This is a genomic window from Deinococcus sonorensis KR-87, assembly GCF_040256395.1.
Lineage (GTDB): Bacteria > Deinococcota > Deinococci > Deinococcales > Deinococcaceae > Deinococcus > Deinococcus sonorensis.
In genome coordinates this window covers 1,846,528-1,900,889 of sequence record NZ_CP158299.1, presented here as the reverse complement: position 1 = coordinate 1,900,889, position 54,362 = coordinate 1,846,528, and the positions used below count along the sequence as shown (strand labels likewise).

General features: G+C 69.1%; 57 protein-coding genes (2 of these 57 only partly in view). 19 read left to right on the top strand and 38 right to left on the bottom strand.

From position 1 onward, the window contains the following. Both ABOD76_RS14610 and tilS read right to left on the bottom strand, forming a co-directional pair. A protein-coding gene (locus ABOD76_RS14610) for an HD-GYP domain-containing protein (protein ID WP_350242697.1) crosses the window boundary here: on the bottom strand, window positions 1-1,143 show its 5' portion. 204 nt of this gene lie to the left of the window's left edge; 1,143 of the gene's 1,347 nt are visible here — the first part of the coding sequence; the start codon lies at window positions 1,141-1,143; its stop codon lies off the left edge, out of view. A 9-nt stretch (window positions 1,144-1,152) separates the two neighbouring features. After that, window positions 1,153-2,754: a tRNA lysidine(34) synthetase TilS gene (tilS, locus tag ABOD76_RS14605; RefSeq protein WP_350242696.1), complete on the bottom strand. Its 1,602-nt coding sequence runs from the start codon at window positions 2,752-2,754 to the stop codon at window positions 1,153-1,155. 82 nt (window positions 2,755-2,836) lie between these two features. Between tilS and ABOD76_RS14600 the strand changes: the two genes are divergently transcribed. Then, window positions 2,837-3,316, top strand: coding sequence for a peroxiredoxin (locus ABOD76_RS14600; protein ID WP_350242695.1), 480 nt, complete (start codon window positions 2,837-2,839; stop codon window positions 3,314-3,316). Window positions 3,317-3,364: 48 nt separating this feature from the next. Here ABOD76_RS14600 and ABOD76_RS14595 read toward each other — a convergent pair whose 3' ends face one another. The 9 genes from ABOD76_RS14595 to trmFO form a co-directional block, all read right to left on the bottom strand. Next, a complete protein-coding gene (locus tag ABOD76_RS14595; protein ID WP_350242694.1) occupies window positions 3,365-3,898 on the bottom strand; it encodes a hypothetical protein in 534 nt (177 codons plus the stop codon). Window positions 3,899-4,012: 114 nt separating this feature from the next. Continuing rightward, window positions 4,013-5,149 carry a HAMP domain-containing protein gene (locus ABOD76_RS14590; RefSeq protein ID WP_350242693.1) on the bottom strand — a complete coding sequence of 379 codons (1,137 nt, stop codon included), beginning with the start codon at window positions 5,147-5,149 and terminating at the stop codon, window positions 4,013-4,015. A gap of 2 nt (window positions 5,150-5,151) precedes the next feature. Then, window positions 5,152-5,535 carry a hypothetical protein gene (locus tag ABOD76_RS14585; protein ID WP_350242692.1) on the bottom strand — a complete coding sequence of 128 codons (384 nt, stop codon included), beginning with the start codon at window positions 5,533-5,535 and terminating at the stop codon, window positions 5,152-5,154. Further along, on the bottom strand, window positions 5,532-5,948 hold the full coding sequence (locus ABOD76_RS14580) for a hypothetical protein (RefSeq protein WP_350242691.1): 417 nt from the start codon (window positions 5,946-5,948) through the stop codon (window positions 5,532-5,534). Before ABOD76_RS14580 ends, ABOD76_RS14585 begins: the two co-directional genes overlap by 4 nt. 100 nt (window positions 5,949-6,048) lie before the next feature. Continuing rightward, window positions 6,049-6,873 carry a hypothetical protein gene (locus tag ABOD76_RS14575; protein WP_350242690.1) on the bottom strand — a complete coding sequence of 275 codons (825 nt, stop codon included), beginning with the start codon at window positions 6,871-6,873 and terminating at the stop codon, window positions 6,049-6,051. Window positions 6,874-6,985: 112 nt separating this feature from the next. Further along, window positions 6,986-7,606 carry a monothiol bacilliredoxin BrxC family protein gene (locus ABOD76_RS14570; protein WP_350242689.1) on the bottom strand — a complete coding sequence of 207 codons (621 nt, stop codon included), beginning with the start codon at window positions 7,604-7,606 and terminating at the stop codon, window positions 6,986-6,988. Between the two features lie 71 nt (window positions 7,607-7,677). Beyond that, complete coding sequence (locus ABOD76_RS14565; RefSeq protein WP_380129677.1) at window positions 7,678-8,622, bottom strand: class I SAM-dependent rRNA methyltransferase; 945 nt, start codon at window positions 8,620-8,622, stop codon at window positions 7,678-7,680. Window positions 8,623-8,667: 45 nt separating this feature from the next. Continuing rightward, the gene (locus ABOD76_RS14560; RefSeq protein WP_350242688.1) at window positions 8,668-9,036 is read right to left on the bottom strand and encodes a hypothetical protein; all 369 of its coding nucleotides are present in this window, start codon (window positions 9,034-9,036) and stop codon (window positions 8,668-8,670) included. A gap of 88 nt (window positions 9,037-9,124) precedes the next feature. Beyond that, entirely contained in the window at window positions 9,125-10,507 is a 1,383-nt protein-coding gene (gene trmFO, locus ABOD76_RS14555; protein WP_350242687.1) for a methylenetetrahydrofolate--tRNA-(uracil(54)-C(5))-methyltransferase (FADH(2)-oxidizing) TrmFO, read from the bottom strand. A 403-nt stretch (window positions 10,508-10,910) separates the two neighbouring features. Between trmFO and miaB the strand changes: the two genes are divergently transcribed. Next, window positions 10,911-12,290 (top strand): tRNA (N6-isopentenyl adenosine(37)-C2)-methylthiotransferase MiaB, encoded by a 1,380-nt coding sequence (gene miaB / locus ABOD76_RS14550; RefSeq protein ID WP_350242686.1) that lies wholly within the window; start codon window positions 10,911-10,913, stop codon window positions 12,288-12,290. A gap of 105 nt (window positions 12,291-12,395) precedes the next feature. Beyond that, window positions 12,396-12,983, top strand: a complete 588-nt coding sequence (locus tag ABOD76_RS14545; RefSeq protein WP_350242685.1) for a M23 family metallopeptidase — start codon at window positions 12,396-12,398, stop codon at window positions 12,981-12,983. A 6-nt stretch (window positions 12,984-12,989) separates the two neighbouring features. Here ABOD76_RS14545 and ABOD76_RS14540 read toward each other — a convergent pair whose 3' ends face one another. The 6 genes from ABOD76_RS14540 to ABOD76_RS14515 are packed head-to-tail and all read right to left on the bottom strand — an operon-like array spanning window position 12,990 to window position 17,710. Next, complete coding sequence (locus ABOD76_RS14540) at window positions 12,990-13,862, bottom strand: hypothetical protein (protein WP_350242684.1); 873 nt, start codon at window positions 13,860-13,862, stop codon at window positions 12,990-12,992. A 51-nt stretch (window positions 13,863-13,913) separates the two neighbouring features. Then, entirely contained in the window at window positions 13,914-15,722 is a 1,809-nt protein-coding gene (locus ABOD76_RS14535; RefSeq protein ID WP_350242683.1) for an N-acetylmuramoyl-L-alanine amidase family protein, read from the bottom strand. 42 nt (window positions 15,723-15,764) lie between these two features. Further along, complete coding sequence (locus ABOD76_RS14530; RefSeq protein WP_350242682.1) at window positions 15,765-16,088, bottom strand: hypothetical protein; 324 nt, start codon at window positions 16,086-16,088, stop codon at window positions 15,765-15,767. 1 nt (window position 16,089) lies between these two features. After that, on the bottom strand, window positions 16,090-16,521 hold the full coding sequence (locus tag ABOD76_RS14525; RefSeq protein WP_350242681.1) for a hypothetical protein: 432 nt from the start codon (window positions 16,519-16,521) through the stop codon (window positions 16,090-16,092). 47 nt (window positions 16,522-16,568) lie between these two features. Further along, window positions 16,569-17,186: a ComF family protein gene (locus tag ABOD76_RS14520; RefSeq protein ID WP_350242680.1), complete on the bottom strand. Its 618-nt coding sequence runs from the start codon at window positions 17,184-17,186 to the stop codon at window positions 16,569-16,571. After that, window positions 17,183-17,710 (bottom strand): hypothetical protein, encoded by a 528-nt coding sequence (locus ABOD76_RS14515; RefSeq protein WP_350242679.1) that lies wholly within the window; start codon window positions 17,708-17,710, stop codon window positions 17,183-17,185. Before ABOD76_RS14515 ends, ABOD76_RS14520 begins: the two co-directional genes overlap by 4 nt. 38 nt (window positions 17,711-17,748) lie before the next feature. On the opposite strand from ABOD76_RS14515, the gene ABOD76_RS14510 reads away from it, so the two are divergent. Further along, window positions 17,749-19,164 (top strand): PLP-dependent aminotransferase family protein, encoded by a 1,416-nt coding sequence (locus ABOD76_RS14510; RefSeq protein WP_350242678.1) that lies wholly within the window; start codon window positions 17,749-17,751, stop codon window positions 19,162-19,164. Between the two features lie 15 nt (window positions 19,165-19,179). Here the strand turns inward: ABOD76_RS14510 and ABOD76_RS14505 are convergent, their stop codons facing one another. Both ABOD76_RS14505 and ABOD76_RS14500 read right to left on the bottom strand, forming a co-directional pair. After that, a complete protein-coding gene (locus tag ABOD76_RS14505; protein WP_350242677.1) occupies window positions 19,180-19,491 on the bottom strand; it encodes a hypothetical protein in 312 nt (103 codons plus the stop codon). A gap of 47 nt (window positions 19,492-19,538) precedes the next feature. Then, window positions 19,539-20,708 (bottom strand): class I SAM-dependent rRNA methyltransferase, encoded by a 1,170-nt coding sequence (locus tag ABOD76_RS14500; protein ID WP_350242676.1) that lies wholly within the window; start codon window positions 20,706-20,708, stop codon window positions 19,539-19,541. A 259-nt stretch (window positions 20,709-20,967) separates the two neighbouring features. On the opposite strand from ABOD76_RS14500, the gene ABOD76_RS14495 reads away from it, so the two are divergent. After that, window positions 20,968-21,627 carry a hypothetical protein gene (locus ABOD76_RS14495; RefSeq protein WP_350242675.1) on the top strand — a complete coding sequence of 220 codons (660 nt, stop codon included), beginning with the start codon at window positions 20,968-20,970 and terminating at the stop codon, window positions 21,625-21,627. Window positions 21,628-21,777: 150 nt separating this feature from the next. Here the strand turns inward: ABOD76_RS14495 and gnd are convergent, their stop codons facing one another. The 5 genes from gnd to ABOD76_RS14470 form a co-directional block, all read right to left on the bottom strand. Continuing rightward, window positions 21,778-23,262, bottom strand: coding sequence for a decarboxylating NADP(+)-dependent phosphogluconate dehydrogenase (gene gnd / locus ABOD76_RS14490; RefSeq protein WP_350242674.1), 1,485 nt, complete (start codon window positions 23,260-23,262; stop codon window positions 21,778-21,780). A gap of 54 nt (window positions 23,263-23,316) precedes the next feature. Beyond that, window positions 23,317-23,859 (bottom strand): hypothetical protein, encoded by a 543-nt coding sequence (locus ABOD76_RS14485; RefSeq protein ID WP_350242673.1) that lies wholly within the window; start codon window positions 23,857-23,859, stop codon window positions 23,317-23,319. 74 nt (window positions 23,860-23,933) lie between these two features. Next, entirely contained in the window at window positions 23,934-25,868 is a 1,935-nt protein-coding gene (locus ABOD76_RS14480) for an MDR family MFS transporter (protein WP_350242672.1), read from the bottom strand. Further along, on the bottom strand, window positions 25,865-26,389 hold the full coding sequence (locus ABOD76_RS14475; RefSeq protein WP_350242671.1) for a MarR family winged helix-turn-helix transcriptional regulator: 525 nt from the start codon (window positions 26,387-26,389) through the stop codon (window positions 25,865-25,867). Before ABOD76_RS14475 ends, ABOD76_RS14480 begins: the two co-directional genes overlap by 4 nt. Before the next feature lie 223 nt (window positions 26,390-26,612). Next, window positions 26,613-26,843: a hypothetical protein gene (locus ABOD76_RS14470; protein WP_350242670.1), complete on the bottom strand. Its 231-nt coding sequence runs from the start codon at window positions 26,841-26,843 to the stop codon at window positions 26,613-26,615. A 159-nt stretch (window positions 26,844-27,002) separates the two neighbouring features. Here ABOD76_RS14470 and icd point away from each other — a divergent pair, with 159 nt between their 5' ends. Together icd and ABOD76_RS14460 are read left to right on the top strand one after the other, a co-directional pair. Beyond that, window positions 27,003-28,241 carry an NADP-dependent isocitrate dehydrogenase gene (gene icd, locus ABOD76_RS14465; RefSeq protein WP_350242669.1) on the top strand — a complete coding sequence of 413 codons (1,239 nt, stop codon included), beginning with the start codon at window positions 27,003-27,005 and terminating at the stop codon, window positions 28,239-28,241. A 285-nt stretch (window positions 28,242-28,526) separates the two neighbouring features. After that, window positions 28,527-29,666 (top strand): NAD(P)/FAD-dependent oxidoreductase, encoded by a 1,140-nt coding sequence (locus ABOD76_RS14460; protein ID WP_350242668.1) that lies wholly within the window; start codon window positions 28,527-28,529, stop codon window positions 29,664-29,666. Window positions 29,667-29,762: 96 nt separating this feature from the next. On the opposite strand, the gene ABOD76_RS14455 is transcribed toward ABOD76_RS14460, so the two are convergent. Further along, window positions 29,763-30,089 carry an FKBP-type peptidyl-prolyl cis-trans isomerase gene (locus ABOD76_RS14455; protein WP_350242667.1) on the bottom strand — a complete coding sequence of 109 codons (327 nt, stop codon included), beginning with the start codon at window positions 30,087-30,089 and terminating at the stop codon, window positions 29,763-29,765. A 28-nt stretch (window positions 30,090-30,117) separates the two neighbouring features. Further along, a complete protein-coding gene (locus tag ABOD76_RS14450; protein WP_350242666.1) occupies window positions 30,118-31,641 on the bottom strand; it encodes a glycoside hydrolase family 10 protein in 1,524 nt (507 codons plus the stop codon). Between the two features lie 148 nt (window positions 31,642-31,789). On the opposite strand from ABOD76_RS14450, the gene ABOD76_RS14445 reads away from it, so the two are divergent. Further along, window positions 31,790-32,581, top strand: a complete 792-nt coding sequence (locus ABOD76_RS14445; RefSeq protein WP_350242665.1) for an HAD family hydrolase — start codon at window positions 31,790-31,792, stop codon at window positions 32,579-32,581. Here ABOD76_RS14445 and ABOD76_RS14440 read toward each other — a convergent pair. From ABOD76_RS14440 to ftsH, 7 genes are all read right to left on the bottom strand, one after another. Continuing rightward, window positions 32,578-33,447 (bottom strand): SDR family NAD(P)-dependent oxidoreductase, encoded by an 870-nt coding sequence (locus ABOD76_RS14440; protein WP_350242664.1) that lies wholly within the window; start codon window positions 33,445-33,447, stop codon window positions 32,578-32,580. The two genes, ABOD76_RS14445 and ABOD76_RS14440, sit on opposite strands and share 4 nt — an antisense overlap. Window positions 33,448-33,453: 6 nt before the next feature. Next, window positions 33,454-34,386 carry a glycosyltransferase family 2 protein gene (locus tag ABOD76_RS14435; RefSeq protein ID WP_350242663.1) on the bottom strand — a complete coding sequence of 311 codons (933 nt, stop codon included), beginning with the start codon at window positions 34,384-34,386 and terminating at the stop codon, window positions 33,454-33,456. Continuing rightward, window positions 34,367-35,764 (bottom strand): oligosaccharide flippase family protein, encoded by a 1,398-nt coding sequence (locus ABOD76_RS14430; protein WP_350242662.1) that lies wholly within the window; start codon window positions 35,762-35,764, stop codon window positions 34,367-34,369. The genes ABOD76_RS14435 and ABOD76_RS14430 overlap by 20 nt, the downstream gene beginning before the upstream one ends. Window positions 35,765-35,994: 230 nt before the next feature. Then, window positions 35,995-37,068 carry an FtsW/RodA/SpoVE family cell cycle protein gene (locus tag ABOD76_RS14425; RefSeq protein WP_350242661.1) on the bottom strand — a complete coding sequence of 358 codons (1,074 nt, stop codon included), beginning with the start codon at window positions 37,066-37,068 and terminating at the stop codon, window positions 35,995-35,997. A gap of 96 nt (window positions 37,069-37,164) precedes the next feature. Then, window positions 37,165-37,401: a cell division topological specificity factor MinE gene (minE, locus tag ABOD76_RS14420; RefSeq protein ID WP_350242660.1), complete on the bottom strand. Its 237-nt coding sequence runs from the start codon at window positions 37,399-37,401 to the stop codon at window positions 37,165-37,167. Continuing rightward, entirely contained in the window at window positions 37,401-38,201 is an 801-nt protein-coding gene (minD, locus tag ABOD76_RS14415; protein WP_350242659.1) for a septum site-determining protein MinD, read from the bottom strand. The genes minE and minD overlap by 1 nt, the downstream gene beginning before the upstream one ends. Before the next feature lie 119 nt (window positions 38,202-38,320). Continuing rightward, window positions 38,321-40,186, bottom strand: coding sequence for an ATP-dependent zinc metalloprotease FtsH (gene ftsH / locus ABOD76_RS14410; RefSeq protein ID WP_350242658.1), 1,866 nt, complete (start codon window positions 40,184-40,186; stop codon window positions 38,321-38,323). A gap of 233 nt (window positions 40,187-40,419) precedes the next feature. Here ftsH and ABOD76_RS14405 point away from each other — a divergent pair, with 233 nt between their 5' ends. Further along, window positions 40,420-41,865, top strand: a complete 1,446-nt coding sequence (locus ABOD76_RS14405; RefSeq protein ID WP_350242657.1) for a hypothetical protein — start codon at window positions 40,420-40,422, stop codon at window positions 41,863-41,865. Here the strand turns inward: ABOD76_RS14405 and ABOD76_RS14400 are convergent. The 3 genes from ABOD76_RS14400 to ABOD76_RS14390 are packed head-to-tail and all read right to left on the bottom strand — an operon-like array spanning window position 41,862 to window position 43,614. Then, a complete protein-coding gene (locus tag ABOD76_RS14400) occupies window positions 41,862-42,254 on the bottom strand; it encodes a hypothetical protein (protein ID WP_350242656.1) in 393 nt (130 codons plus the stop codon). The two genes, ABOD76_RS14405 and ABOD76_RS14400, sit on opposite strands and share 4 nt — an antisense overlap. A gap of 17 nt (window positions 42,255-42,271) precedes the next feature. Beyond that, entirely contained in the window at window positions 42,272-43,093 is an 822-nt protein-coding gene (panB, locus tag ABOD76_RS14395) for a 3-methyl-2-oxobutanoate hydroxymethyltransferase (protein WP_350242655.1), read from the bottom strand. Window positions 43,094-43,137: 44 nt separating this feature from the next. Then, window positions 43,138-43,614, bottom strand: coding sequence for a DUF420 domain-containing protein (locus ABOD76_RS14390; protein ID WP_350242654.1), 477 nt, complete (start codon window positions 43,612-43,614; stop codon window positions 43,138-43,140). Between the two features lie 206 nt (window positions 43,615-43,820). Between ABOD76_RS14390 and ABOD76_RS14385 the strand changes: the two genes are divergently transcribed. From ABOD76_RS14385 to ABOD76_RS14370, 4 genes are all read left to right on the top strand, one after another. Then, entirely contained in the window at window positions 43,821-44,822 is a 1,002-nt protein-coding gene (locus ABOD76_RS14385) for a COX15/CtaA family protein (RefSeq protein ID WP_350242653.1), read from the top strand. Beyond that, a complete protein-coding gene (locus ABOD76_RS14380) occupies window positions 44,819-45,730 on the top strand; it encodes a heme o synthase (protein ID WP_350242652.1) in 912 nt (303 codons plus the stop codon). Before ABOD76_RS14385 ends, ABOD76_RS14380 begins: the two co-directional genes overlap by 4 nt. Before the next feature lie 76 nt (window positions 45,731-45,806). Beyond that, on the top strand, window positions 45,807-46,970 hold the full coding sequence (gene coxB / locus ABOD76_RS14375; RefSeq protein WP_380129676.1) for a cytochrome c oxidase subunit II: 1,164 nt from the start codon (window positions 45,807-45,809) through the stop codon (window positions 46,968-46,970). A 29-nt stretch (window positions 46,971-46,999) separates the two neighbouring features. Further along, window positions 47,000-49,429, top strand: coding sequence for a cbb3-type cytochrome c oxidase subunit I (locus ABOD76_RS14370; RefSeq protein ID WP_350242650.1), 2,430 nt, complete (start codon window positions 47,000-47,002; stop codon window positions 49,427-49,429). A gap of 46 nt (window positions 49,430-49,475) precedes the next feature. On the opposite strand, the gene ABOD76_RS14365 is transcribed toward ABOD76_RS14370, so the two are convergent. Continuing rightward, window positions 49,476-50,051, bottom strand: a complete 576-nt coding sequence (locus tag ABOD76_RS14365; protein WP_350242649.1) for a class I SAM-dependent methyltransferase — start codon at window positions 50,049-50,051, stop codon at window positions 49,476-49,478. 145 nt (window positions 50,052-50,196) lie between these two features. Between ABOD76_RS14365 and ABOD76_RS14360 the strand changes: the two genes are divergently transcribed. From ABOD76_RS14360 to ABOD76_RS14335, 6 genes are all read left to right on the top strand, one after another. Continuing rightward, window positions 50,197-50,775 (top strand): phage holin family protein, encoded by a 579-nt coding sequence (locus tag ABOD76_RS14360; protein WP_350242648.1) that lies wholly within the window; start codon window positions 50,197-50,199, stop codon window positions 50,773-50,775. A 24-nt stretch (window positions 50,776-50,799) separates the two neighbouring features. Then, on the top strand, window positions 50,800-51,288 hold the full coding sequence (locus ABOD76_RS14355) for a hypothetical protein (protein WP_350242647.1): 489 nt from the start codon (window positions 50,800-50,802) through the stop codon (window positions 51,286-51,288). Window positions 51,289-51,369: 81 nt separating this feature from the next. Continuing rightward, window positions 51,370-51,792, top strand: coding sequence for a Fur family transcriptional regulator (locus ABOD76_RS14350; RefSeq protein ID WP_350242646.1), 423 nt, complete (start codon window positions 51,370-51,372; stop codon window positions 51,790-51,792). 45 nt (window positions 51,793-51,837) lie between these two features. Continuing rightward, a complete protein-coding gene (locus tag ABOD76_RS14345; RefSeq protein ID WP_350242645.1) occupies window positions 51,838-52,707 on the top strand; it encodes a metal ABC transporter solute-binding protein, Zn/Mn family in 870 nt (289 codons plus the stop codon). Beyond that, complete coding sequence (locus tag ABOD76_RS14340; RefSeq protein ID WP_350242644.1) at window positions 52,704-53,429, top strand: metal ABC transporter ATP-binding protein; 726 nt, start codon at window positions 52,704-52,706, stop codon at window positions 53,427-53,429. Before ABOD76_RS14345 ends, ABOD76_RS14340 begins: the two co-directional genes overlap by 4 nt. Then, on the top strand, window positions 53,426-54,241 hold the full coding sequence (locus tag ABOD76_RS14335) for a metal ABC transporter permease (protein WP_350242643.1): 816 nt from the start codon (window positions 53,426-53,428) through the stop codon (window positions 54,239-54,241). The genes ABOD76_RS14340 and ABOD76_RS14335 overlap by 4 nt, the downstream gene beginning before the upstream one ends. A 58-nt stretch (window positions 54,242-54,299) precedes the next feature. Here the strand turns inward: ABOD76_RS14335 and ABOD76_RS14330 are convergent, their stop codons facing one another. After that, a protein-coding gene (locus ABOD76_RS14330) for a nitroreductase family protein (protein ID WP_380129707.1) crosses the window boundary here: on the bottom strand, window positions 54,300-54,362 show its 3' portion. It continues 561 nt past the right edge of the window; 63 of the gene's 624 nt are visible here — the last part of the coding sequence; its start codon lies off the right edge, out of view; the stop codon is at window positions 54,300-54,302.

Below are 54,362 nucleotides of genomic sequence, written 5' to 3'. Positions count from 1 at the left end.
GTGGCTGGACAGGCCGCTGGGGTAGCCGGTGCCGTCCCAACGCTCGTGGTGGTAGCGCACCAGATCCAGCGTCTCGGCCGGCAGGAAGTGCAGCTCCTGCAGCATGTCGTAGCCGAGCACGGTGTGGCGCTGCATCACCAGCCGCTCCTCCGGCAGCAGCGGGCCAGCTTTGTGCAGCACCGCGTCCGGCACGGCCAGCTTGCCCAGGTCATGCAGGTAAGCGCCCCAGCGCAGCGCCTTGACTCGGTCCTCGGTCCAGCCGAGCCGGCGGGCCAGCTGCACGCTCAGCGCCTCCACCCGGCCGGTGTGGCCGCCGGTCTCATCGTCGCGGTGCTCCAGCGCGGCGCCCAGCGACTTGAGCGTCAGCTCGTTGGCGTCGCGCAGCTCGCGGATGGCGTGCCACTGGCCCAGCGCCAGCCCCAGCAAGCGGGCAAACGACTTGACCACCGTCTCGTCGCTGCCCGCGAACGGCTGGCCCGGCCGGGCCAGCAGCAACAGCCCGATCTGCTGCTCGGACATCCCGCTGACCGGCACCACCAGATGGTGCGCCCGCTCCGGCGGAGTCAGCAGTTTCAGGGCGTGGTCGGCCACCCAGTGATCGGCGTGCACGCTGCGGCTGTCGCCGTCTTCCGGCAGGATCGGATGCTCCAGGAACGGCCGGAAGTTGCCGCGGGCGCCCATGATGTGTGGCGTGCCGCGCTTGTAGGCCACGAACGCGAGGTGCGGGGCAACTTTCAGGCGCTCCAGCGTCTCGATGCCGGCCCGGATCATGCCGTCACTGTCGCGCGCCACCGAGAGCTTGGCGCTACCCTCCTCCAGGGCTCGCATCACGTTGCGCATGCGGGCCGACTGCCGCACGCCCGTCAGGTACCAGCGGGTCAGGCCGGCCAGACCCAGCAGCGCCAGCAACACCCCCAGCCAGTCCATGACATCAAAGGGGAACCGGGCAGCCACCACCAGATAGCCGAGGCCAAAGGCCAGCGGCGGCACCAGGTACCAGCGGCCCCCCAGCGGCCACACCACCGAGGCCAGCAGGAGCGCCGCGCCGCACAACACCAGCGCCTGACCGGACAGGGCCGCCAGCACCAGCCCGATGAAAATCAGGCCGCCCAGCACCAGGCGGACGGGTTGCGGGAGGGACACCCGATCAGTCTAGTACGTTCCGGCGCGCCATGATTGAAAACTCTGGCGAAGCAGCCGCCGCGCCTCGCTGGCCCGCACGCCGCCCACCACCTGAAGCCGGTGACCCCAGCGGAACTCCAGCAGGTCCTGGACGCCGCCCAGCGCGCCTGCACGGGGGTTGGCCGCGCCGTAGACTACCCGGTCCACCCGCGCCTCCAGCGCCGCGCCCAAGCACATCGGACACGGCTCCAGCGTCACCACCAGCGTGCAGCCGTTCAGGTACGGCCCCACCACCTGCGTTGCCTGCCGCAGCGCCTCCAGCTCGGCGTGGCGAGTCATGTCCCGGTCGGCACGGCTGGTGTTGGACCCGCGCCCCACCACCCGCTCGCCCTGCAGCACCACCGCCCCCACCGGCACCTCCTGGCGGGCGGCGGCCTCGTGGGCGAGCCGCAGTGCCTCCCCCATCGCCTCATGCCAGGGGTCCGGGGCCGCCCCGACCAGTTCACGCGCGCCAACCGCCCAGAGGGCCGGCTGCAGCCCCACCCACTGTACCTGCGCGCCGTCCGTGCCCTCCTGCACCGCCAGCCACACCCGGTCGCGCTCACTTCTCGGCACCTTGCGATCCGTCAGCACGTCACTGAGCTTGCGGGTACCGCCCGGCAGCCGCACACGGTCGCCTGGCTGGCGGTGGCGCAGGGTCCAGCCGTCCGGCACCGCGAACTCCGGCTCGGGCCAGATCAGGGTGTCCAGCTGCAGCCGGCCCGCAGTGACCGTGACGGACTGTGCTCCCGGCAGGTCCAGATGGTGGGTCTGCCGGTCCTGCATGCCGCCGGCCACCTGCAGCAAATGCTCCAGGCGCGGCTCCAGCCCTGCCACCCGCAGCTGCTGACGCGCCGCCCGGCGCAGCACCGCCAACGGGAGGCGGCCCACGTCGGCGTGGCTGGTCAGGCGGGCCGCCCAGCCGTCCAGCGCCTCGTCGTCCTGCGCTTGCAGGGTGGCCAGCCGCGCCAGCCGCGCCTCCAGCCCCGGAAAGCGGCTGGACAGCAGCGGCAGCACCTCCAGCCGCAGCCAGTTGCGGGTCAGGCCCTGATCCTGATTGCTGGGGTCCTCCTGCCAGGACTGGCCCAGCTCGCCCAGCAGCCGCTCGATGTCGGGACGCGCCACCTCCAGCCAGGGCCGCCGCACATGGCCGCGCTCCGCCGGAATCCCGTTCAGCACCGCTTCACCGCGCAGCAGCTGCCACAGCACCGTCTCCGCCTGGTCGCGGCGGGTGTGAGCGGTCAGGATCGTCTGCAGGCTCGCCTGCCGCGCCGCCCGGGTCAGGAAATTGTAGCGCAGCCGGCGCGCCGCGTCCTCCAGATTCCAGCCGCGCTGGGCCGCGACACGGCGCACGTCAGCCCCTCCCAGCTGCAGCGGAACGCCCAGGTCCTGGGCCAACTGCTGCACGAAGCGGGCATCCTGCGTGGAGCCGGCGCGCAGCTGATGGTCGAAGTGCGCAGCCGTGGGCTGCGCTCCGGCCAGCAGCAGCGCTCGCAGCAGCGCCACCGAGTCGGCGCCGCCCGACACCGCCACCAGCACACGCTGGCCGTGGTACGCGCGCAACGGCCGGTGCAGCGGTTCGGGCAGCGTCATGGCCGCATTCTGCCGTGTCGGGCGCGCCGAGGCCAGCGCAGCGCGCCGGTCCGGAAGGCGGAAACCCGCTACAATGCCCGCCATGACGCCACGGACCGGCAGCGCCGCTCCACTCTTCGAGGCGCGCAGCGACGACGGCCGGCTGATCCGCCTGGCCGACCTGCGCGGCCGCTGGGTGGTGCTGTACTTCTATCCGCGCGCCCTGACGCCCGGCTGCAGCCTGGAAGCGCGGCAGTTCGAGCAGGCGCTGCCGCAGTTTCAGCAGCTGGGGGCCGAGGTGATCGGCGTCAGCAGCGACACCGAGGCGCGGCAGGCGCAGTTCCGGGACCGCTGCGGGCTGAGTTTTCCGCTGCTGCCCGACAGTGACCAGCGGATCGTGCGGCTGTACGGCGTGCAGCGCTGGTGGCCACCCCTGGCCCGGCGTCAGACGTTCGTGATCGATCCGGCGGGCCTGGTGGCGCACTGCTGGCGCTCGGTGGACCCGGCCCGACATGCCGGTGAGGTGCTCACCTGGCTGCAGCACGCGCGGCAGCCGGCCTGGGTGCAACCCAGCGGCAGTTGAAGCGGGGGCGGGAGCCACAGCCCCTGCCCCCGCCCGAACACGCCCAGCCTAGAACTGGACCGTGGCCTTCGCGTCGCTGATGGTGACCGTGTCGCCCTGGAAGGTGTTGCCGGACGTCACCTTGATGCCGAAGTAGGCGGACTTGTTCTTCGCCGCCGCGTTGAGGGCCGCGCCCGCGAGGTGCAGCGCCATCTTCTGACCCTTGATGATCTGCAGGTCCTGCACCTTGTGGGCGCTCTCGTCGCCGCTGCACACCGCGTAGTTGCTGTTGATGGTGCAGCCGTCCAGCGCGTTGGCCGAGCCGCTGGCGGTCCGCACATAGATGGTCAGCGTCTGCAGGTCGCCCACGCCCACAAACAGGGCCTGGCCGTCAATGGTGAGCGAGCTGGCGTTCTTCAGCACATCCGCCACCTTGGCGAACTGATTTTCGTTGAGGTACAGCACGCCCGACGCCAGGCTGAAGGCGGTGGGCATGGTCAGCGTGATCGGGTCCAGGGTGCGGGTGACCGGCGGCAGGATGCCGGTGCCGCAGGCGGTGAGGGCCAGCACGCCCAGCAGCGGCAGCGAAAGCAGCTTCTTCATGGGCGCATGATGTCACGCCACTCCTGACGCCTGCCTTACGTGTTCGCAGGGCCGCGGCACAGAACAGCCCCGGCCACGCCTGAGGCGTGGCCGGGGCCGGCGGGTGCACTCGGGTCAGCGGGCGCGGCGGCGGCGCAGACGCTCCATGGCGGCTTCCAGCGACAGACGCATACGCTCCAGCGCCTCGGCCAGGTCGCCGATCTCGTCGTTGCGCTCCGGACGCACCGGACGCTCCAGGTCGCCCATGCTGATCGCGTCGGCGGCCTTCACCAGACGCTCGATCGGCTCCACGATCCGGCGGGCGGTGCGGGCGGCCATCAGCGCCGCCACCACGAAGAACAGCAGCGACAGCGAGAAGATCACCAGCAGGTTGCGGCGCAGCGCGGTCTGGGCGTCGTTGCTCGGCACACCGACCGCGATGTTGTACAGCAGGTTGCTGGCCTGCAGGTCCTGCGGCTCACCGATCACGCGGTCCCCCTGCTGGCTGGACGACACCCCGATGCGCGACAGCACGTATGTGGTGGTGCTGGAGCGCTGGTTGGCCGGTTCCGCGATGGCCTTCCGCAGCGAGTTGGCCTGCTCGGAGCTGGTGGCGCCCACCTGCTCAAGCAGTCCCAGCTGGTAGCGGTAGGCGTCGGCCGCGCTGCCCTTCTGCACGAAGCTGGAGCTGCCCGGGTGGCCCTGCACCCAGTTGGCCACCTTCACCGACAGCGGGCCGTCGGTGTCGGGCGTCTTACTGCGGAAGAAGGTGGTGCCGTCCGGCAGCTCCACCTGCACGAAGCCCACGGTACTGCGCTTGAGCAGCGTGTCGATCTGCGCGTACACGGTGTTCTGGTCGGAGGTGTCGAGGTTGCTGGCCACGGCCACCGCCACCGCCTGGGCGTTCTGGCTCAGCAGGGTGCGCTGCAGGCGCGGCTCGGTCACGAACACGGTCACGACCGTGGCCACGGTGGCCAGCAGCAGCGGCAGCAGGGCCGCCGTCAGCACGCTGCGCGACAGGCTGGAGCGGCGGCGCTCGACGCGCTCCTCGGCAGCCTCCACACTCACCACATTGGCTTCCGGCTCCGGCTCGCTCACCGAGGTGGTGGAGCTGCTGGCCAGCGAACCGGTGAAGTCGGCCCAGGCATCCTCGGCCGACGGCGCGGCCGGGATGACCGGCGCGGGCTCCACCGGGGCAATCACGGTGGTCAGCAGGTCCGGCATGGCGACCTGCCCCAGCATCGGGACCGGTGCCAGCGCCGCCGGCTGCACGGTCAGGTCGTCCAGCGGGGGGGAACGACTGCCACCGCGCCGCCCGCATAGGCAGCGGCGCCGCTCACCGGCAGCGGCCCGGTCGCCGCATAATCGTTGCCCGCCGGCCCGACCAGACCCGGACGCTCTCCGGCGTACGGATCGGCCAGCACGGTGGTGTCCTCGCGCACCTCTTCCAGCGACACCTGCGCGCCGACCGACTGGTAAATGGCCAGCAGACGGTCCGCGCGGCGGCGGGTGTTGGGCTTCATCAGGCGGCCGCTGCGACGGGCGGCAAGGCGGCTGGCCTGCTCAGGGCTGAGCTCGAACTGGGCGATCAGCGCGCTGATCAGATCGGCCTGCACGGTTTCAGGAACGGGCTGACGGATAACGACGGTGTACTTCATGCGATTCCCCTCATGCGGAGCTGGCGTAAGAACGCCTGGCGATTCGTATCGTTGAGTTCTGCGTTGAGTGCCCCGATCAGCCGGGTCAGGGTGGCCTGCTCGCCCACGTCATCCAGGGCGTCGTCCATCATCATCCGCCCCATCGGTCCCACCACAGCATTCAGGCACTGGGTCAGCAGCTGCAGGCCCTCTTCATTGATCGGGCGTTCGCGCTGCGCCGCCCGCTCCAGATGCTGCTCGACCGTATGCACCACCTGTTTGATCTGCGGCTCGGGCATCCCCAGCGTGGCCGCCAGTTTGCTGACGTGCTGCCGCCCATCCACGACGTCCAGCACGCGCCACATTGCGAAGGGCAACAGCGTCTGATCGCTCAGCCCGACCGGCCAGCTGGGGTACTCAAGATTTGCCGTCATCCTCTGCCCTCGTGCTCGTGTGTCGCCATTTGACTTCAGCTTGTCATAGGGTTTCGCACATCAATGTCACACGTCCTGGGCCAGCCCACCTGTTAACGGCTCAGAGCGGTAAGTCGGCCAACCCAGCGGCCTCAAACAGCCGGTGCTGACGCAGATCGGCCACGGCTGCGCTGCGCTGGGCGGCCGGGAGCGGCAGCAGCATCGGCAGCACGTCACGCAGCGCGGCCTGCACTTCCTCCATCGGCACGTCCGGGTGCAGCCGCAGCTGCGATCCCTCCAGCCAGACTTCCCGAGCGAACGGGTCCAGGCAGGGGTGCTCGTCGGCCAGCGCCGTCACGGCCGTGCGCCAGTTCGTCTCCAGCGGCACGCGGGTCGCCAGGGTCGCCAGCACCTCGCTCCAGAACTGGGTCAGTTCCTCCAGACCGAACTGCACCTGCTGCGCCACCGTCTGCACCGGCTCGTTGGGTGCCGGCAGCGTGCCGCCCAGCAGGCGGCCGTCGTCCCAGAAGCTGCAGGCCCCGCCCGCCGACAGCAACACGCCCCGGTAGCGCCGGCCCGCCAGCAGGTCGCGGGCTTCCGGCCACGGCACCTGCACGTCGGTAAAGGTGCCGTGGCGGCACTCCCAGACCAGCTCTGCCAGCACCGGCTCCAGCTGATACAGGCTGACGCTGCCCCGGGGAAGCAGCGCCGGCAGCGCCGCCAGTTCCGGCAGGTCACCGCGCCCGCTCAGGTAGGCGCCCCGCACCTCTCCCCCATTCCAGATGTAGCGCCCCAGCTGATCGCCGTCGCGCACATCCAGCACGCCGGCCAGCTGCGTGCGGCTGGCCAGGTCCAGGTAGACCTCGCTCCAGGGATAGTGATCGGTGGAGAGGTCGGCGTAGACGGTTCGCTCAGGCGCCAGGGCCAGCCAGTCATGAGAGAGCATGAGGAAAAGCATAACCCGTGCGTGTCCGCGGCGCTGCAAAGAATTCCGCACTGTAACACGCAACAGCAACGCCGCCCCCGGCCATTGCCAGGGGCGGCGGGATGCAGAGGGCTTACAGCTGCGCCAGCAGGTCCTGGACCCGGGCCTTCAAGTCGCCGCGCTGCTGCGGGGCACCCAGCTGGTGCAGGCCACCGTGGTAGGCATCCGGGTCGCCGAACAGCCGCGACAGCAGCTCGAACTCACGCTGGCTGCGCAGCGAGGCGTCGTCGCGGAACATGTTCACGTACAACTCCTGGAACTGCCAGTCGGGCAGCTGGCCGTCGATGTACTGGCGCATCAGCTGGCGGTACGGCTCCACATTGCCGTCCCCGGCCACCTGCGCGGCCTCCTGACGGGCCGGCACGTATTGCTCGAACACCGGCTCCAGCGCCTCGGGGGTGATGTCCCAGTTGTCCACGTCGAAGACCGGCTCGCCGTCCTTGAACATGATCAGCTGCGGGCTCTGGTGCTGGATGCCGGTGCGGGCCGCCACGTGGTTGGAGGCGGGGCGCCAGTCCACCACCCGGATGAAGCCGACCGGCAGCTCGTGGTCCTTCAGGAAGGTTTCCAGCACCCCGAAACCCTGCATGGTCTTGTGGCAGGTACCGGCCTTGAACACGCCGGCCAGCGGGTACTGCGACAGAAAGGTCTCGACCTCGTCGGGCGTCGTCAGCGGGATCAGCACTTGGCTCATGCCGTGCAGTGTAGCCCGCCGCGCCACGGCCAAAGGTGATTCCCGCTTTAAAAAGTGAAGCGTGCGGCGGGTCAGCCGAGCACCAGCACCTTGAGATGATCGGCGCCCGGATAGTCCTCGCCCGGCCCCAGCTGGACCTGAACCCGCAGCCGCGGCGCCCCGTCCTGCAGCATCCGCTGGAAGGCGGCCCGGCTGACCCCGGCGTGGTTATTGAGGGCCAGCAGCCGGCCTCCCGGCGCCAGCAGCGCCGCTGCCAGCCGGGCCAGCCGGGCGTAGTCGCGCTCGGAACGCCAGACCCCGGCGCGGCTGCGGGCGAAGGCGGGCGGGTCCAGAATCAGCAGCTCAAACTGCTGGCCCTGCCGCTCGAAGCGCGCCATCCAGTCAAAGACGTCGCCATAGATGAAGTCAGTGTCCGGGTGGGGCAGGCCGGACAGCCCATAGTTCTGCTGACCCCAGGCCAGCACCTTGCGCGAGAGGTCCAGGTTCTTGACCACCTCCGCGCCGCCGAGCCGGGCATTCAGCCCGAAGCCGCAGGTGTACGCGAACGTGTTCAGCACCCGGCCGCCGGGCGGCGCATGCTCGCGCACCCACTGGCGGGCGGGGCGCGCGTCGGTGAACAGGCCAGTGCTCAGGTCACTGCCGGGCCGGATCAGGTACGGGACGCCCTGTTCCAGCGCGGTCAGTTCCGGCTGCGCCTCGCCCCACACCGGCCCGGGTGGCGCCAGCTGCTCACGCTGCACGTTGGCCAGATGCCGCGCTTCCTGCGGGCGGCGTTTCAGGTACACGGCCCTCAACGGCAGCGCCTGGGCGCAGGCCGCCGCGAGCTGCTGTTCCTGGGCGGGAAGCAGTTCGCGGTACAGGTTCAGGATGCCCACCTCACCGGCCCGGTCCAGGGCATACACGCCCTCCGTCTCGGTGGTGTGAACCGCGCGGTACAGCGTGGTGCCGGACGCAGCCAGCCCCGCCCGACGCTGCACCGCGCGGGCGAGGCCAGCCGTCAGGTCAGGCAGGGTCACGCGCGCCAGTGTAGCGCCTGGCGCTCAGCCGGCACCCCGTTCAGGTCAGTACGCCACGCCGCCGCGCTTGATGGCAAAGCCGTTGTCCGAGAACTGGACCTGGATGGTGCGGCCATCGGCCGTGAAGTTCAGGCCGGAGTTCTGGGAGAAGGTGCTGGCACTGACGCAGGTGGCCTGCAGCCGGTAGCTGGTGCCCTTCTTGAAATGGACCTCGGCGCCCTTCTGGATCTTGGACTTGCCATCCGGGGTGAGGTACAGCTCCGAGAGGCTCTTGCCTCCCTGAGAGATCATGACCTTGACCGCCAGGCACGGCGACGGTGCCCCGGAGACCAGCAAGGTATCCATGCTCATGCTTCCTGCCTGCGCCACGCCGACCATCAAGAGTCCCACCACTGCCTTGCCCGTATTGTTCATTTGCTTCAGTTTAAGCAGACGTTCATACAGAATCATGACCACTTTACCCGGTCGGTCGGCAGATGAAGGTGGAGCGCTGACCGCTGCTTCAGGGCGCTGCGACGGCCTCCAGCGACTCGGGAGCCGGGTCGGGCACGTCCTGCACCTGCAGGCCCGCTCCACGCGCCCAGGCACAGAAGGCGTCCAGTCCACGTCGGAACATCACCGGCCGCTTCTCCCGCTTGCCGAGCTTCCGGCGCCCCTCCGGCACCGGCACTTCCGGTACCAGCGCCCAGTTGACGTTCATCGGCTGGAAGCCGTCCGGGTTCGCGCTGGCGAGGTAGCGCACCAGGCCGCCCAGCATGCTCTCCTGCGGCGGCACCAGCGGCTCCTGTCCCAGCGCGATCCGCGCGGCGTTGGTGCCGGCCAGCCAGCCGGTCGCGGCCGACTCCAGGTAGCCCTCGGTGCCGGCCAGCACGCCCGCCACCAGCTTCTGCGGATCGGCATTCAGCTGCAGCGCGGCATTCAGGACGCGCGGCGCGTTGAGGTAGGTGTTGCGGTGCATCACCCCGTAGCGCACGATCTCGGCATTCTCCAGCCCCGGAATCAGCTGCACGACCGCCTTCTGGTCGCCCCACTTCAGGCCGGTCTGGAAGCCCACCAGCGACCACATCCGGCCCTCCTGGTCCTCCTGACGCAACTGCGCGACCGCGTAGGGCCAGCGGCCGGTGCGCGGGTCGGTCAGGCCACGTGGCTTCATCGGGCCGAAGCGCGGGGTGTCCGGGCCACGCCGGGCGATCTCCTCGATCGGCATACAGCCCTCGAAGAATTCCAGTTGCTCCCAGTCGTGGGGCGTATGGCTGCGCGCCTGTTCCAGCGCTGTATAGAAGGCCTCGTACTGCTCCCGGTTCATGGGGCAGTTCAGGTAGTCGGCCGACTGGTCATAGCGCCCGGCCCGGAAGACCACGTCCATGTCGATGCTCTCGAAGGCGATCACCGGCGCCGCCGCGTCGTAGAAGGCCAGCTGCTCGCCGCCGGTCAGCTGCACCAGCCGCTCGGCCAGGGCGGGCGAGGTGAGCGGCCCGGTGGCCAGCACCGCCACCCCGTCCGGCAGCTCGGTCAGCTCCTCATCGCGCACGGTGATGTTGGGGTGCGCCCGCACGGCGGCGGTGACGCGGGCGCTGAATCCCTCCCGCTCCACCGCCAGCGCGTTGCCAGCCGGCAGGCGGTTGTGGTCGGCGCTGTCCAGGATGGCGCTGGACACCCGGCGCATTTCGGCCTGCAGCAGCCCCTTGGCCTGCAGGGCACCCTCGCCGCCCAGCGAGTTGCTGCACACCAGTTCGGCAAACCCGCCGGTGCGGTGAGCGGGCGTCATACGGGCGGGGCGCATTTCGTACAGCGTCACCTGCACGCCCAGACGGGCAGCGGCCAGCGCCGCCTCGGACCCGGCCAGCCCGGCACCGACCACTGTGATATGAGGAGAAGACGTCATCGCGCTTCAGTGTAGACGGGCGTTCCCCGAACGTTCGTAACTCATGACCGCGAGGAGAATACGCCCGGCTCCAGCGGTTGAAGGTGGGCACGGGGTCCGGCTGCATCGCCGCGTCCGTCAAGAAGGCACGTGACCGCCGGACGGTGCGAACGGGAATCACGATCAGGACCAGCAGCGGGCCGTTGGTGAACTTCAGGCTGCGTTCTGGCCGCGCAGCAACCTGACAGCGGCTCAGGCAGTCGGACCAATCTGGCTCAGTTGCCAGCACTCCTCACTGATCCATCCCGGCAGGTTTCCCGGGCTGACCACCACCCCCGGCTCCGGCGGCGCTACACTGCCGCAAGCGCCGGCCCTGCCGGACGACGCGGCCCCGGGATCCCCCCGGTCAGCCCCTGGAGGACACATGAAAGCGACCGTCATGACCTATGGCTGTCAGATGAATGAATACGACACCCATCTGGTGGAGAGCCAGTTGGTGTCACTGGGCGCCGATCTGGTGGACAGCATTGAAGAGGCCGATTTCGTGCTGATCAACACCTGCGCGGTGCGCGGCAAGCCGGTGGACAAGGTGCGCAGCGTGCTGGGCGACCTGAGAAAGCAGAAGGCGCAGCGCGGCCTGGTGGTGGGCATGATGGGCTGCCTGGCGCAGCTGGAAGAGGGCCAGCAGATCGCCCGCAAATTCGAGGTGGACGTGCTGCTGGGGCCGGGTAGCCTGCTGGACATCGGTAAGGCGCTGGAGAGCAACGAGCGCTTCTGGGGCCTGCAGTTCAAGGACGAGCTGCACGACCACATCCCGCCCGCGCCGCAGGGCAAGCTGCAGGCGCACCTGACCATCATGCGTGGCTGCGACCACCACTGCACCTACTGCATCGTGCCCACCACCCGCGGCCCGCAGGTCAGTCGCACGCCGGACAGCATCCTGCGGGAACTGGACGGACTGCTGGCCGCCGGCGTTCGGGAGGTCACGCTGCTGGGGCAGAACGTGAACGCCTACGGCATCGATCAGGGGGCGCGGGTCGCGGGCATTCCCAGCTTCGCCGAGCTGCTGCGGCTGGTGGGCCAGAGCGGCATCGAGCGCATCAAGTTCACCACCAGCCACCCGATGAACTTCACCGAGGACGTGGCGCTGGCGATGGCCGAGACGCCCGCCGTCTGCGAATTCGTGCACCTGCCGGTGCAGAGCGGGAGCAACGCGGTGCTGCGGCGCATGGCCCGGGAGTACACCCGCGAGCGGTACCTGGAGCACATCGCGGCCATCCGGCGGCACCTGCCGGACGTGGTGCTGGCGACCGACATCATCGTGGGCTTTCCCGGCGAGACCGAAGCGGACTTTCAGCAGACGCTGGACCTGTACGACGAGGTGGGCTACGACTCGGCCTACATGTTCATCTACAGCGCCCGGCCCGGCACGCCCAGCTACCGGCACTTCGCGGACCTGCCGCGCGAGGTCAAGACCGAGCGGCTGCAGCGCCTGATCGCGCGCCAGAAAGAGTGGAGCCAGCGCCGCAACGCCGCGAAGGTGGGCACGGTCCAGCAGGTGCTGCTGCGCGGCGACGCTTTCGAACCTGGGTTTCTGGAGGGGCACAGCCGGGGCAACCATCCGGTGGTGGTGCCCAAGGCGCTGGGCGCGGACCGGGCCGGCATCTATCCGGTCCACATCGGGCACGCCACGCCGCACATGCTCTACGGCGCGGTCCTGGGCGCCGACGGGCAGCCGCTGCCGGAGCTGCCGCGCCTGACGCCCGAAGCGGCGGCCCTCAGCGCGCCGCTGGCGATGCTCTAGACTGTAGGGTACAGACCAGTCGGGCCCGGCCCACCGGCGATCTTCAAGCTGGCTTTAATCATTCCGGGGGTGGGGCAGCAGGGCCAGTGTCACGCTGGGCGCACGATGACTGCGCCGCTTGTGCTGGCCCTGCTACTCTCCACCGCCGCCCCCCTGTGTCAGCCGGAGCCCAAGGAAAGTCCGGCGCGCGAGGCGGTGTGGGACGCCCAGATCGCCCGCCTGCCGGCGCTGGCCCGTTCGCTGCCTGCCGCGCCCGATACCCGTCTGCTGATGCCGGTGGACGGCGTGCGGGTGTCGCAGGTGGCCAACACCTGGAACGCGGACCGTTCTGGCGGACTCGCGCACGCCGGGCAGGACATCTTCGCGCGACGCGGCACCCCGGTCCGCTCCGCCACCGACGGGCTGGTGTGGATGATCGGGTCGAGCGAGCGGGGCGGCAAGTGGGTGTACGTGCTGGGGGCCGGTGGACGCCGGTACTACTACGCCCACCTGGACACGGTGGCCAAGCTGCGCGAGGGGCAGCGGGTGACCACCCAGACGGTGTTGGGCACGGTGGGCAACACCGGCGACGCGGAGACCACGCCGTCGCACCTGCACTTCGGGGTGTTCGAGCGCTACCGGCCGGACGGGCCGTGCCGTTTTCCGGCGCTCAATCCGCTGCCGCTGCTGCGTGACCGGCCGGACGAAGGCTGAGCCGCTCTACTTCACCTGCAGCGTGACCGGGGCAGCCTGCAGCTGTCCGCCGTCCGCGCTGATGTCCAGCCGGTAGCGACCCGCCGCCGGGATGCTCGGCACCGTCCAGCTGTAGAGCGTGCTCTGACCCGGCTGCAGCAGCCGGGTCCGGTCCGGGGCGGGGCACTTGTAGGTGGGCTGGTGGTCTGGGAAGCGCAGCGCGCCACTGACCGGGTCACGCAGTTCCACCCGCACCGGGCACAGCCGCGTCGGCACCGCCTGCACCTGTGCGGAGGTGTTGGTGAGCAGCAGCGAGAGCGGCACGCTGGCCCCGACCTTGACCGTCTGCGGCAGCCGGGCCTGCAGCGTCAGGCCGCTGCGGGCGCCGGCCAGCGTCAGGCGCAGCGGGGCCGCCGGAACCCGCACCGGCTGCGCGCCGGCCAGAGCCGACAGCCAGCCTTCCACCACGTAGTCGCCGGGCGGCAGGTCCAGCGTCCGGCTGAAGCTGGTGCTCTCGCCGGCGCCCAGGCTGGCCCCCTGCACCTCCTGGGTACACAGACGCGGCTCGGCCCCAGCCACCGGATACACCACTTCTCTCGTGCCGACCCGCAGCACCCGGATCAGCGGCGCGAAGGCGCAGTTCTGGTCGCTGTGGCGGCTGAGCGTCAGGGCCACCGTGGCCGGGCCGGCGTTCTTCACGCTCAGGCTGAGCGTCAGGCGACCGTCGGCGGTGCGCGCGCTGCTGAGGGCGGCGCTCAGCCCCGGCAGCGTGGCGGCCGGTGCGGAGAGCGGGGTCAGGTCCGAGGGCACCGGCACCGAGAGGGTGGCGGCGTGGACGGGCAACAGGGCCGCGCCGCCCAGCAGCACGGCGGCCAGCAGGCGGCCAGAAAAGGGAGGCATGCGGTCAGGGTACCGGCGGCACATGAAGCGGGCCTGACCCGGCGCGCCAGCTCAGCGGGCGGCCAGCCCCGCCCGCTCCGCATAGAAGTCCTGGACGCCCTGCACGACGGCCACCGCGATGCGGGACCGGCCAGCGTCGCTCATCAGCAGGCGAAGGTTGTCGGGGTCGGTGAGGTAGGCGGTCTCGATCAGCAGCGAGAGCTGGCTGCTGGGGCGGGTCAGCGCCAGGTCCGCGAGGTGCAGCCCGTCGTCGCCCAGCTCCGGCAGCGCCCGCTGCAGCGCCGCCTGAATCCGCTGGGCCAGCGGGAGCGCCTGCGGGCGGGTCCAGTACACGCCGCTGCCGCGCCGACCCCGTGGATCGCGGCCGTCGGGGAGGGCATTGGCATGAATGCTCAGCAGCAGGTCAGCGTCCATCGTCTCAGCCAGCAACGGCCGGTTGTAGAGCGGCACCGTCACGTCGCTCTGGCGGGTCAGCACCACCCGCGCTCCCAGCGCGCGCAGGCCCGCCGCCACCTGCAGGCCCAGGCTCAGGTTCAGGTCCTTCTCCGGCACCCGGAGGGCTCCCGCCCCGCCCTGCTCGCTGCCCCCGTGGCCCGGGTCCACCACGATGGTCAGCCCGCCGAGCGGCCCTGCGGCCTGCGCCGGCTCCGACGGTCGGCGCAGACGCACGCTGAGGGTGGTGTCCTGGTAGGCCGCGTCGTAACCCCAGGCCTGGGACGAGGCCAGCCGCAGCCGGGCCAGCAGCGGTCCCCCCTCCCCTTCCCGGCTCCACTGCACGCCCGCCAGCAGCGGATCGGTGAGCGGGACGGCATTGAGCGCCGCCGGGTCGCCAGCGGTGCGGTACAGCCGCAGGTCCAGCCCGTCTGCCGTCTGGGTCAGCGTGAACGGCACCCGGCTCCCCAGCGGCAGGGCGAGCGTCAGGTGCCGGCCCTCGTCCGCCAGGCTGGGCTGGTCCAGGCGGGCCGGCGGCAGCGCGGTGCCGGGCGGCAGCAGCCGGACACTGCGGCGGTCCAGGTCCAGCAGCGGCGCCACGCCCGGCAGCCGGGTCAGGTAGCGGTCACCCCGCAGACCCACCACGCCGAACTGCACGCCCTGAGGCGGGTACACCAGCCCCAGGCCGCCCGCCACGCTCCAGCTCACCGGGTCCGGGTTGACGCCGCGGCCGATGTCGGCCGCCGTGACCTCGGCCACCCGTGGACCGGGGGCCAGCGTGAGCCGTCCCGGCGCGGTGGCGTCACTGCGCGCTCCGCCCGCCCCGATCAGCCGCACCCGCACCGCCGCGTTCTGGAACGTGTCATCGGCACGCAGGGTCGCGCTGCCGCTGTAGCGGTCGCCTTCGGCGGACATGGTGTAGGGGCCGCGGGTGCCCAGCCAGAACATCGCCCGGCCACCCGGCGTGCCCCGGAACGACACGGTGATGGCGCGGTCCTGGGCAGCGGGCAGCCCGTACCACGTCAGGTCCCGGTCCGGCTGAATGGTGCCGATCTGGATGGCCGCCGGGGCCGGCGGGACGGTGCGGGTGACGTGACGGGTCAGGCCCGTCACCACGCCGTCCTGCACCGAACTGAGCTGCAGGGTGTTGAGGCCGGGCGCCAGCGGCAGCCACTCGCGGAACAGCCCGTCCGGTCCCACCGCCAGCGGGCGGCCGTTCACGCTCAGGGTGGCGCCCGGCTGCACGCTGCCCTCGAAGATGACGTGGTCGAAGGCCACCCGGTAGGCCTCCGGCGGGTAGGCCACAAAGATCGGCGCCGTGCTGACGGGGCCCGGCAGCGAAACAGCCGGTGCCAGCGGCTGGCTCAGCGCGCCCGGCAGCCACAGCGCCCCCGACAGGAACAGACAGAACACCCGCTGGCGAAGCATGCGGCATGTTAGCGGCTGAGCCGCAGCCTGTAGATGAAGCGCTCAGAAGCGGAAGCGGACCCCGAACCCCACCTGCGTCTGGCCGCTCTGCGACACGCGGTAGCGGGCGGTCCAGCTGGTCTGCCCGAACAGCGGCCCGCTGACACCCGTCTGCACGAACCCGCTCGCCGTGGCCAGTGGGTCCAGCAGGCTCAACGCCTGGAAGGTGGCGCCCACCTCGGCCGTGACCTGCACCGGCGTGGAGGGCACCTGCAGGCCCACCAGCGTCACGGCGGCCACGTTCGGCCCGAAATGGACCCCGAACCGCGCTCCCTGCGCCCCTGCCACACAGGTCAGCGCCAGCAGCAGCCCCAGGCCGCGCCGCATCTCAGAACCGCACTTCCAGGCCGAGGCCCGCGCTGAAGTGACCGTCCTGGCGCGCCCGCGCACTGGCCCGCCATCCGGCCGGCCCCAGCAGCGGCCCGCGCAGGCCGCCCTCGGCGTACAGCCGGGCCGCGTCGCTGAACTCCGCTCCCAGGCTGGCAAAGGCGTCCACCGCCGTCACCGGCAGGTTCAGGTCACGCAGGGTCACGGCGGTGCTGAACACCGTGCTGCCACGGTTCCAGCCGCGCTCCGCCCCCGCTTCCAGCCCCAGCGTCCCGAGGAATGGCACCGGCAGCAGCGCCGCACCGACCCGCGCGCCCAGGCCGCTGCTGCGGGCATCCACGCCGAACCACAGCGCGGCGGCGTGCGCCTGGGGCACGGCTGCAAGGGTCAGAACAGCGATCAGGGCGGGCACGGGTCGGGCGAAGGACGTCATGCCTCAGCCAACAGGGCAGTCATGAGAGCGGCTTGAGACTGGGAGGCTCAGCGGGCCACCACGGCGTAATACACCGGCCCGGCGCCGGCCTGCGTCAGCGCGTCCCGACAGGCGGTCAGGGTAGATCCGGTGGTCATCACATCGTCCAGCAACAGGAGTGCGCCGGCCGGTACGGATCGGCAGACGAAGGCGCCCTGCAGGGCTGTCCGGCGCTGCTCGGCGGCCTGCTTCGCCTGCGGGCCACCCTGCCGCACCCGCGCCAGCGCCGTCACATGCGGCACCCCCAGCTGCCGCGCCACCTCGGCGGCCAGCAGAGCGGCCTGGTCGTACCCGCGCTGGCGCAGCCGGGCCGGATGCATCGGCACGTGCAGCACCGCCCGGACCTGCCACGCCGCCGGGACCCCTTCCGCCAGCGCGGCGCCCAGCAGCGGCGCCAGCTCGCGCGCGCCGCCGTACTTCAGGGCCCGCACCGTCCGGCCCAGCACCCCCCGGTACGGCCCCAACGCCACCAGGTGCGGCACGTCGTCGGGGCGCAGCAGGCTGCGGCGGTAGACCTGCGCCCGCAGCTGCCCCCGGCAGGCCGGACACAACCCGTCGGCCGACCCCAGCTGCCGCTGACAGCCGGGGCAGCGGCGCGGCAGCAGGGCGCGCAGCCAGCCGGTCATGCGGTGCGCTGCCGCTCGTTCAGCTCGTCAATGAACAGCGGCGGCGTCAGCGGCTCCAGCCGCTCGAAGATGTACTCCAGGGCGTGCGGGTCAGAGCCGGGGGCGGCCAGCTGCAGGCAGGTGAGGTAGTAGCGGCCCACCTGGACAGTTCCGGAGGGCCCCAGCCGCCGCCGCTCGGCGTCCGACAGCAGGCCAGCGAACTGTTCCGGGCTGGTAAACACCGGATGCCCGCCCTGCCGCAGGGCGGCCCGCAGAAAGGCGGTCACCTCCAGCGGGTTATGCCAGAAGCCGAACATCAGCTCATCGGTCAGGCGGTCCATCTGGCCCATGCTTTCGGGCGGCGACGCCTCCGTGATCATGCGGCGCGCCAATTGCTGCCGTTCGGTGCGGCGCTCGGCGTAGTCGGCCAGGGTCAACAGGCCGGCGCGGGGGGCCACCCGGCCGCCCAGGGCGGAGCGCAGCCGGTGGGCCACCACGTAATGCTGGTACTCCAGCAGCATTTCACTGGCCGGCGCAGAGGACATGCCCCAGTGTAGGCGAGGTGGCCTGCTACGCTGGCCGGGTGGCTCCCAGGACGCCTCCCCTGCTGCCGGCCCTGCCGGGCGAACCGCAGCACACCCGCGCCGCCCGCACCCTGAGAGACGCGGTGCAGCGCGGCGACCTGCCGCCGGCCGAGCGGCTGGGCGCTCGCAGCCTGGCGCGTGCCTGGAGCATGGGCCGGGCCACCGTCCAGGACGCCCTGGATCAGCTGCAGGCCGAAGGCTATCTGGAGGTGCGCCCGCAGAGCGGCACCTACGTGGCCAGCGGGCCGTTTGCGGCAGCGGCGAGCACTCCGGTGCGCCACCCTCCGGCGGTGCCGCTGTCCAGCTGGGCCGTGCGGGCGCTCAGCGGGCAGCGGGCAGACGCCCCAGCCCAGTACCAGGTGGATTTCCGCATCGGTCAGCCGGCAGGCCTGTTTCCGTCTGGCCTGTGGGCCGAGGCGCTGGCCCGGCAGGCCGAGCAACTGGCCCAGCTGACGCTCGACGCAGGAGAGCTGGGGCCGCTGCACACCCGGCGGGCCATCGCCGGCTGGCTGAGCCGCGAGCGGGGCGCGCAGGTCACGCCCGACATGGTGATGCTGACCGGCGGCACCCAGTCGGCGCTGGACCTGCTGGGCCGCACGTGGCTGGAGCCGGGCCGCACCGCGGTGGTGGAGGATCCCTGCTACCCCGGTGCCCGCCGGGCCTTCGCGGCGACCGGCGCCGCGCTGGTTCCGGCAGGCGTGGACGCCCAGGGCCTGGACCCGGCCGGGCTGCCGGCCTCGGCGTCGCTGCTGTACCTGACGCCCGGCTGCCAGTTTCCGACCACCGCCACCCTCAGCGCGTCCAGGCGGGCCCAGCTGCTGCAGTGGGCCGAAGCGGCAGGCGCCTTCATCATTGAGGATGACTACGCCGCGGACTTTCACCACACGGCCCGCCCCCCGGCACCGCTCCAGGCCCAGGCGCCGCAGCAGGTGATCCTGCTCGGCACCTTCAGCCAGAGCCTTGCGCCGGCGCTGAGAAGCGGCTACCTGGTGGCTCCGCCGGAGGTGCTGGACGTGCTGGCCCGCACCCGGCCGCTCACTGACCGGCACCCGCCGACCCTGGACGCGCTGGCCCTGGCCGACTTCCTGACGTCGGGGGGGTACGGCCGGCATCTGCGCCGTGCCCGGACCCAGCTGGCGCACCGCGCCGAGGTGCTGGAGGCCGCCCTGCACGCCGAACTCCCGCAGCTCAGCTCCCGCCCGGTCCGCGCCGGGCTGCACCTGTATCTGCCGCTTCCCGCCACGCAGCAGGAAACGGAGGTGCAGGACCGGGCGGCCGCCATGGGCGTGGGGGTCAGCGGGGTGGCGGAGTACAGCGTGAACGCTCAGCCGCCCGCCCTGCTGCTGGCCTTCGCGCACCTGACGCCGGAGCAGCTGCGCGAGGGCGTGCGCCTGCTGAAACGGGTGCTGGGCTGAGCCCGCACCTGATGTTCAGAATTCGCGCTCCAGCCAGGCCCGTTGACCGCCCTGCTGCTCCAGCGCCTGACCCGCCTGCTCCAGAAACTGGGCCCGAGCCGCCTCGGCCTGCTCCGGCGTCACCCGGTACTGCTGGGGATCGGCCAGCACGGCCTTCAGCAGCGGCAGCACCGGGGCGTCCGGATGCAGCACGCCCGCCACCGTGACGTCGGCGCGCCAGTTCACCAGGTAGTCCAGCGCGAAGAAGGCCGGCTCAGTGACGCAGCCGCCCTGGTACGGCACGATGGTCGGGCTGGCAAACTGGATGGCCGTCTGTGTGCGGGTCATGGGTCAGGGTACCCCCGCCGCCGCCCGGCAAGTGTTCCCGGCGCAGCTTACTCGCGGCGCAGCAGCACACTCTTCAGGTACAGGCTCTCCGGCACGTGCAGCATGTGCGGGTGGTCGGCCGGCTGATAGGTGATGTCCAGCACCTCCGCCGCGCAGCCAGCCTCGGCCGCCGCGACCCGTGCCGCGTCCAGCAGGTCCTGCACCCCGATGTAGTGCGCGCAGGTGCTGATCAGCAGGTGGCCGCCCGGTGCCAGCATCTTCAGCACGCTGGTGGCGCCCTCCGTGAACACCCGTTTGGCGCGCGGCACGTCGTCCCGGCGCTTGGCCAGGGTGGGCGGGTCCAGCACCGCCGCCGAGAAGCTTCGCCGCTCGCCCTCCAGCCGCTTGAGCACCTCCAGCGCGTCGCCGAGCCTCAGGCCCACCTGCGCGCCCACCCGGTTGGTGCGCGCCACCGCCTCCAGCGTCGAGAGCGCCACCCCGTCCTTGTCGATGGCGAGCGTTTTTGCTCCCGCCCGCGCCGCATGCAGGCTGAAGGCGCCGGTGTAGGAATACACGTCAAGAAACCCCTCGCCCGGCTGAACCAGCGCCCGCATCCGGCGACGGTTGTCGCGCTGGTCCAGGAAGAAGCCGGTCTTCTGCGCCTCCAGCGGCCGGAAGTACAGTTCCAGATCGTCCTCGTGGAAGGTCACGCGCTCCGGCAGCGTGCCCCACAGCGCGCCCTTCTGCTGCGCCATGCCCTCCCGCTCCCGCTCCGACGTGTCGCTGCGCTCGAACGCGGCCGTGGCCGCAGTCTCCGCCTGCAACGCCTTCAGAATCAGCTCGCGATGGCGCTCCACGCCAGCGTTCCTCAGCTGCACGCTCAGGGTGCTGCCAAACAGGTCGGCCACCACACCTGGCAGACCGTCCGCCTCGGCATGCAGCACGCGCATCGCGTCGGTGCCGTGGATGCGCCCCTCACGCCGGGCCAGCGCCTCGCGGATGCGGCGGCGGTAGAAGGCTTCATCAATGGCCTCACGCTGCACCGTCAGCATCCGCAGCGGGGTGGCCCCATCCGGATTGAAATACCCACGCCCGATGAAAGGGCCACCTTCAGCGTGAACGTCCACCACGTCTCCGGGCGCAATGCCCGCGTCCGCTGTCAAGATGTCGCCCCGGTGCCCGAAAGGATACCGGCCACGCAACCGCCGCTCTGCACTCGCCTTGACCGTCACTCGCATCCGGTCAGGATACGGGAAGACACCCGGACGCTCTGGAACCCTATCCCCCCTCTGGAAGGCAAGGTCTACGAACAGGTCAGTGTGGGTCCCACGGTCCATCCTGAAAGGCCGGTTAGCCCAACGGCCAGAGCAGGGCGGCCCGGTACCCTGCGGGTCGACAGGCCTTCCTAAGCCACTCGCCCGCATGGGGCAGGGCACATGTCAGAATTTGAACTTCTGCATGGAGTGCATCTGCCTGTATTCGGTAGGATGAGAGCACATGAGAGTACCTGTAACCCTGGCCCTGCTGACCGGCCTGTCCGGCCCGGCGGCGGCAGAGTCTGCAGGCATTCTGGATACCATGGGCCGCTTCTATCAGGCCTGGACACCGCCGGACACCGACCGCAGCCCGCTGGCCGCCCTGAAACGGCAGGGCCTGGACTGGGGCGCAGCGATGCAGACGCTGGGCGGCCTGGTAGACCGCCCGCATAACTACCTGGAACTGCGCGCCCTGCTACGCTTGCCGGACGGCCAGAACAGTGTGGGGGTGCTGCGGGCAGCCCTGTACCGGAACGCCGGGCCAGACACGGTGATGGTGATGAACAGCGAGTGGTGCGTTGCTGGCCGCTGCACCCTCAGCACCCGCTTCCAGCGCGTGGGTGCCGACCTGAACGCCACCGACGTGCAGGAACGGCAGCTGGTTCCGGCCATAGGAGCACGCGACTTTGTGCCCGCCGACGGACCGGCCTGCCTGCGGGGCGTGAGTTTTGGAACGACCTACCTGCCGGCCCGCTCCAGTGCCACGCTCACCGTGCTGGCGACCCTGCCCGCAGCCGCTCGGCAGCGCTGCGAGGCCGCCGGGGTGAACGTGGACACAGCCACCCGCGCCCTGACGCTGCGCTGGAATGCCGACGCGGGCCGCTTCGTGCGCGACTGGTAACCTGCGGCCAGAAGGCAGGGTTCCGACTCACGGCGCTGGCCATCCAGCCCTGACCCTGAAGGTCCTACTAGGCCGGCTAATCCGTCGCCTTGAGCGGGCCCACCGGGGCGGGGGCCATTGAGTTCTGCCCCCGCCCTTCAGTGCCGTACTTCAGGCGTTGTAGGTGCTGCTGGCGGTGGTGCCGCCGCGCCCGGTCCAGTTGGTGTGGAAGAACTCGCCGCGCGGTCGGTCGGTGCGCTCGTAGGTGTGTGCTCCGAAGTAGTCGCGCTGCGCCTGCAGGATGTTGGCGGGCAGCCGCTCGCTGCGGTACCCGTCGTAATAGGCGAGCGCGCTGGAGAAGGCCGGAATCCAGGTGCCGCCCAGCACCGCTGAGGCGATCACCTGCCGCCACGCCGCCTGATGCTCGGCCATGATGTCCGAGAAGTAGGGCGCCAGCAGCAGGTTGTTCAGGCTGCGCTGGGCGTCGTAGGCCTCCTTGATGCGGTCCAGGAACTGCGCCCGGATGATGCATCCGCCGCGCCACATCATGGCGATGCTGCCGAAGTCCAGCGTCCAGCCGTTCTCGCGGGCGGACAGGTCCATCAGCTGGAAGCCCTGGGCGTAGGCGGCGATCTTGGAGGCGTACAGGGCGCGCCGCACCTGCTCAATAAACAGCTCACGGTCCGGCGCGGGCTGCGGCAGCGGTCCCTTCAGCACCCGGCTGGCGGCCACGCGCTCCTCCTTCAGGGCACTGATGGCGCGGGCATACACCGCCTCGGTGATGGTGGCGGCCGGCGAGCCCACATCCAGCGCCTCCACGCTTGTCCACTTGCCGGTGCCCTTCTGCCCGGCCGTGTCCAGGATCATCTCGACCAGCGGTTGGCCGGTCTCCTCGTCCAGCTTGGTCAGGATGTCGGCGGTGATCTCAATCAGGTAGCTGTTCAGCTCGCCCCGGTTCCACTCGGTGAACACCGCCCCGATCTCCTGCGGCGTCAAGCCCAGCGTGCCGCGCAGCAGGCTATAGGCTTCCGCGATCATCTGCATGTCGGCGTACTCGATGCCGTTGTGGACCATCTTTACGAAGTGACCGGCGCCGCCGTCGCCCACCCAATCGCAGCAGGGCGTGCCGTCCGCCACCCGCGCCGCGATGCCCTGGAAAATCGGCTGCACGGCGGGCCACGCTTCCCGGCTGCCGCCCGGCATGATGCTGGGACCGGTGAGCGCCCCTTCCTCACCGCCGGAGACGCCGGTGCCGATGAAGTACAGGCCCTTTTCGCGCATGGCCGCCTCCCGGCGCACCGTGTCCGGGTAGTAGGTGTTGCCGCCGTCGATGATGATGTCGCCCGGCTCCAGCAGCGGCACCAGCATGTCGATGAAGGTGTCAACCGCCGCGCCCGCCTTGACCATCAGCATCACCTTGCGCGGACGCTTGAGCAGGCCCACGAACTCCGGAAGGTCATAGGCGCCCAGGATGGTGTGGCCCATGGCGCGGCCCTCCACAAACTCCGTGACCTTGCTGGTGGTGCGGTTGAAGGCCGCCACCGTGAAGCCCTTGCTGGCCATGTTCAGGATCAGGTTCTCGCCCATGACGGCCAGCCCGATCACACCGATGTCTGCCGTTGCCACAGCCTGCTCGTCCGCCCGAGTTTGCGTCATACCGACACAATAAGAGGTCCAGGGCGGTGAAGCAGGGCGTGGCATACACAAGTCTCAGGGCAGCAGGTGGAAGTGCAGATGGCGAACCGGCCGCCCACCCACCTGCGCCAGATCGGCAAAGTACAGGCGCTGCGCTGGTTTAAGCGTGTCCTTGTCGCCTTTGACCTCGCAGAAGAACCAGTCGCTGAGATCCGGGGCATACACCAGCAGGTCCGGGGCCTGAGTACCTCCGTATGTCGGATGGTCCTGCCGCTTCATCAGGGCAAGCATTTCCGAACCGTCGCCGAACAGCTGCTCGACCACCTGGAACTTGCGCTGGTGCGGTCTGCCTGCCCTCGGCTTCCCGAACGGCTCGTACTTCTCGATCAGGCTCAGGTAGCCGGTGGAGTGATACAGCACGATGGCGGCCAGCCACTCGAAGTAATGGTTGTGGGCCTGCGTTCGGGTGAGCCTTAGGTCGTCGGCGTCAAACAGCTCCGGGTACTGCGCGGCCCATGTCGGCGCGAGCGTCCCTGCCCTGAACAGGTCGCGCTGCGCGGCGGTAAAGGGAAGACTGCCCAGGTCAAGCATCCAGGCCGGACCGGTCGAGTGCGTCATGGCCCACCTTACTTCTTCCAACAGAACATGCCAGCCCATTACAGGCTGGCATGTTCACGGAACGGCGTTCGCGCTCAGATCTCGACGTGCACCGGGGCGCGCTGCGGGCCGCCCTCGCCCTCACCCTTGCCGCGGGTGGGCATCCGCAGGTTCGGCATCGGCAGCACGGCCAGCAGGGCCAGCAGCGCCACGAAAATGCTGATCAGGTAGATGCGGCTCACCGTGTTGGCGAAGCTGACCTTCAGCGCGCGCGCCACCTTGTCCAGGGTGGTATTGGTCTGCTGCACCGTCTGGGTCTGTGCGGCGGTCAGACCCTGGCGGATGCCGGTCAGAATCTGGGCGCGGCCCTGCTCCGAGGCGATGGCCTGCGCCGGAATGGTGCCGAGCTGGGTCCGCAGCTGTTCCGGCAGCTGCGGATTCTGCGCCAGCGCCTGCACCGCCGAGATGTTGCCGCTGCCCACCGCGCCGGAGATGGCCTGGAAGGTGGCGTCAAAGCCCTTGCGGATGCCGGTGGCCGCGCTGGCCTTGGCCGCCGCCACGTCGAAGGTGCTCTGGCCGCCCGAATTGCCCGACTTGGGCGCACTGAAGCTCTGGAGTTGCGCCTGGAGGGCCGGCGGGGCCGAGGCAATTACCGGCTTGAGGTTGCTGGTGATCTGGCTGGCCAGCACGCTGCTCAACACCGCGCCGAACACGGCGGTGCCGATGGTGCTGCCCATCTGCTGGAAGAACTGGCCCGAGCTGGTGGCCACCCCGATCTCCCAGGGCTTGACCGCGTTCTGGATTGCCAGGTTGAACAGCGGCAGCGCCGGCCCGATGCCCAGGCCCAGCACCACCATGTACAGCACCACGCGTGCATACGGGGTGTCGGCGTTCAGGGTGCTGAGCAGCAGGAAGCCGCCCATCATCAGGCACAGGCCGACGATGATCAGGATCTTGTAGTACCCCAGCCGCGAGGCCAGCTGACCGCTGACGATGGCCCCGAAGATCAGGCCGGCGGTGAGCGGAATGGTGGCGGTGCCGGCGGCGGTGGCCGACACGCCCTGCACGTTCACCAGATACAGGCTCAGGAACAGGATGGCGCCCAGGAAGGCCGCGCCGATGAAGAAGCGGGCGGTCACGCCCCAGGCGAAGGTGGGGTTGTGGAACAGCGTGAGCGGCAGGATCGGGCTCTCGTGGCGTGACTCCACATACAGAAACAGACCCAGGGCCACAGCGCTCACGGCGAACAGGCCCAGCACCACCGGATCGGTCCAGCCGTAGTTGGCGCTGTCGGCCCCGAAGGTCAGCGCCAGCAGCAGCGGTACGCTGAACAGCACGATCAGCAGGGCGCCCAGGTAGTCGATCTTCGGCTTCAGGCCGCTGGCCAGGGTCGGCATCTTCAGGATGATGAAGGTCAGCGCGATCAGGCCGATTGGCACGTTGACGTAGAACACCCAGCGCCACGACACGTGGTCGGTGAGGAAGCCGCCCAGCAGCGGACCGATCACGCTGCTCAGGCCGAACACCGCGCCGAACAGCCCCTGGTAGCGGCCACGCTCGGCCGGCGCAAAAATGTCGGCGATGATCGAGAAGGCCACCGAGGTCAGGGCGGCGGCGCCCAGGCCCTGCAGGCCGCGGAACACCACGAGTTCCATCATGCCTCCGCCGAAGACGCCGCCCAGAAACGGCTCACCGGCCGCGCCGCATAGCGCCGAGCCGAGCAGGAACACCACGATGCCGAACATCAGTACCGGCCGGCGGCCGTAGATGTCCGAGAGCTTGCCGTAGATCGGCACCAGCGCGGTGCTGGCCAGCAGGTACGCGGTGGTGACCCAGGCATAGAGGTTCAGGCCGTTCAGGTCCTTGACGATGCGCGGCAGCGAGGTGGCCACGATGGTCTGGTCCAGGGCGGCCAGGAACAGGCTCAGCAGCGTGCCGATCAGGATCAGGCGCTTGGTGGGAAAGTCCAGCACCTCGGCGTAATTGATGCGCTGAGGGTCACCGGCGGCGGACGGGGGGGGCTGGGTCATGGCTGCTCCTTCTGGCAGGGCGAGAGGTCCGGATACTCACTGCGGAGTTCCGCGATGATGGCCTGAATCGAGACGATGGCGGCCTGAATGGCGTCCGGGCTGACGTGTGCGAACGCTTCGCGGTAGGCGTCGGTGAAGCGGCGGTCCATGCCGCTCACCAGCTCCAGGCCCCGGGGCGTCAGCGCCAGCAGCTTGGCGCGGCGGTCCTCGGGGTTCTCGCGGCGCTCGGCGTACCCGCGCTGGACCAGGCGGTCGGTCATGTGGCTGGTGGCCGACAGCGACAGGCCGGTCAGCTCCGCCAGGCGGCTGACGCTCAGCGGAGCGTGGGCCCGCAGCTGATGCATGGCCCCCATCTGGCGGAAACTCAGCTCGTCGTCGTGCAGCTGTTCCTGCATGGCGCCCATCACGCGGCTGGAGATGTAGCGGTGCAGCGTCTTCATCTCGTGGCCGAGCTGGGCGGCCAGCGGCGTCTCGGCCGGCACCTCCGGGGAGTGGGACAGGGTGGGCGATTCCTCCTTCACGGTTGCAAGCTTGAAACTATTTGATGCTTAGAACAGTGTCTGCTCTCACAAGTCTGTCATCTGCAAGGCGGGAGGGCCGCACTGACGCTCAGTGTGGCAGGGCCCGGTCAGCCGGACATCCGCTGCCTGGGCAGCGGCGGGCAGGCCAAGTGGCTTAGGCTCGGCAACAAAAAACCGCCCCACGAACGGGGGCGGCGCCGGATCACGGCAGGTGAATCAGGACTCAGCTCTTGCGGTCGGCCTCGCGGGCCTCGTGGTCCGCTTCCGCGTGATGTCCTTCCGCGCGGGCGTTGTCGGCCATGGCCTTGCCCTTGTCCACCAGGTTCTCCAGCGGGTTGTCGCCGTTATGGCTGGCGGCCTCGTGCCCGGCAGCCCGGAGTCGGTCGGCGCCCTCGTTGACCTTGGCCTTGGCGGCGTCTACCAGATTGGCTGCACTGCTTTTGTCATCACTCATTCGTGAAAGACCTCCTGTGCTGAATTCCCTGAAGGGTGTATTCAGCATCCTCCCGGCCTGGGAGGTTCTCGTGAAGATTGGCTGCAGGGGCCTTCACATCAGCCGTGTCGGGGCCAACCGGCGCACTTTGCGTCCTGGGTACGGTAAAGTGCCGTTGCTATGGACCAACACATCAAGGTGCCCGAGGGCCAGAAGATCAGCATGCAGGACGGCAAACTGACGGTTCCCACCAACCCGGTGATCCCCTTCGTGGAGGGCGACGGCACCGGCCCCGACATCTGGCGCGCCAGCGTGCGGGTGCTGGACGCGGCCGTGGAGAAGGCCTACGGCGGCGAGCGCAGGATCGCCTGGATGGAGGTCTACGCCGGCGAGAAGGCCACCCAGGTGTACGGCGAGAACGAGTGGCTGCCGCAGAGCACCATCGACGCCTTTCAGGAGTACCTGATCGGGATCAAGGGGCCGCTCACCACGCCCGTTGGCGGCGGCATCCGCAGCATCAACGTGGCGCTGCGTCAGGAGCTGGACCTGTACGCCTGCCTGCGTCCGGTGCAGTACTTCGACGGCGTGCCCACCCCGGTCAAGAACCCTGAGAACGTGGACATGGTGATCTTCCGCGAGAACACTGAGGACATCTACGCGGGCATCGAGTACCAGGCCGGGACCCCAGAAGCCGCCAAGATGCGCGACTTCCTCGTGAACGAGATGGGCGTCAAGAAGATCCGCTTCCCCGACAGCAGCAGCTTCGGCGTGAAGCCGGTCAGCCGTGAAGGCACCGAGCGCCTGGTGCGCGCCGCGATCCAGTACGCCATCGACAATGGCCGCAAGAGCGTGACGCTGGTGCACAAGGGCAACATCATGAAGTTCACGGAAGGGTCGTTCCGCGACTGGGGCTATGAGCTGGCCAAGCGCGAGTTCGGCGGCGTGGAACTGGACGGCGGCCCGTGGGTGCAGCTGCCCGGCGGCATTGTCATTAAGGACGTGATTGCGGACGCCTTTCTGCAGCAGATCCTGCTGCGGCCCAAGGAATATGACGTGATCGCCACGCTGAACCTCAACGGCGATTACATCAGCGACGCGCTGGCGGCCCAGGTGGGCGGCATCGGCATTGCGCCGGGCGCGAACATCAACTACCTGACCGGCACCGCCATCTTTGAGGCGACCCACGGCACCGCGCCCAAGTATGCCGGCAAGGACGTCATCAACCCCTCGTCGGTGATCCTGTCGGGCGAGATGATGCTGCGCTACCTCGGCTGGACCGAGGCTGCCGACCTGATCATCGCCAGCCTGAGCAAGACCATCGGCCAGAAGACCGTGACCTACGACTTTGCCCGCCTGATGGACGGCGCCAACGAGGTCGGCACCAGCAAGTTCGCCGACGCGCTGATCAGCAACATGTAACCCGGACACGGCGCGGCTGACCTGAACCGGTCAGCCGCGCCGTGCTGTGGGATCACTACATATGAACTGTATGTGAAGCCGTCCTCCTGATAATTCTGTCGGCTGTGGCGCACTTCTCCCCTCGCGCGGACTTCGTGTCTTGTGTACAATATGGGAAGAGACTTCCTTCCGGATGCACCGGAACGGAATATGATGATGTGCTGTTACCGTGAGTTCAGATCGTGAAAGCATTCACAGCCCTGAGTCATCACCGGAACGTGGAAGTCGAGTAAGAGGAGACCTGAGATGAAGACCCTGATCCTTGGCGCTGGATACGCTGGCCTCGCTGTGGCCACCAAGCTCAAGCCGATGCCTGGCCTGGAAGTCAAGCTGCTGGAGCGCAACCCCTATCACACCTTCGAGACCCGGCTGCACGAGGCCGCCGCTCACAACACCAAGGTCACGCTGCCGCTGACCCCGCTGCTCAAGGGCACGGGCGTGGAGCTGGTGCTGGCCAACATCGAGTCGGTGGACCTGGACAGCAAGAGCGTGCAGCTCAAGGACGGCCAGAGCATCAGCTACGACACGCTGGTGGTGGGCCTGGGCTCGGTGACCAACTTCTACCGCATTCCGGGTCTGGCCGAGTACTCCACCGAGCTCAAGGAGCTGCGGGACGCCGACGCGATCTTCAGCTTCGTGAACCGGGTCTATGACGCCGGGTACCAGGGCAGCCGCGACATCGTGGTGGGCGGCGCGGGTCTGACCGGCGTGGAGCTGGTGACCGAACTGGCGCAGCGCAACGAGGTGCTGAGCCGCGAGCGTGGGCTGCCCCCCTTCACCATCTATCTGGTGGAGGCCGGGCCCAAGATCCTGCCGGTGCTGGACGACGCCCTGCGCGCCAAGGCCCAGCAGACGCTGGACGAGTACGGCATCAAGACCCTGATCGGCCACCGCATCATGCAGGCCACCGAGAACTCGGTGACGGTGCAGACCGCCGACGGCCAGCAGAGCGTCATCGAAGCCGGCAAGATCATCTGGACTGGTGGCATCCAGGCGCGCGACATCGTGAAGGGTGAGCGCCTGGAGAAGGGCCCCGGCAACCGCATCGTGGTGGACGCCACCCTGCGCGTGCCGGCCTACCCGGAGGTGTTCGTGGTGGGCGACATGGGCCTGGGCCTGAACCAGGACGGCAAGCCGGTGCCCACCACCGCGCAGCACGCGGGCCAGCAGGGCCGCCTGACCGGCAAGAACCTGATGCGCCTGATGGCCGGCGAGGAGCTCAAGCCCTACGAGCCCAACACGCTGGGCGAGTTCGTCAGCCTGGGCGGCCTGATGGCGGTCGGCTGGATGAAGCTGCCGTGGAACCAGAAGCTGGCCATGACCGGCGGTCTGGCGCACGTGATGAAGCGGGCCAGCGAGTGGCGCTGGCGCAGCAGCATCAGCTGAAGGCAGAACAACGAGAGCGGGGCAGACCCTTGGAGGTCTGCCCCGCTCTTCTTGCTGGAAAAGGCGCCTGGCGCTGGCCCCTTCCCTCCAGCCTGTTTACTTGGCGTCTACCAGTTCCACGTCGAAGAGCAGGGTGGCGCCGCCAGGAATCACGCCGGGCACGCCCCGCGCCCCGTAGCCCATCTCGGCCGGAATGGTCAGGCGGGCCTTGTCGCCCACGTTCAGCTGCGCGATCCCCTCGTCCCAGCCCTGGATCACGTGGCCGACGCCCAGCGGGAACTCGATCGGCTGGCCACGGTCCCGGCTGCTGTCGAACTTGGTGCCGTTTTCCAGCGTGCCGGTGTAGTGAACGCGCACCGTCTGACCCTTGCGGGCGGGCGCGCCGTTGCCCTCGTGGTACTTCTCGACCTTGAATTCGCTCATGGCCAGAGCCTAGCGCATCGCCCCGCCTTCAGTCATTGACTCGCGTCACCTGCCGCAGCAGCAGGTTCGGGAAGCGGGTCAGGCCCGCCTGCAGCGACTCAGTCCAGCGCTGATCGCCCACCCGCACCTCGGCGCGCTCGCCGTTCAGGTCGGCAAAGCCGTAGTAGCCGTTGCCGTCGGTGGTGGTGCGGCCCAGCAACTGACCGTCCGGGGCATAAACCTCCACTGGGACCCCGCCCGGCTGGCTCAGACCCACCACCCGGCCCAGCACCGCCCGCCGCAGCACCGAAGGAGGGCTCCAGGCGAGCGGTGCGGGCAGCGGCGAACCGTCCTGGCTCTGCAGGGCGGCCTGCACGGCGGCAAAGCCCTGCGGCTGGGTCTGACTGGCGGCGTACACCGCGGCGGTGGGCGTGCGGTACGCGTACCCCACCCAGCCGAGACCCAGCGCGGTGGCCCGGCCGGCCTGGGCAGCCGTGACCGCTGGCGAATTGAGGTACATGGCGGTGCCGGCCGCCACCGCTGCCCCGGGCCGCTGCAGGCTGGCCGCGAAGGTGTTCCAGTGATCGAACCACGCCGCCTGATCGCCCACACCGTCGCGCTTGTAGTTCATCATCACGTTCAGGTCCAGCAGGCCCTCGGCCATCCAGGCGGGCCAGTCCTGCAGCACCTCGGCGTAGCTGCGGGTGGCGTGAAAGCCGTTCAGGTCGGTCGGACCGTCGCCGTACACGATGGTGGCCGCGCTGATCAGAATGCCGGGCCGCGCGCCCCGCGCCTCCAGCGCGATGCGGCGCGTCAGGGCCGTGACCTGGGCGCGTTTCCAGCTACGCCAGCGTTCGTCGGTGGCGGCCGGCACACCCCTGGCCCCGGTTTCCAGCCGGTAGCGGGCCAGCGTGACCGGGCTGTACCCCCAGTCGCCGCCGTCCGGATAGCGGATGCGGTCCAGCTGCAGGCCGTCCAGGTCGTAGTGGGTCACCAAGCTCAACGCCGAGCCCGCCATGAAATCGGCCGCTGCCGGAATGCCCGGGTCGAGCCACGCGTCGGCGCCGCTCTTCCAGCTGCCATCCGGACGGCGCGCCAGCCAGCTGTTCAGCCCGGCGTCCGGGCCGTGCTGCTGGAACACCTGCTCGGTGCGGCGGCTGGGCACGCTGCTGTTCCAGGCCCCGGTGACGCTGATCCAGCCGATCACCCGCATGTGGCGGGCATGGGCCAGCTGAATGACCGTCTCCAGCGGATCGAAGCCCGGCTCCAGCCCGCCCACCGGCGGCACGCTCGCCCGCAGGCACAGGCAGTCGGCGCGCCGGATGGACTGCACGAACAGGGTGTTGACCCCCAGCGCCGCCGCGTCATTCACCGCCCGGGTCGCCTGAGCGCGGGTCATCAGCCCCGGCCCGAAGCCGTCCAGCCACAGGCCCCTCAGCCCGGCGGCGGGCGTGGGCGGCACCGTTTCCGTCGGCACAGACGGCACCAGCACCGGCAGGGGCGGCAGGACAGGGGCCGAGGCGAACGCGAGGCCGAAGGTCAGCAGGGCAGCGAGGGCAGGAAGGCGCAACATGACTTGCAGGCACGCTAGCGCACGCAGGCAACCGCTGCGTGAGGGGCAGACGGGACCGGGGCGAGCGCCCGTGCCGACCACTGCTCTGGCCCACATCTTCCCCACCTCCGGCCACCTTCCCCGGACCGAAATGCTCTAGCCTGACGGTATGGTTTCCCTTCCCAAGCTGCTGGCCTTTGACCTGGACGGCACCCTGATTCCGGACGGCGGCGTGCTGGTGCCGCTTGCCACCCGGCAGGCCCTGGCGCGCGTGCGTGACGCCGGCATTCAGGTGGCGATCATCACTGGGCGTGATGTTCCGCCGCCCGACGTGCTGGACGCGGCCCAGCCGGTGGCCGTGGCGGGCAGCAACGGCGGCCACATCCTGTTGAACGGCGTGATGCACCGCGAGGCCCGCTTCACGCCCGCCGACCTCCGGGCCGTGCTGGCCCACCAGCTGCACGGAGCGCGGGTGATCGCCTTCGCGCTGGACCGGGTGTATGTGGACCTGCCGCCCGGCGCGCCGGTGCCGGAGTGGCTGCAGCGCCGCCCACACGCCCCGCTGCATGAGGCGCCGGAGGAGCAGATCATCAAGGTCGGCTTCTGGCATCCGGACATCCGCCACTGGCGGGACCACCTGAGCAGCAGCCTGCCCCATCTGGTGCTGACCGGCGCCCAGGATCCGTACCCGGATTTCCTGACGGTCACGCCCAGCGGAGCCGACAAGGGCGCGGCGCTGGGGGCCATTGCCGAGGCGCTGGGCCTCACGCTGGAGCAGTGCTGGGCCTTCGGGGACAGCGACAACGACGTGGCGATGCTGGAACTGGCCGGACACGCGGTGCAGGTGGGGCGGCTCCCGCTGCTGACCCCGCACGCGGACGAGGTGATTGAAGGGCCGGACCAGCTGGGCGCGTTCCTGAACGGCCTGTTGGACCGCCTGCCGCAGCCGGCCCGCCGCTAGTCTTTCTCGGTCGCCTGCCGGGTGGCCTGTCGCCGGCGGTACCAGTGCGGCTGTGTGCCGTCCAGATCGGTGAAGCCGTAGCGGTCGGCAAGATCGCCCACATCCAGAATCTGCCCGGTCCAGTGGTCCCGCTGGGGATCGGCTGCCAGCGAGACGATGGCGCGGGCCGCGTAGTGCGGCGTCTCGGTCTGGCCCCGCAACTCGTCCTCGGTGTGGTGCTGCAGCATCAGTTCGGTGCGCATCCAGCCGGGGGCCACGCCCAGCACCGTCACGCCGAGGCCGCGCAGATGATGGCCCAGCGCGTACACCAGCCGGTTCTTGGCCGCCTTGCTCACCTCGTAGGGCAGCCAGCCGGGCGGTTCGTCGGTGTGCCAGGTGGTGCTGACCATCAACCCACCGGACCCGATCAGCCGGTGCCGCAGCGCCAGCAGGGAGGTGATGTAATCGCTGTACGCACCGGCCAGCAGGTCGTTTCTGAGCTGGGCCAGCGGCTCCTCCCAGACCTCCCGGCCGCGCTGCGTTTCATCCACCGGGTCGTGGTTGCCCCAGGCGTTGTTCACCAGCAGATCCAGGCGCCCGAAGTGCGTGCCGATGTGCTGCATCAGCCGCTCCACCTCCGCCTCCTGGGTATGGTCGCAGCGCAGGGCGGTGGCCTGCCCGCCGGCCGTTTGCACCTGCTCGGCGGTGGCCTCGATGGTGCTGTCGGGCAGACCCGGCTGCGTGCTGTGTGTCCGGGTGCTGCGCGCCGTCACGATGACGTGCGCTCCAGCCTGGGCCAGCTCCGGCGCGGTGGCGCGGCCCAGGCCACCTGAGGCGCCGGTCACCAGCGCCACCCGGCCGGCCAGGGAAAGCGACGAGCCGGCCATGAGGGCTCAGGAACTCTGCGTCCGGGCGCGGGGGTGAAGGCGCAGGACCCGCGCCAGGATGGACGCCGCGGAGCGCAGACGCACCTTCAGTTTCGGCTCGCCGGGAAAGGTAAGGGCCTGAACCAGCAGCCCGGGAATGCTGACAGCCTCACCGTTCAGGAAGCGGTGCAGCTGCAGCTGGAAGTGCTGGCGTTCCTCCAGCCTGCCGGGAACGCCCAGCTGAGCCAGCCGGGCGTTGATCGCGCCGATGCAGTTCCGGTACAGCGCGATCCGCTTCTGGCTGTTGGCGCCGCCCGCATACCAGACGTTGGTGCCGTGCACCCGGTAGAGCGTCAGCTGCTGCGGCAGCCCCACGACCTCCACCAGCAGGGCTGCCAGCTCACCCAGGTAGGCGTCGGCCGAATACACGAAGCTGTCCGGCACCGGCCCGATCCGCTCGAGGGTGCTGCGCCGGAAGGCCAGCGAGGAGGTGTTGGCCTGATGCCACCAGCCGCCGGTCCGCTGCACCAAGGCCGCAATGCTCCCGGTATACAGACTCTGTGGCCACGCCTCACCCTGAGGCTTCAACGCCGCGTCCACCGGTTGCACGCGGTGGTACACCAGCCCCGCCCGGGGATGCTGCCTGAACGCCCGCACGACCTGCTCCACCTTGTCGGGCATCCAGGCGTCGTCGGCGTCCAGAAAGCAGATGATGTCGCCCCGGGCCCTGGCCACGCCGAGATTCAGGGCACTGGCCTGCCCCCCGTTCTTCTTGAGGATGGGAATGATCCGCCCCGCGTAGCCGGCCATCACCTCGGCGGAGCTGTCGGTGCTGCCGTCATCCACCACCAGCACCTCGATGTTGGCATAGGTCTGGTTCAGGGCACTCTCGATGGCCTCGGCCAGAAACTGGCCGTAGTTGTAGTTATTGATCAGGATACTAACCAGCGGCTGTTCCATAGCGTCCCTCCCGCATACTTCTGAGCAGATTCATCAGCCCGCGCCAGCTGTAGGGCAGCACGGCGGCCACCAGCGCCGGGATGAAGGCCGGCCAGCCGACCAGCGGAAAGAACAGCGCCAGGGCCAGGCCGGTGGTCCAGATCAGCGGCAGCACCAGCCGGACGCCCGGCAGGTAGCGCACCAGAATCAGATGCACCACGGCGTAGGACGGCAGCGCCGCCACCTCGGCCCAGCCGTAGCCCACCACGCCCAGCCTCGGCACCAGAATCAGCGCCGACCCGGCAAACAGCACCACGTGCACCACGTGAAAGATCGTCACCTGCCAGTTGTGCTTGAGGACGTACAGGGCCGACGAATGCAGGTTGAACAGGGAATTGGCCAGCACCCCCATCGCCACGAAGGGAAACAGCGTCGTCACGGCCGCCCAGTGGGGGCCGAACAGTCGCTCGATCACGAAGGGCGCCACGCAGGTGAAACCCACCATCGGAATGCCCACCGCCAGCACCTGCATCTGCATGCCCCGCTCGATGGCCGTGACCATCTGACCGGCATTGTTCTGCAGGCGGCCCAGCGCCGCCACCGCCACCCGCCACGCCACCCCCTTGGCAAAGGCCAGAATGTCCACAATTCGCATGGTCAGGCTCACGACCGCCACGGCGTCCGGCCCCAGCAGCCGCGCCACCACCACCGGGTTCACCAGCGACCGCAGCTGCCAGACCCACAGGGACGACGAGTACGCCACGCCGTAGCGCACCAGCCGCTCCATCTCGGCGCGGTCCCAGATCACCCGGGGGCGCCACTGGCCCGCCCGCAGGTACATCACGGCGGACCACAGCAGCTGGACCCACCAGCCGGCCACCACCGACCAGACACCGAAGTGCAGGAACGCCAGCGGCACCGCCACCACCACGTACAGCGCCTGCCCGACCAGATCGATGAACGCTACCCGCTGGTAGTTCATCTGCCGATCCTGCAGGGCGGTGGACAGACCCAGCACGATCTGCATCGGCAGACCGACGAACATCACCACGCCCACCGGGGCCACCGCCGGGTTGTGAATCCAGGTCGCGATCAGCGGCGAGAGCAGCGCCGCCCCGCCCCCCAGCACCAGCCCGATCACCAGCAGCAGCGTGAAGATGATGTTCAGCTCACGCTCGCTGGTATCTTCCTGGCGGCGCACCACGTACACGCCCATGCCCAGCTGACCCACCAGCACGAGGTAGCCGAACAGCCCCAGCACCGTCGCGTAGGTCCCGAAGGCGGTGCGGCCGATGGTCCGCGTGATCAGCAGCACCGAGATCAGGCTGAGCAGCATGCCCAGCCCCTGACGCACCACCAGGGCGGTGCCGCCCTTCAGCACCTGTTGTTTCAGGCTCATCCGGACTGACCCGCCCGCCCCGGATGTCGCTGCGGCGCCCACGTGTCCCCACTGCGCCGCTGTCCTGCACGCCATCTCCCCTGCATCCCGCCACCCCCTCGGCCACTGCACCCACCCGCCCCGGGCAACTTCCCGGCTCGGGCCGCAGTTCTTCAGGTTCAGCGTACGCAGCAGGACGCTTCACAGACGTAAAACGAATGCAAACGCCTGTGGTGAGGCGCCGGATCGCCTCAGATCATCTTTTCAAAGCGGTCGCGGAACACCACGTACGCCAGAGCCAGGGTGGTGAGGGTGCTGACCAGACTGCTCAGTCCATAGCTGATCAGCGGCAGCGTGATGCCGGTCAGCGGCAGCATGCTGAGCGCCGCCCCGATGTTCTCGATCGCCTGAAATCCGATCTGCCCCAGCACCCCGGCAAACAGAATCTGGTCCTGCAGGCGCGGCGCGTCCGAGGCCATGCCCGCCAGCCCCCAGATCAGGGCGCCATACAGCAGCAGCACGCCAATGCCGCCCACCAGCCCCTGCTCCTCGGCCCAGGTGGCAAAGGCAAAGTCGGTGTGCGAAGCCGGCACGAAGCCGTTGTGCGACTGGGTACCGTGCAGGTAGCCCTTGCCCATCATGCCGCCCGACCCGATGGCAATAATGCTCTGGATGACCTGATAGCCGTTGCCGCGCGGGTCCTTATAGGGGTCCACAAAAATGGTCAGACGGGTCTGCTGGTACGGCTTGAGGTGCGGAAACACCACCGTGGGGAAGGCCACCCCCACCGTCAGCAGCACGATCAGCAGGTGCCAAATGGGCATCCGGAACACCAGCAGCATCGCCAGGAACATCACGCTCAGGACCATGGCTCCGCCGAAGTCCTGCACGATCACCAGCCCCAAGGCCGGCAGGAAGACCACCAGCGGCAGCAGATAGGACCGCAGACCCCGGTAGCCCTCCTTCATGACGAGCGGCAGCATCAGGATCAGCGACAGCTTCAGCAGTTCCAGCGGCTGAAACTGCAGTGGCCCCAGCACGATCCAGTTCTGCTGGCCGTTCACATCCTTGCCGATCACGAAGGTGCTGGCCTGCAACAGTAGCGCCAGGGCGTACAGGACCGGAGCCGCCCGGTAGATGCGCTCCCGCCCGGCCCACCACATCAGCAGGATGGGCAGCGCGGCCAGCCCCACCCCCAGCAGCTGTTTCTGGAAGATACCCGGGCTGACGCGCGGTGACAGGGCCGCTGTGGAAACGGTCATCAGGCCCACCACCAGGAGGGCGGCCACGATGACCGGGAAACGCAGATCGAAACGCACGCCCATCAGCGTAGCAGCCGGGCCGGGCCGTGGGGTCAGTCGCAGATGGGAAGCGGCTGAGACGCAAGGCGAAGGGGCCTGCGCGGCCCCTGTTCACCTCTTCTACTTGTCGCGTCCGCCCAGCGGAATATTGGCCACCAGCACCACGGTGTCGCCGCGCTGCTCCACCTCCACGTTGCTGCCCTGGGTGGGGAAGTAGCGGTTCACCACCTCCAGCAGGTCCTTGCGGAGCGCGTCAACCTTGCCCGGTGGAATCTGGGCGCGGTCATAGGCCAGCACCAGCTCCAGTCGGTTCTTGAGTTCGTCCTTGCTGCGCCTGCCCTTCAGGAAGCTGAACATCAGCCGGCTCCGAACAACCGCCGCAGGACGGCCATGAAGCCCCGGTCCTCTTCCAGCTTGGGATAGGGGACGTCCTCGCCACGCAGCCGCCGTGCGGTGTCCATAAAGGCCCCGCCGGCCTTGGTCTTGCCGAGCACTGCCGGCTCACCGACGTTGGTGCTGACCAGGATGCCCTCGTCTTCCGGCACGATGCCGATCGGCTTGACGCCCAGGATCTCCAGAATGTCGGCCTCGGAGAGCATGTTGCCGCTGGCGACCATCTTGGGCCGCAGCCGGTTGATCACCAGCCGGATGTCGCGCACCTGCTGCGCTTCCAACAGCCCGATGATCCGGTCGGCGTCGCGCACGCTGCTGACCTCCGGGTTCACCACCACTAGCGCGCCCTCGGCCGGCGCGGCGGCCGTCTTGAAGCCGCTCTCGATGCCGGCCGGGCTGTCGATCAGCACCCGGTCGAAGCCCTCTTCGTCGATCAGGGTCCGCACCGCCGCCTTGAAGATTTCCGGGTTCAGGGCATCCTTGTCGCGGGTCTGCGAGGCGGGCAGCAGGAACAGGTTCTCCACCCGCTTGTCGCGGATCAGCGCCTGCGACAGGCGGCACTTGCCCTCGATCACGTCGATCAGGTCAAACACCACCCGGCTTTCCAGGCCCATCACCACGTCGAGGTTGCGCAGACCCACATCCACGTCGATGACGACCACTTTCTCTCCCAGTTTGGCGAGGGCGGCGCCCATGTTGGCAGTGGTGGTGGTCTTGCCGACGCCTCCCTTCCCGCTGGTGACGACGATCACTTTGGCATTCATTGTTGGTTAGTGTAGTGCATCCTCGCCGCGCGGGGGGCGGATGCGCTGCACACCCCCCAGCACACACAGGACGGCGCTCCACTCCTCTGGGGGTGGAGCGCCGCGAGCAGCGTTGAGGGTCAGTCGGCGGGGTTCGCCTGGGGCATGCCGGCACCGCTGACGCGGGCCACCGCCTCGCGCACCACGTCACCGGTGATCAGCTCCTGCGAGAGCAGGGCGTCGGCCACCTCGTTCATGGCCACGCGGTACTCGCTGACCAGCGTCTTGGCCCGCTCATAGGCGCGGTTCAGGATGCGCTTCACGTCCTCGTCCACCAGCTGGCTGGTGTGCTCGCTGAAGGCCTTGGGCTTGGCCATGTCCTCGCCCAGGAACACCGGGCCGCTGTCGGTGGTGAGCGCCATGTTCTTGAAGTTGTCGCCCATCCCCCACTCCAGCACCATCTTGCGGGCGATGTTGGTGGCCTTGCGGAAGTCGTCGGCCGCCCCCGAGGTGACCTGACCGATGAACACTTCCTCGGCCGCGCGGCCGCCCAGGCTCACGATCAGCTGGTTCTCCAGCCGCTCCTTGCTCATCAGCACCTGCTCTTCCGGCAGGTAGAAAGCGGCGCCCAGCGCCCGCCCACGCGGGATGATGCTCACCTTCTGCAGCTTGTCGCTGCCAGGGATCACGGCGGCGGTCACGGCGTGGCCGGCCTCGTGGAAGGCGATGGCGCGCCGCTCCTCCTCACGGATGGTGAGGCTGCTGTTCTCCAGGCCCAGCGTGATCTTGTCGAGCGCCCGGTAGAAGTCGCTCATGTCGATCTGGGTCTTGCCGATGCGGGCCGCTTCCAGCGCCGCCTCGTTCACGATGTTCTTCAGGTCCGCGCCCGAGAAGTACGGGGTGCTCTTGGCCACTTCCTCCACGTCCACGCCCTTGGCCAGCGGCTTGTTGCGCAGGTGGACGCCCAGGATCGCCTGACGCTCCTTAAGGTTCGGGAGGTCGATGGTGACCTGACGGTCGAACCGGCCGGGGCGCAGCAGCGCCGGGTCCAGCACGTCCGGACGGTTGGTGGCCGCCAGGATGATGACGCTCGACGACTTGTCGAAGCCGTCCATCTCCGAGAGGATCTGGTTCAGGGTCTGCTCGCGCTCGTCATGGCCACCGCCGATGCCCGCACCGCGCTTGCGCCCGATGCTGTCAATCTCGTCGATGAAGATGATGGCCGGCGCGCTCTTGCGGGCGTCCTCGAAGAGGGTGCGCACACGGCTGGCGCCCACACCCACGAACATCTCCATGAACTCCGAGGCGCTCACCGAGAAGAACGGCACGTCCGCCTCGCCCGACACGGCGCGGGCCATCAGGGTCTTACCTGTTCCGGGAGGGCCCACCAGCAGCACGCCCTTGGGAATCTCGGCGCCGATGGCGTGGTACTTCTGCGGGTTCTTCAGGAAGTCCACGACCTCCACGAGTTCCTTCTTGGCTTCCTCGTGGCCGGCCACGTCGGTGAACTTGGTGCCGACGCGGTTCTCCTTGCCATAGCGCTTGGCGCGGCTCTGGCCGAACTGCATCACGCCGTTCTGGCCGCCCTGCGCCCGCATGAAGAAGAAGAAGATCAGACCGAACATCAGCAGGATCGGCAGCAGGCTGATCAGCAGGCCGGGCCAGGGGCTGGCGGCCTCATAGCGCACTTCCACGTTGTTCTGCTGCAGCTGGGTCTGGAGGGCCGTGTCGGGGGTGGCGAGGTTGTTGGGGAGCCGCACACGGAAGTCCTGGATCGAGCGGGTCTGCGTGGCCCCGCCGGCAATGACCGACACGTCCTGAGCCTGTTTCAGGTGCACGGCGGCCGACCCCTCCTGGATCACGACCTGCTGCACCACGCCCTGGCTCACCAGGTTTTTGAAGGTGTTGTAATTGACGCTCGAACCACCACCGATCGGTGCGGCTGTAAACAGCAGATACAGCGCGACCACGAACAGCAGGATGAGCCAAGGATTGAAACGCCTCAAGAAACTTCCTCCGGGAAAGGGATAATAGGGTGAGTTGCAGCCGGGTGAGCAGGTCATCCAGACGCCGCAGACGGACCAGCATGATCCGTGAACTTGAGTGTACTGCACTCAAGGTAGCGGGTGGTAGTGACGCACACACCTTGCCTTGATGAATCGCTTAATTGCCGCCCCAGGCGCGCGCCGACCGCGGTTCTGGCTGCCCGGGTCTGCCAAACCGCTATGCTGGACATTGAATGATTGATGCCTCCACCACCTGGCAGCAGGTGAGCGACGCGCTGGCCCGCTCAGCTGCCGCCCTGCCTGCGGGTCTGCCGGACCACGCCGCGTCCGGCGCCCAGGAAGATTTCGATGCCGCCTTCAACATTCTCGAGGCGGCGCTGGGCGAAGCCGACCAACCGACCCGCGCGCAGCTGTACCTGTACCTCGCCAGCCTGCACAGCCTCTACGGCGACGTGGCCCTGACCGAGATGGACACGGCGCTGGGCGCCGCGCTGGCCGCCTCGGCCGAGGTGGGCGGCTCGGCGCTATATCAGGCGCTGGATGCTGAGCGTCAGGCGCGGCGGCAGGACACCGTGAGGGTGTCGCCGGGCCTCTCGCAGAGCCCCGATCCCCTGACCCGCTACCACGTGGTGGCGGCGCTGGCGCTCAGCGGTCAGACCGAGGAAGCGCTGGCGGTACCGCTGAGCCTGACGGACCTGCCGCCGCACCTGCGCTGGCGGCTGCGCAGCTGGCAGGCCGACTGCGAGGAGAACCTGGGTCACACCGAGGCCGCGCTGCACCTGTACGCCGAGGCGGCCCACCTGGCCTCCGGCCTGCAGCGCGCCGGGATGTTGCAGGAGCAGGCCGCGCTGCAGCTGCAGGCGGGTCAGCCGACCGAGGCGCTGGCGGTGCTGCACCGCGCCCGCCCGCTCTACCCGGATGCGTCGGCCGATCCGCTGGGCCTGGCGAGCTGGCACTACCTGATGAGTCAGGCGCAGCTGCAGCAGGACCAGACCGACGAGGCGCTGGTGAGCATCGTGGAGGCTGACCGGCTGGAACGCGCCCAGAACGACCCGAGCTACGGCGTGGCGCTGGTGTGGGGTCAGGTGCTGGTGGCGCAGGGCCGGCAACAGGAGGCGCTGCCTCACTTCGAGGAGGCGCTGCGCCGCGCTGCCCCCCAAGACCGTCCGTACGCGCTGCACGAATTGGGCGTGGCGCTGCTGGACCTGGACCGGCCGCTGGAGGCGCGCGAGCGGCTGGAGAGCGCGGCCCTCACCCCCGAGTACCCGTTCGTGCCGGAGGTGCTGGCCGACATTGCGGAGGCCGAGTACCGGCTGGGCCGCCTGCAGGAGGCGCAGGCCACCGCCGAGACCGCCCTCTCGCAGGGCGCCACCGTTCCGGCCAGCCTGGTGCTGGGCAGCGTGGCGCTGGACTACTACCACCTGGACGAGGCGCTGGAGCACTACCAGCGGGTGCTGCCGGAAGCCGCGCCCGGCACCCGTGACTGGGTGATCGCGCAGCAGATGGTGGCCGACATCATGGCCCAGCAGGGCTTCCCGGACCCGGCCAGCGCCTATCTGCACGCGCAACTGGCGCTGGAACACACCGACCCCAGCGACGACTGGTACGCCACCCTCACAGATCATCTGGCGCGGCTGGACACCATCATCGGCAGCGGGCGCGGCCGCACCCTGAACTAGCTGCCAGCGGGCAGGGCGCTCAGCTGCAGGCCAGGCGGTCCCTGCTGGGCCAGCGCTTCCCACAGCACCCGTTCGTACTCGCTCAGGTCGGTGGTGAGGGTGGCGCTTCGGCGGCCTCGGCCCGGCGTCAGCTGCCACGCGCGGCCCTCCAGACTGTCCAGCAGGTCGGCGGCGCCCTTCAGGCCGGTCAGCTGGTAGCGGCCGGCCGCTCCGGCCACGCCCGTCACCGTCAGCCGGTACGGATGGGCGTAGTGGAAGCGGTCCTGATCCGTCACACGTGGCTGACCCACGTTGCCCGACACGCTGAACAGCATCAGCAGGGGCCTCAGGTCGGGGCGGCTGCGCACTCGCTTGCGTTCCAGCGTCCATTCGGTGGCCTGCACGTGCATCTGTCGTCTCCTTCGGGTCAGTAGAGTTTGTCCAGCACGTCATCGCGGATCACGAAGCTGTTCTCGCGCGACGGGAAGGTGCCGCCGCGCACCTCGGCGGCGTAATCGCGGATCGCCTGCACCGACTGCGCCCCGATCTCGGCGTAGCGCTTGGCAATCTTTTTGTGCTGGCCCTCGTACACGCCGAGCAGGTCGTGCGTCACCAGCACCTGACCCCGGCAGTGGGGCCCGGCCCCGATGCCGATGGTCGGAATGTGCAGCCGCTCGGTGATGACCCTCGCCAGCCGCGCCGGGATCACCTCCAGCACCACCGCAAAGGCGCCGGCCTCCTGCACGCTGAGCGCCGCCTCCAGCACCTGCCGGGCGCCGGCCTCGTCGCGGCCCTGCACCTTCATGCCGCCCTGCGCGGTGGCGGTCTGCGGCAGCAGGCCCACGTGGCCCATCACCGGCACTCCATTGCGGGTCAGGGTGCGGGTGGCCTCCAGCACCTCCGGCGAGCTGCCCTCCATCTTGACCGCGTCGGCGCCGGTCTGCTGGATGACACGTACCGCGTGCCGCATCGCGTCGGTGACACCGGTGTGGTAGGTCCCGAACGGCATGTCCGCCACCAGGAAGGTCTCGGGCGCGCCGCGCCGCGCCGCGCGGGCATGGTGGATGATGTCGTCCAGCGTGACGGGCGCGGTGCTGTCGTAGCCGAGCACCACGTTGCCCAGGCTGTCGCCCACCAGCAGCAAGTCCACGCCGGCCTGCTGGGCGTGCATGGCCCCGGGATAGTCGTAGGCGGTGACCATCACCAGCGGCTCGGTGGCCGCCATCAGCTGCGGAACGGTTTGTTTCATGCCGTCAGCCTAGTGGAAAGTGGCCCGTGGCAGGCGGGCGCGCGTCATCGGACGGCCCCGTAGCGCTCCAGCACCACGTAGATGATCCAGCCGGTCACGGCCACGTACAGCCACACCGGCACGGTCCAGCGCACCCAGGCGCGGTGCCGGGCAAAGGCGGCGGCGGCGGCCGGCACCTGCTCGACCCGCGCCAGCGTACCGGCGGCCAGCAGCCCCTTCCGGGCGTACCACAGCGCCACCAGCGCCAGCGGCACATTCACGGCGGCCAGCAGGGTATGCGAGCCCAGCAGCACCAGATACCACGTGCGCCATTCGGCCGGACCCACCCAGCTCTTGGTGTAGCCGATCGCCACCTTGCTCAGATAGAACACCAGAAACAGCACGGCCAGCACGGTGGCGGTCAGCATGGCGCGCATGTGCGCCTCACGGCGACCACTGCGGATCAGGAACACGCCCGACACCAGGGCCAGACCGCTCAGAACGATGGTGACGACTGAAGCCGTCGCTAAGAATTCTCCCATTAGGGGTTCAGTCTAGGGGGCGGGGCCAGGGGGCGGCAGAGTCAAAGGTCACGGCCGGCAGCGATGCGGGGACAAACGTACAACCCGCACTGCCCCCAGGGCCGTTAGAATTTGCTCAATCAACGTTCGCTGACGGAGGCTCCAGACAGGGCCATGACCCCGGAACGGGCGCGGTGCGGAGGTGGTGCAGTGTGAAGAGGATGAACATGGGTCAACCTGCGGTGGGCCGGGTGGGCGCTGTGCTGCCGACCCTGGCCTGGGTGGCCCTGGGATACAACGTGCTGGTGATTTTGTGGGGGGCCTTCGTGCGGATCAGCGGGTCCGGCGCCGGCTGCGGCGCGCACTGGCCGCTGTGCAACGGGGTGGCCATTCCCCCGTCCCCCACGCTGAACACCATCATCGAGTTCAGCCACCGGCTGACCGGTGGGCTGTCGGGCCTGCTGGCCCTGGCGCTGGTCGCGCTGGCCTTTCTGAGCAGCGGGCGCGGCCACCCGGTGCGGCTGGGCGCGCTGCTGTCGCTGGGCCTGATCGTGTTCGAGGGGCTGGTGGGCGGCGTGCAGGTGCTGCTCGGTCTCACCGCCACCAGCACCGACCCGGCGCGCGGCTTCGTACAGGGAGTTCACCTCGCCAGCACCTTCGCGCTGATGGGCGCGCTGCTGCTCACGGCGCTGTGGGCCTCCGGAGCGCCCCGGCTGCGGCTGCGCGGCCAGGGCCTGCTCGGCTGGGCCAGCAGCGCCGCGCTGCTGCTGATGCTGGTGCTGGGCATGGCCGGGGCCATCACCGCGCTGGGCGACCTGCTGTTCTTCCCGGCCGGCGGCACCCCGATCGACACGGTGCGCCGCGACTTCGGCGGCACCGCCACATTGATCCAGAACCTGCGGGTGATTCATCCGGTGCTGGCGCTGGGCGTGAGCGCCTACCTGATCTGGTTCGCCGGCTGGGCCTCGGCCGGGCGAGAGGGCGCACCGGGGGCCGTTGCGCTGGCGCCCCGCCGCTGGAAGATCTCGCTGCACGCCATCATCGCCCTGCAGATTCTGGCGGGCGTGCTGAACGTCGTGCTGAAGGCGCCCGGCTGGATGCAGATCACCCACCTGCTGCTGGCGTGCATCATGTGGCTTGTGACCGTGATGCTCAGCTTCAGCGTTCTGACTGCCCCGGCGCGTGACGAGCGCGCGGCCCGGCCCACCCTGAGCGGAGCGGGCCTGTGACCGCCGCGCCCACCCCGCTGGTCCAGAGCCGCGCCGGCTGGCGCGACTATCTGGCGCTGACCAAGCCCAAGGTGATCAGCCTGCTGCTGTTCACCACCCTGACCGCCATGGTGATGGCCGCGCGCGGCCTGCCGAACTTCTGGCTGCTGCTGGTGGTCGCGGTGGCCGGCTACGCCTCGGCCGGGTCCGCCGGCGTGTTCAACATGATCATCGACCGCGACATCGACCTGAAGATGGCCCGCACCGCCCAGCGGCCCACCAGCAGCGGCCTGATCAGCACCCAGAACGCGGCGGTGTTCGGCGCGGTGCTGCAGCTCGGGTCGTTCGCGGCGCTGTGGCTGCTGGCCACGCCGCTGTCCGCCTGGATGAGTCTGGCGGGGTTCGTGTGCTACGTGGGCGTGTATACCCTGTGGCTCAAGCGCCGCACCTGGCACAACATCGTGCTGGGTGGGGCCGCCGGCTGCTTCCCGCCGCTGGTCGGGTGGGCCGCCGTGACCGGCAGCCTCGACCTGTTCGCCTGGGTGCTGTTCGCGATCATCTTCTTCTGGACGCCGGCCCACTTCTGGGCGCTGGCCCTGATGATCAAGGAGGAGTACCGCGCGGTGGGCGTGCCGATGCTGCCGGTGGTGCACGGCGACCGGCTGACCGTCTCGCAGATCTGGCTGTACAGCCTGTACACCGTTGCCCTCAGCGTGCTGCCGTTTGCGTTCCAGGCGGTCAGCTGGCTGTATCTGGCGGTGGCGCTGCTGACCGGCGCCCAGCTGCTGCGGCTGTCGTGGCGGCTGTACCGGCCGGTGATGGCTGGCCTGACCGTGACCCGCAAGATGGCCGTGCCGCTGTATCTCTACAGCATGCTGTATCTGGCGGTGCTGTTCCTGGGAGCGGCCCTGGACCGGGCGCTGCTGTGAGCGGCCGGACCGGGACTTCATTCCCATGCCAAGCGGGCCCCCGAGCGCTTAGACTGAGACAGAAAGTAAGAAAGGAGTGAAGTTGAATACCCCACCCCGCCCGTCCGGTTCTGGACCGTCCGGCAAGCTCCGGGCGCCGATGCTCACGCTGACGCCGCTGCTGCTGGCTCTCGGTGGTCTGGCCGCTGCCCAGGACCAGAGCCAGACGCAGGCCACCCACGTCGTCACCCTCGGCGACCTGCACTCAGGCTTCAACCGCCAGGTCTGGTGGATGAGCATTCCGGTGATCATCGTCGCCATCCTGATCTTCGTGGGCGTGAGCTACGCCCTCTTCCACACGGTGGCCAAGTACCGCGAGGACCGGCACACCAACGAGCCGGAGCAGTTCCACGGCAACAACCGGCTGGAGTCGATCCTGATCGCCGTGCCGGTGGTCATCGTCACGCTGATCTCGGTGATCACGGTGCGGACCATGGCCCTCACCAACCCCACGCCGCCCAACGCTCTGAAGATCAACGTGACGGGCGCGCAGTTCTGGTGGGCCTTTGACTACCCCGGCACCACCGCCGTGGGCGGCGGCCCCGTCACCAACGGCAATGAGCTGGTCGTGCCCACCGGCCGTTCCATCGCGCTGACCATCACCGCCAAGGACGTGATCCATGCGTTCTGGGCCCCGAACCTGGGCGGCCAGCGTGACGCGATCCCCGGCAGCAAGAAGACCTGGCAGATCGACACCGAACAGCCGGGCGTGTACCAGGGCAACTGCTCGGTGCTGTGCGGCGCCAGCCACGCCAACATGCGCTTCAAGGTGGTGGCCCTGCCGCCGGAGCAGTACAACACCTTCATTCAGGCGGCCCAGGCCTACCGCGCGCCCACTCCGGCCACCGGCAGCAGCGAGGAGCGCGGCTACACCATCTTCATGCAGGGCAAGGCCAGCGCCCAGGCGGCTCCCTGCGCCAGCTGCCACCGCATTCAGGGCACCCCGGCCAAGGGCGCGGTGGGCCCGGACCTGAGCTACTTCGGTTCGCGCAACACGCTGGGTGCCGGACGCTGGGAGGGCGAGCAGGCACGCGCCATGCTCAAGCCCTGGATCATCAACAGCGCGGCCGTCAAGCCGGGCGCCCTGATGCCCCCCTACCCCAACCTGAGCGAGCAGGACCTGTCTGACCTGCAAGCCTACCTGGAAAGCCTGAAGCTGCCGGACGCTGCCGCCTACTGGGGCAAGGTTCCGGTCCGCTGACGCGCCCCCTACACCGAGGAGACTGAACTATGGCTGTACAGATGCCCTCCCAGACCGGGGCGCGCCGAGGAGCGCTCTCGGTTCTGCTGGATTACATGACCACCACCGATCACAAGAAGATCGGTCTGCTGTACCTCTCCACCAGCATCCTGGCGTTCGCGGTGGCCGGCATCCTGGCCGTGGCGCTGCGCATTCAGCTGGCGGTGCCCAACAACACCTTCCTGGTGGGCAACACCTACAACCAGGTGCTGACGCTGCACGCCGCCGTGATGATCTTCTTCTTCCTGATTCCCATCGGGCTGTTCGGGTTCGGGAACTTCTTCCTGCCGCTGCAGCTGGGCGTGCGTGACGTGGCGCTGCCGCGCGTGAACACCTTCGCGGTGTGGGGCTTCGTCTTCAGCCTGGTGCTGGTGGTCGTGGCGATGCTCAACGGCGGCGCGCCCGGCGTGGGCTGGACCTTCTACTACCCGCTCAGCGTGGACGCCAACCAGAGTGGCGTGGCGGTGCTGATGGTGGCGCTGATCATCAACGGCATCAGCTCGCTGCTCGGCTCGGCCAACTTCGCGGCGACCATCATCAACATGCGCGCCCCCGGCATGAGCCTGTGGAAGATGCCGATCTTCGCGTGGAGCATCTTCGCCACCAGCGTGCTGCAGCTCGTCTCGCTGGGCGGCCTGACCGCCGCCGCGCTGGTCACGTTCCTTGAGCTGAAGATGGGCCTCTCGATGTTCAACCCGGGCATCGGCGGCGTGCCGGTGCTGATGCAGCAGTTCTTCTGGTTCTACTCGCACCCGGCCGTGTACGTGATGCTGCTGCCGTACCTGGGCATCGGCGCGGAGATCGCCAGCACCATGGCCCGCAAGCCGCTGTTCGGCTACCGCGTGATGGTCTACTCGCTGCTGGGCATTGTGCTGGTCAGCCTGCTGGTGTGGGTGCACCACATGTTCGCGGTGGGCCTGCCCGAGTCGTGGCAGATCGCCTTCATGGTCGCGACCATGATCGTGGCGGTGCCGACCGGCGTGAAGATCTTCAACCTGATCGGCACCCTCTGGGGCGGGCGCATCATCATGAAGACGCCCACCTACTGGCTGATCGGCTTCATCTTCAACTTCCTGGTGGGCGGCATCACCGGCATGAGCCTGGGCATGATTCCCTTCGACTATCAGGTCACCATGAGCTACTACGTGGTGGCGCACTTCCACAACGTGATGATGTTCGGCACCGCCTTCCTGGCGATGGGCGGCATCTACTACTGGTGGCCCAAGATGACCGGGCGCTTCCTGAATGAGCGGCTGGGCCTGGCGCACTTCTGGCTGTTCATGGTGGGCAGCTGGATGACCTTCCTGCCGCAGTACATCCTGGGCCTGCTGGGCATGCCGCGACGCTACTACACTTACCCGGACGGCAACTTCGCCTGGAACGAGCTGAACTTCGTCTCGACCATCGGCGCGCTGCTGCTGCTGGCCGGCGGCATCGTGTGGGTCTGGAACATGCTGCAGAGCATGCGCCGCCCGATGACCGCCAGCAACAACCCGTGGGGCGGCTTCACGCTGGAGTGGACCGCCGCGTCACCGCCGGCCGACTACAACTTCGCCCACGACTTCCCCAAGACCTTCCCCACCGAGCGTCCGCTGTACGATTGGGAGCAGAGCGGCACCAAGCTGCGCCCGGTGGACCCGGCGACCATTCACCTGCCGGTCAGCAGCTGGGGTCCCTTCATCACCGCCGTGGCGCTCCTGCTGATGGGCTGGGGTGTGGCGTTCGGCTGGTTCAGCGGCTATCACCCGCAGGGCACGCCCGCGCCGCAGCTGTCCGCCAGCATCATCCTGTACCTCTCGATTCCGCTGTTCCTGTACGGCCTGTTCAAGTGGGCCGGTACCCGTGAGTACGACGTGCCGGTGGAGCACCACGGCCTCACCAAGTACGACAACGGCTTCCTGGGCATGGCGTGGTTCATCCTCTCGGAAATCAGCCTGTTCGGCGTGCTGATCGCCGGCTACGTGTATCTGCGCGTCACCGGCCACGCCATGCCGCCCACGCTGCGCCCCAACATCTGGCTGGCGGCCCTGAACACCCTGATTCTGGTGAGCAGCAGCTTCGTGATCCACCGTGCCGAGCAGGACCAGCATCACCACCGCGACACCCGCGCGCGCCTGGGGCTGTTCATCGTGCTGGTGATGGGCGCGCTGTTCATGCTGTTCCAGATCTACGAGTTCTCGCTGTTCGGCAAGGAGAGCGACTGGACCCAGAACCTGTGGCAGTGCTGCTTCTTCATCATCGTGGGCCTGCACGGTCTGCACATCCTGATCGGCGGCACCGGCGTCGCCCTCCCCTACTTCCAGAGCATGACCGGCAAGATTGACCGGACCAACCACGGCTCGATGGCCCCGGCCAGCCTGTACTGGCACCTGGTGGACGTGGTGTGGCTGCTGATCATCGCCATCTTCTACGTCTGGTAGTCGCTCTTCCCTCTCCGGCCCACCCCCTTGTGCGGGGTGGGCTTTTTCAGTTCGCCCGCTTCTCCCAGCGCTCGAAGGTCACGCTGCCCATCCGCAGCAGATGGACGCGCTGCAGGCCCGGTAGCAGCGGAGACAGCTCGGCCGGGTCCGGGAAGTGCAGGGTGTGGCCCAGCACGGTCTGAAGTGGCCCGGCGGTTCGCGAGAGGTACATCAGCCACAGCTGGCCTCCTGGCTTCAGCAGCCGGGCACATTCGCGCAGCATGGCCTCCGGCGAGGCGGTCTCGTTCAGGGTGGCGCCCACCGTGATGCCGTCCATGCTGGCGTCCAGCAGCCCGCTGTCCTCGGCGTTGAGCAGCGCCCACTGAATGCGCGGGCTGTGCTCGCGGCGCCGGGCCTCGCGCAGCATGGCCGGGCTGATGTCGCAGGCCAGCACGTCGGCGCCGGCCATCGCCAGCAGGCCGGCATAGAAGCCGGCGCTGGTGCCCACGTCCAGCCACTGCTGACCCGGCTGCGGGGCGCACAGCGCGGTGAAGAGCCGCGCTTCCTGTGACAGGGTGAACGGCTGCCCGCTGAGCAGCGACAGGCTCTGGGCCCGCCAGCTCATGTACCCGCGCGCGGTCACAGACAGGAAATTGCTGCGCTGGGCCGAAGTTAACGAAGCACGGGTCTGTGCGTTTACGCTTTCTTCAAGGTGCTGGGGGCGAACCATGGGGTCCATTATGCTGGGGGCATTTGTGAGGCGGGAACGGTGCGCCGAGGGGGAAGATATGGAGAACAAGAGTCTCGGGAGTGCCCTGGTCGACGTCTTTGACGCCGGGGTCAGCCTCGTGAAAAGCGAGATCAGCATCCTGGCCCGGCGGATCGGCGCCATTGCGAAAGCCAAGGGCCTGGGGGTGGTGCTGCTGCTGGCTTCGCTGGTGCCGCTCACCCTGGCCCTGATTTTCCTGATTCTGTTCGTGTTCTACGGACTGATGCGGCTGGGGCTGGGCGCCTGGGCCGCCGCCCTGATCATCGCGCTGGTGAGCCTCGCGGTAACGGGACTGCTGCTGTTCATGGGCCTGCGGAAGCTGGGGGCCGAGGTACCGGATCCGGACAAGGACACGTCCTCGGGGCCGAGCCGGCCGAGGAGCGACGATCCGGACACCCATCAGACCAGCGAGCCGCGGACGTCCACGACCAGCACCACCCATCAGGCCCAGTCGCACGTGCATACCCAAGGCACCCACGTGGAGAGCAGCCCGGCCCGGGTCAGCACCACCGTGCGCCCCGCCACGACCACTCCCCCCGCTCCAGCGTCAGCCGGAACCGGAAGGCATCCCGGTCAGCACCAACCCGACCTACCGTGACGACATGAACAAGGAGGGGTACTGATGTCCGAGCGTGACGACGCCCGCGAACGGCTGCGGCGCAGCGTGGACGAGCTGACCCAGGCTGCCAGCCTGCAGGTCAACATGCAGAAGGAGCCGCTCAAGATGATGGGCGGCGCCACCGGCGTCGGACTGGCGCTGGGCGTGCTGGTGGGCCGGCAGTTCAGGCGCAGCCGCCGCATCTATGTGGACGCGGCCAGCCCTCCCAAGGAGCAGAAGGCGCTGGTCAAGGCGCAGATGAAACAGGCGGGCAAAGGCAAGAGCGTCGGCAACGCCCTGATCGCCACGGTGGCCACCCTGGGCTTCCGGCTGCTGCAGGAGCGCGTCATTGCCCCCCGGCTGGAGGAGTTCGCCAACCAGCTGATGGATCAGGCCGACAAAGGCAAGGGTTCAGCGACCTCAGGCCGTCCGGCGCAGGTCAGCCTGTCCAAGCCAGTGCAGACCGAGGTGGTCCGCACCAATCCGGACGCGCCGGACCCCCGCCGGATGTAACATCCTTCAGCCAAACCGCCGCCCCCCGACTGTGCAACCCGGTTGCCACATCGGGGGGCGGCGGTTTGCTAGCCTGCCAGCATGACGAAGGGCCAGCCCGTCCCGGACACCACCGCGGCTTCGCGCCATACCCGTCAGCGCGAGGTCATCGCCCAGGTGCTCAGCGCGGCGGAAGGTCCCCTGACCGCACCAGAACTGCTCAGCCGGGCGCAGCTGCGCCTGCCGGGCCTGGGCAGCGCCACGGTGTACCGCACCCTCAAGTTGCTGCAGGAGCAGGGAGAGGCGCTGGCGGTCAACCTGGACGGGGAGCCGCGCTACGAGGCCAGCGGACGGGGCCACCACCATCATTTTTCGTGCCGCAGCTGCGGCCGGGTCTTCTCGATTCAGTCGTGTCCAGTGGCGCTGCCGAGCGGGACGGTCTACCCCGGCGGTTTTGTGGTGGAGGAGCATGAGGTCACGCTGTACGGCCGCTGCCCGCAGTGTGCCAGCACCACAGCCCCCTGACCGCTCCGCTTGCAGTGTTATTGATAATGAATTATCGTTAGCGACATGAACCGCCCTGTCGCCCGTCTGACTGCCCTGCTGGGCCTGAGCCTGGGGGCGGCCGGCGCCGTTCCGCTGCAGGTGACCAGCAGTACCTCTTTGATCGCCGATCTGGTGCGGGCCGTCGGCGGGGCACGCGTCCAGATCACCACGCTGGTCCCGGCCAACGCCGACGTCCATACCTTCTCGCCGGCCACCGGCGACATCCGCGCCCTGAGCCGCTCCAAAACGCTGTTCATCAACGGGGCCGGGCTGGAACCGTGGCTGCCCCGTATTCAGGCGGCCGCGCCGGGCGTGCCCACCGTCATCCTCAGCGCCGCGGTCAAGCTGCGCGCGGCGGACGGCGGCCACGATCCGCACACCTGGTGGAACCCCCAGAACGCCGCCGCCTACATCCGGCGCGTTCAGGCCACCCTGACCCGGCTGGACCCGGCGGGCAAGACCACCTACGCCCAGAATGCCGCCCGCTACGTGGGGCAGCTGAACTCCCTGGACCGCTACGCCCGTCAACAGTTCGCCTCGCTGCCGCCCGCCAGCCGGCGGCTGGTCACCAATCATGACGCGCTCGACTACCTCGCGGACCGCTACGGCCTGAAGATCGTGGGCGAGGTGATCTCGGGCCTCAGCACCGAGCGGGAACCCTCGGCGCAGGAGCTGGCGCGGCTGATCACGGCAGTCCGTGCCCAGCGGGTGCACGCCATCTTCACCGAGAACACCGTGAATGCCCGGCTGGCCCAGACGCTCAGCCAGGAGACGGGCGTGAAGATCGCGCCGCCGCTCTACACCGACGCGCTCGGCGCGCCCGGCAGCAGCGGCGACAGCTACCTCAAGGCCTTCCGGTATAACGTGGACACCATCATGAAGGCGCTGAAATGATCCGGGTCCATGACCTGACCGTCCGCTACGGGGCGCAGCTGGCCCTGGACGCGGCCAGCACCACCTTTGAGGCCGGGCAGTTCACGGCCATCATCGGCCCCAACGGCGCCGGCAAGAGCACGCTGCTCAAGGCCCTGCTGGGGCTGGTGGAGCCGTCCAGCGGCCGCATTGAGCTGGAGGCGGGCCAGACGCGCCTGCGTGATCAGGTGGCCTACGTGCCGCAGCAGCAGGCGCTGGATTGGGCCTTTCCGGTCACCGTCTGGGACACCGCCATGATGGGCCGCACCGCGCGGCTGGGGTGGTTGCGCTGGCCGGGCCGCCAGGACCGCCGCATCGTGACCGAGGCGCTGCAGCAGACCGAGGTCCATGATCTGCGCGACCGGCCGATCCAGGCGCTCTCCGGTGGCCAGCGCCAGCGGGTGCTGCTGGCGCGCATGCTGGCGCGGCAGGCCAGCGTGCTGCTGCTGGACGAGCCGCTGACCGGGGTGGACGCCAGCACCCAGGAGCGGATCATGGCCCTGCTGCGCCAGCAGGCCGATCAAGGCCGCACCGTGGTGATGGTCACGCACGATTTGGAAGCGGCGGCCCGCTGGTGTGACCGGCTGGTGCTGGTCAACCGCACCGTGCTGGCGCAGGGCACGCCGGATCAGGTGTACACGCCCGCCAATGTCGAGGCCACGTTCTCCAGCAGCCACCTGGGCCACAGCCACGCACAGGCATGAACGCGCTTCTCGATCCACTGCAGTTCGGCTTTTTCCTGCGCGCCCTGGCCGGCGTGAGTCTGGTCAGCGTGCTGTGCGCCCTGGTGGGCGTGTGGGTGGTGCTGCGCGGGCTGTCCTATATCGGAGACGCGATGAGCCACGCGGTCCTGCCCGGCATCGTCGGGGCCTTCCTGCTGCATGTCAACCTGCTGCTGGGCGCGGTGGTGGCGGCGATCCTGACGGCGCTGGGCATCGGCTTCGTGTCGCAGCGCAGCGGGCTCAAGCAGGACAGCGCCATCGGCATCGTCTTCGTGGGCATGTTCGCGCTGGGCATCACCCTGCTGAGCCGCGCCCCCACCTACACCACCGACCTGGCCAATTTCCTGATCGGCAATCCGCTGGGCGTGACCAGCGGCGACCTGTGGGCGACCGTGCTGGTCACGGCGCTGGTGGCGGCGGTGTTGTGGGCCGTGCAGAAGGAGCTGCTGCTGGTCAGTTTCGACCCCACCGAGGCGCGGGCGGTGGGCCTGCCGGTGCGACGCCTCAACAACCTGCTGCTGGTGCTGGTGGGGCTGGTGGTGGTGCTGACGGTACAGCTGGTCGGCACCACCCTCAGCGTCAGCCTGCTGATCACCAGCGCGGCCGCCGCCCGGCTGTATGCGCCGAGCCTGACGCGCATGGTGGCGGTGGCGGCGGTGCTGGGCACGGTGTGCGGCGTGGTGGGGCTGTACCTCTCGTACTACCTCAACACGGCCGCCGGCCCGACCATCGTGCTGGTCAACACGGCCATGTTTCTGCTGGCCCTGACGCTGCGCGGCCGCCGCAGCGACTGAACCCAACAACGAACGAGGCCCGGACCGCTGTGGGTCCGGGCCTGCTATTGGGCTGGGATCAGTAGAAGGTGGTGATGCGGTCCACGTTGTGGCGGTGGTGCGGGAAGCCTTCCTCCGCGCG

Bases quoted from the DNA above. Each gene is read 5' to 3' on its own strand.
- ABOD76_RS14545 (WP_350242685.1), top strand. From the start codon at position 12,396: ATGACTGCGCCGCTTGTGCTGGCCCTGCTACTCTCCACCGCCGCCCCC.
- ABOD76_RS14340 (WP_350242644.1), top strand. From the start codon at position 52,704: ATGATCCGGGTCCATGACCTGACCGTCCGCTACGGGGCGCAGCTGGCC.
- ABOD76_RS14540 (WP_350242684.1), bottom strand. From the start codon at position 13,862: ATGCCTCCCTTTTCTGGCCGCCTGCTGGCCGCCGTGCTGCTGGGCGGC.
- minE (WP_350242660.1), bottom strand. From the start codon at position 37,401: ATGTTCAGCTTCCTGAAGGGCAGGCGCAGCAAGGACGAACTCAAGAAC.
- ABOD76_RS14350 (WP_350242646.1), top strand. From the start codon at position 51,370: ATGACGAAGGGCCAGCCCGTCCCGGACACCACCGCGGCTTCGCGCCAT.
- ABOD76_RS14480 (WP_350242672.1), bottom strand. From the start codon at position 25,868: ATGACCCAGCCCCCCCCGTCCGCCGCCGGTGACCCTCAGCGCATCAAT.
- ABOD76_RS14495 (WP_350242675.1), top strand. From the start codon at position 20,968: ATGAGAGTACCTGTAACCCTGGCCCTGCTGACCGGCCTGTCCGGCCCG.
- trmFO (WP_350242687.1), bottom strand. From the start codon at position 10,507: ATGACGTCTTCTCCTCATATCACAGTGGTCGGTGCCGGGCTGGCCGGG.
- ABOD76_RS14390 (WP_350242654.1), bottom strand. From the start codon at position 43,614: ATGGGAGAATTCTTAGCGACGGCTTCAGTCGTCACCATCGTTCTGAGC.
- ABOD76_RS14450 (WP_350242666.1), bottom strand. From the start codon at position 31,641: ATGTTGCGCCTTCCTGCCCTCGCTGCCCTGCTGACCTTCGGCCTCGCG.
- ABOD76_RS14505 (WP_350242677.1), bottom strand. From the start codon at position 19,491: ATGACCCGCACACAGACGGCCATCCAGTTTGCCAGCCCGACCATCGTG.
- gnd (WP_350242674.1), bottom strand. From the start codon at position 23,262: ATGACGCAAACTCGGGCGGACGAGCAGGCTGTGGCAACGGCAGACATC.
- ABOD76_RS14370 (WP_350242650.1), top strand. From the start codon at position 47,000: ATGGCTGTACAGATGCCCTCCCAGACCGGGGCGCGCCGAGGAGCGCTC.
- ABOD76_RS14355 (WP_350242647.1), top strand. From the start codon at position 50,800: ATGTCCGAGCGTGACGACGCCCGCGAACGGCTGCGGCGCAGCGTGGAC.
- ABOD76_RS14525 (WP_350242681.1), bottom strand. From the start codon at position 16,521: ATGACGTCCTTCGCCCGACCCGTGCCCGCCCTGATCGCTGTTCTGACC.
- ABOD76_RS14560 (WP_350242688.1), bottom strand. From the start codon at position 9,036: ATGAACAATACGGGCAAGGCAGTGGTGGGACTCTTGATGGTCGGCGTG.
- ABOD76_RS14530 (WP_350242682.1), bottom strand. From the start codon at position 16,088: ATGCGGCGCGGCCTGGGGCTGCTGCTGGCGCTGACCTGTGTGGCAGGG.
- ABOD76_RS14515 (WP_350242679.1), bottom strand. From the start codon at position 17,710: ATGTCCTCTGCGCCGGCCAGTGAAATGCTGCTGGAGTACCAGCATTAC.
- ABOD76_RS14360 (WP_350242648.1), top strand. From the start codon at position 50,197: ATGGAGAACAAGAGTCTCGGGAGTGCCCTGGTCGACGTCTTTGACGCC.
- panB (WP_350242655.1), bottom strand. From the start codon at position 43,093: ATGAAACAAACCGTTCCGCAGCTGATGGCGGCCACCGAGCCGCTGGTG.
- ABOD76_RS14500 (WP_350242676.1), bottom strand. From the start codon at position 20,708: ATGCGAGTGACGGTCAAGGCGAGTGCAGAGCGGCGGTTGCGTGGCCGG.
- ABOD76_RS14575 (WP_350242690.1), bottom strand. From the start codon at position 6,873: ATGCTCTCTCATGACTGGCTGGCCCTGGCGCCTGAGCGAACCGTCTAC.
- miaB (WP_350242686.1), top strand. From the start codon at position 10,911: ATGAAAGCGACCGTCATGACCTATGGCTGTCAGATGAATGAATACGAC.
- ABOD76_RS14585 (WP_350242692.1), bottom strand. From the start codon at position 5,535: ATGAAGTACACCGTCGTTATCCGTCAGCCCGTTCCTGAAACCGTGCAG.
- ABOD76_RS14470 (WP_350242670.1), bottom strand. From the start codon at position 26,843: ATGAGTGATGACAAAAGCAGTGCAGCCAATCTGGTAGACGCCGCCAAG.
- ABOD76_RS14440 (WP_350242664.1), bottom strand. From the start codon at position 33,447: ATGGCCGGCTCGTCGCTTTCCCTGGCCGGCCGGGTGGCGCTGGTGACC.
- ABOD76_RS14595 (WP_350242694.1), bottom strand. From the start codon at position 3,898: ATGAAGAAGCTGCTTTCGCTGCCGCTGCTGGGCGTGCTGGCCCTCACC.
- icd (WP_350242669.1), top strand. From the start codon at position 27,003: ATGGACCAACACATCAAGGTGCCCGAGGGCCAGAAGATCAGCATGCAG.
- ABOD76_RS14455 (WP_350242667.1), bottom strand. From the start codon at position 30,089: ATGAGCGAATTCAAGGTCGAGAAGTACCACGAGGGCAACGGCGCGCCC.
- ABOD76_RS14345 (WP_350242645.1), top strand. From the start codon at position 51,838: ATGAACCGCCCTGTCGCCCGTCTGACTGCCCTGCTGGGCCTGAGCCTG.
- ABOD76_RS14430 (WP_350242662.1), bottom strand. From the start codon at position 35,764: ATGAGCCTGAAACAACAGGTGCTGAAGGGCGGCACCGCCCTGGTGGTG.
- ABOD76_RS14580 (WP_350242691.1), bottom strand. From the start codon at position 5,948: ATGACGGCAAATCTTGAGTACCCCAGCTGGCCGGTCGGGCTGAGCGAT.
- ABOD76_RS14485 (WP_350242673.1), bottom strand. From the start codon at position 23,859: ATGACGCACTCGACCGGTCCGGCCTGGATGCTTGACCTGGGCAGTCTT.
- ABOD76_RS14535 (WP_350242683.1), bottom strand. From the start codon at position 15,722: ATGCTTCGCCAGCGGGTGTTCTGTCTGTTCCTGTCGGGGGCGCTGTGG.
- ABOD76_RS14600 (WP_350242695.1), top strand. From the start codon at position 2,837: ATGACGCCACGGACCGGCAGCGCCGCTCCACTCTTCGAGGCGCGCAGC.
- ABOD76_RS14385 (WP_350242653.1), top strand. From the start codon at position 43,821: ATGGGTCAACCTGCGGTGGGCCGGGTGGGCGCTGTGCTGCCGACCCTG.
- ABOD76_RS14335 (WP_350242643.1), top strand. From the start codon at position 53,426: ATGAACGCGCTTCTCGATCCACTGCAGTTCGGCTTTTTCCTGCGCGCC.
- ABOD76_RS14520 (WP_350242680.1), bottom strand. From the start codon at position 17,186: ATGACCGGCTGGCTGCGCGCCCTGCTGCCGCGCCGCTGCCCCGGCTGT.
- ABOD76_RS14405 (WP_350242657.1), top strand. From the start codon at position 40,420: ATGATTGATGCCTCCACCACCTGGCAGCAGGTGAGCGACGCGCTGGCC.
- ABOD76_RS14570 (WP_350242689.1), bottom strand. From the start codon at position 7,606: ATGAGCCAAGTGCTGATCCCGCTGACGACGCCCGACGAGGTCGAGACC.
- tilS (WP_350242696.1), bottom strand. From the start codon at position 2,754: ATGACGCTGCCCGAACCGCTGCACCGGCCGTTGCGCGCGTACCACGGC.
- ABOD76_RS14460 (WP_350242668.1), top strand. From the start codon at position 28,527: ATGAAGACCCTGATCCTTGGCGCTGGATACGCTGGCCTCGCTGTGGCC.
- ABOD76_RS14400 (WP_350242656.1), bottom strand. From the start codon at position 42,254: ATGCACGTGCAGGCCACCGAATGGACGCTGGAACGCAAGCGAGTGCGC.
- ABOD76_RS14435 (WP_350242663.1), bottom strand. From the start codon at position 34,386: ATGGAACAGCCGCTGGTTAGTATCCTGATCAATAACTACAACTACGGC.
- ABOD76_RS14445 (WP_350242665.1), top strand. From the start codon at position 31,790: ATGGTTTCCCTTCCCAAGCTGCTGGCCTTTGACCTGGACGGCACCCTG.
- minD (WP_350242659.1), bottom strand. From the start codon at position 38,201: ATGAATGCCAAAGTGATCGTCGTCACCAGCGGGAAGGGAGGCGTCGGC.
- ABOD76_RS14425 (WP_350242661.1), bottom strand. From the start codon at position 37,068: ATGGGCGTGCGTTTCGATCTGCGTTTCCCGGTCATCGTGGCCGCCCTC.